The sequence below is a fragment of the Chloroflexus sp. genome, assembly GCF_034434295.1.
Classification (GTDB): Bacteria; Chloroflexota; Chloroflexia; order Chloroflexales; family Chloroflexaceae; genus Chloroflexus.
The window spans coordinates 57,672-115,342 of the sequence record NZ_DAOTZQ010000050.1; the positions used below are offsets into that span (position 1 = coordinate 57,672).

Genomic DNA, 57,671 nt, shown 5'->3' on the forward strand with positions numbered 1-57,671 from the left:
GTTTCTCCGCCGCGTAGTTGCGGAGTAAGAACGGTGACGGTCACGTCGTGTTCGATTAGAGCCGGCGCCAGGTCGGCAACGTGGCGGCCAAGACCGCCAACGATGTGCGGGGGATACTCCCACGAAATTTGGAGAACGTGCATGCGCAAAATTATAGCATACAACTTATTTCATACATCCACGACGGAATGCACTATCACGACCCGCACATCACTTGTGCGCATGGTCTGTTGGGTGCTGGCGCTGGTGGAGAGTCGTGCTGGTGCTTGATCCGCTGCAAATAATGGGAATGGCTGTACACGGTGGGGGTGTATGGTCGTGCGCACTTGCTGATACCTCCAGATACCTTGTGTCCACTTGCGTGTTTCTGTCCGACTCTTATGAAATATGAAAGTGGTGATGGTTGCCTCGCATACCCTTCGGTGCTACACCAGCGTTTGCACCCTGGCAATGATGTATTTCAGATAGCGTCCTTCAGGAAAACCGGCCGGTATCGGGTGATCCAATGGATGACCAGCTTCGTGAATGATCTGGAGGCGACGATGCGCCTGCGCCGCAGCTTCCCCAAGGAGCGAGCGGAACTGTTCTGGCCCGATTTGGGCCGTACAACTGGCACTGACCAGTAATCCCCCCGGCGTCACGCAACGCAATCCAAGTGTGTTGAGCCGCACATAGGCTCGCATTGCGGCATGCTGGCTGGTGTGGGTACGGGCAAAACTCGGTGGATCAAGAATGACGACATCAAAGAGTTGGTTCTCTCTGGCAAAGCGATCCAGCACGGCAAAGCAGTCTTCAGTTATGAAACGATGACGCTCGGTGGGTAATCCGTTCAGCGCTATGTTTGTGGCAGTCGCTTCGGCCAGCCCGCGACCGATGTCGCAGCTCACGACTTCGGCGGCATGACCACGGAGTGCGTAGAGCGAGAAGCCGCCAGTGTAGGCAAAACAGTTAAGAACTCTGGTGCCTGCGACCAGACCTTCTAACGTGCGCCGGTTATCACGCTGGTCGAGAAACAGGCCGGTCTTCTGGCCGTAGAGGATATCGACCTGGAAGAAGAGACCGTGCTCCTGTACAACCAGGTCGCGGGGTGGCCATTCGCCCCACAATAACACTGGTTTACCATCATCCTTATCCTTATCATCGGTCTGCCGTGGGCGCTGGATCACACCACGTAGGTCAGGGTCAATAGCACGCAGAGCGTAAGTAATGGCTGGTATCACCGTTTGCACACTGTCGGCGTAAGTCTGGATGACTGCATAATCGCCGTACCGATCAACCACCAGTCCGGGTAGATTATCCCCCTCGCCGTAGATCCAGCGATAGGCGGTTGTCTGTCCATCTGCCCGCAATGGGGCGCGCAACTCCCAGGCTTCCCAGACTCGTTCGCGAAACCAGGATTGGTCTGGCATACCATTCCGGCTATAGACTCGTAAACCGATAGGACTGTGCTCGTCGTATAAGCCGTAAACGGTCAAACCTCCGCAGCGGGCGCGTACCCATTGCCCGCTGCGCAACCGTTCACCACCGATCAGGTGATTGCGGTAGACCCACGGATGACCCTGCTGGAGACGTGAGCGTAGTGATGGTTCTATGGTCAGTTCGGTAATGGCTGACATGTTATTAACTCATTGCCGGTTTTTTGTTTAGATGGTAGCACCACTCGGCACCTGACCATCAGCCGGAAATGCAGCCGGCAGGGTGCGAGGTTTGATGGCAACATTGCGACCGATACGTACTCCTGCCGGGATCTGTGCTTTCAAGCCAACCAGAGTTAGCCCGGTATTCAGACGTTCTGGTGCTTCAGCGTTGGGCGTATTGTCATCACCGAACCCGACGTGTGCCCCTTCACCGATGCGTACCCCTTCATCTATGATACAGCGGTCAAGGACAGCACCTGCCTCAATCACCGCATCACCCAGTACTACTGAGTCGCGTACCACCGCGCCAGCGGCAACAACGACACCCGATGAGAGTACCGACCCGATAACTGTGCCGTACACGCGACAGCCGTCACTCAGCAGGCTGTTTTCGACCCGGGCCTGGACACCGATTTCGGCGCCCGGTCGGTCTGAGCTAACGGTGTGAATCACCCACTCTGGATCGTACAGATCGAGCGCTGGTGTCTCGGCCAGCAGTGCCAGATTTGCCTCGTAATACGCCTGTACGGTACCAACATCGGCCCAGTAGCCCTGGAAATTGTACGCGAAAGCGCGGGCACTACTCACGATCTGCGGGAGCAGATGGCGGCCAAAATCGATGGCATCAGTCGAACGCAGAAGATCGATCAGGAACTGTTTGCGAAAGACATAAATCCCCATCGAAGCCAGATTAGAGTCGGCGCGGCGCGGTTTTTCGACGAAGCGATCAACCCGGCCATCACTGCCAACCGACACAATCCCGTAGCGGTGGGCATCGTGCGGGCTAACGCTGCGGACTGCCATCGTCACATCTGCCTCTTGTTCGGCATGAAGTTTGAGAAGTGGGCCATAATCCATCTTGTAGATGTGGTCGCCGGCCAGTAACAGAACCGCATCTACCTGTTGATCCTCAACGAAATCAAGGTTGTAGCGCACTGCATCAGCAGTACCGCGCTGCCAGCCACCGCCATCGGGCGTGGGTGATGGATGGAGTAGACGCAAACCACCCTGCGCCCGGTCGAGATCCCACGGACGACCGACGCCGAGATGGGCATGTAGCGAACGGGGGCGATACTGGGTCAGGACGGCAACGTTGTATAAGCCCGAATTGACGCAATTCGAGAGGGCAAAATCGATAATTCGATACTTACCGCCGAAGGGCACTGCGGCCTCAGTCCGTTCAGCGGTAAGTACACTGAGTGCTGGCGAATCGCCACCGGCAAGAATCATCACGAGTGTGCGTATCATGTCGACTCCGTTGATAACTGCGCGTTTGACGGGTCTGGCATCTGCAATTGTCACAGCCCTGATGGCTGTGATCTGTTCTGCATGTCAGATCGTCTCGCCCGATGGAACATCACCTGCGGGAAAATCTTCGGCATCGCGGTCGGCGTTGATCACAACGTTACGGCCAATCGTGATGCCGGCTGGAATGTGAGCCGACTTACCGACAACGGTTACCCCGCTGTTGAGTTTATCGGGTTGTTTTCGATTGGGAACGGTTAGATCGTCGCCAAAACCGAGGCGAGCACCGGCCCCAACCACGACTTTCTTATCAACAATCACCCGGTCGAGCACTGCACCAGGGCCGATCCAGGTATCGTTCATGACGACGCTATCACGCACAATGGCACCCGGCGAAACGTACACTCCCGGCGACAAGACCGAATGGATAACCGTGCCACGGATCGTACAGCCATTGCAGATGATCGATTGGGTTACTTTGGCCTGCGGCCCGATCTTGGCTGGTGGTCGCTCCTCGCTGCGGGTGCGGATGAGCCAGTTGGGATCGAAGAGATCGAAATCGAGCGATGGATCGAGTAATTGCATACTCGTTTCCCAGTACGACTGGATTGTTCCGACATCAACCCAATACCCCTTGAAGCGATGAGCAAACACACGGTCTTCGGCGACCATAGCCGGAATCACATCTTTGCCGAAGTCGATCCGTGGTTTTTCCGGCCCACCCTCGGATAGTCGGCGGATCAGGATATCGGCGTTGAAGACATAAATGCCCATCGAGGCCAGATTTCCCTTATCCCGCGCCTTTGGTTTTTCCGTGAACTCGATAATACGGTCGTGTTCATCGGTGGTCATAATCCCGAAACGATCCGTCTCTTCGAGTGGCACCTCCATCACCGCCACGGTCAGGTCAGCTCGTTTTTGGAGGTGGGTTTTAATGATGTCGTTATAGTTCATTTTGTAGATATGGTCGCCAGAGAGGATCAACACCAGATCGGCGCGCCGTTCCTGGATGTAATTCAGGTTTTGATAAATGGCATCGGCTGTCCCCCGATACCACGACTCGTCACGGCGGCCCTGGTACGGTTGCAGCAGACGCACACCGCCACGGGCACGGTCGAGATCCCATGGCTTACCAATACCGATATGCTCGTTGAGTGAATGGGGCCGGTATTGCGTTAGAACGGCAACATCGAAGATGCCAGAGTTGACGCAATTCGAGAGGGTGAAGTCAATGATGCGAAACTTACCGGCGAAAGGCACTGAAGGTTTAGCGCGCTTTTCCGAGAGCACGCTGAGCCGAGTGCCTTCGCCGCCTGCCATGATCATCGCTACAATGCGCATATGCCTCCCGTCTGTTTACAAAACCCGGCTGCGCGTTCGATTGTAAACGCATGCGGGTAATCGTGCAACGTTGGTTTGTCACCGTGGGGCGGGCTACCAGCCCACACTCGTTAATCGCTTGCTCCACCGTCACGGCACCAACCGCCTACACTCAAGTGCAGGTCGCAGCGGTTTCTCCATAGGTCCAAATCTGGCTGTGTAGAAGTTATGACACACTAGCCAACGATAATCCCGACACTGCACGATACACCGCTAGACGACAGCACTGGTATGTAGGGACGACGCATGCGTCGCCCCTACTACTACGCAGGCATCGCCTCACGCTATATTCCATGCGTCCGTTTTGCCACCTGTTCGACACAATTTCGTCTACCACCATGATACTGCTTTTGATGAGTGATGGCGTGATTATGCAGGCGTAGAAGACACCATCAATTATCAACTCCTAACTTCCCATCACCAGAAGCAATCTGGACGAAACTGTTTTATTTGCTATCATATACGTAGTCAACTGCAACAGCATCAGGAGATGATCATGACCCTCTATCCTCCTCCAGCTCAGCCGCAATCAGGTGGAAGGCTGCGTTGGGTGTTGATCGGAATTGGTGCAGGATTGTCGTCGTTGGTGCTCTGCTGTGCACTGTTAGCGTTTGGTGGGTGGCAGTTGTTTAGTGGAGTCATAGATGAAACAACCGCTATTCAGCAGGTTGTACGCGATTTTATGGATGCAGGCCGACGACAGGATATTGCGGCAGCCGAGGCTCTCTTTGCTGATGCGGGCGGTGTGTCTGTTTCGCGCGACGATTTGGAGCGCCTCTTCAATAACCGCCAGCTCTTCCGTGAAGTTGAAGGCACGTCATTGCGCAGCTTCAATATCAGCTCCAACACCGAGGAAACGACGGCTGAAATAGCCGGTACTCTAAATTATACCGATGGCGGAACCCAACCCTTTTCAGCGCGATTGCTCAAAGAGGGTGATCAATGGCGGCTGGTGCGGATCGATTTTCGTTAGCTGATGAAAGAGAGTGCAATGGCACAGACCCAACAGCCTCTGGCTGAGGTGTTTGGTTATCAAGTCACCGATCAATCTGAGGCAGCGGTGCGCTGTCGCTCGGCGCGGTTGTGCCCGTTTCAAGGTCAGGATCGTAAGTGTACAAAGGATAAAGCTAACGATCCGCTAGGTGTTTGCGCTATTTATCATAATAATGAGCCGGTCATAACATGTCCAGTTCGTTTTCGCCAAAACTGGCTGATTGCTCACGACGCCGCTTCATTCTTTTTTAGAGAAGGAGTAATGTGGAGTATTTTGACTGAAATCCGCCTGCCCGATGCTTTCGGTAAATCCGCAGGCAATATTGATGTTGTACTGGTTTCTTATGACGATGAAGGAAAGATTACTGATTTTGGGGCTATTGAGATACAGGCAGTATACATTTCAGGTAACGTTCGCAGTTTTTTTGCGCATTATATGAGAGACCCTCAAGGTTATATTGTCGGAGATTGGATTGGAGAAACACCTGTACCGCGTCCTGATTATCTCTCATCTTCACGGAAACGGCTTGTACCACAACTTATGTATAAAGGTGCTATTCTTAGGGCATGGAACAAGAAAATGGCGGTTGCAGTGGACGAGCAGTTCTTTCAAACGTTACCACAACTGGCGTCAATACCGCCACAAGATGCAAACATGGCCTGGTTGATTTACCGTTTAGTACCTGATAGACAGGCTCATGAAGGAACAGAGCGATATTACCTGGAGAAGGTGTCGGAGGTATTTACTGATTTTGAGCAGGTTATACAAGCGATGACAACATCATCACCGGGTCGTTCGGAAGACTTTATCAAGTTTCTGCAAGCGAAACTTCATGAGCAACGGCAGACACGCCGTTCAAACCTCTGACTGAAAGGTTGTCTCTATCATGGCTGGCTTACGACAGGTGTCACTATTCCCTGAATTAGATAATCGTTCCAAATCACATGCTCCGGTAAATGTGGCGTCGGTGCCACAACGCAGTCCTTTTCGGTATCCGGGTGGTAAGACCTGGTTTGTGCCCACGTTTCGTCAATGGATGACCGGTATGTCGGTAAAACCGAATCTTCTGGTGGAGCCATTTGCTGGTGGCGGGATTATTAGTTTAACCGCATTATTTGAGCAGTTGGTAGAACGAGTCGTGATGGTAGAACTAGACGCTGATGTGGCAGCGGTCTGGGAAGTCATCGTTCAGGGTGATGTGGAATGGCTGGTCGAGCGTATTCTAAGTTTTACCGTGACACGGGAGACTGTGCTGGCGGAACTGGCAACGGTACCAACGACGAAACGGGAACGGGCGTTTCAGACAATTTTGCGCAATCGAACACTGCGGGGCGGGATTTTAGCTGATGGTGCCCGGTTTATGAAGGCCGGTGAAAATGGGAAGGGAATCGGCTCACGCTGGTATCCCCAGACGCTTGCTCGCCGGTTGCTTGATCTCCAACGTATTGTTGATCGAATCGATTTTCGTTGCGATGATGGATTGTGCGTTATGAACGAGTATGCCTCACGTGCCGATGCTGTGTATTTTATCGATCCACCGTATACCGCCGGTGGAAAGAAGGCGGGAAAACGATTGTACAACCATCATTCTATCAATCACGAGCATTTGTTTCAATTGTGTCAGTCACTTGCAGGGGATTTTTTAATGACATATGATGAATCTGAAGAAGTAAAACTCATGGCACAAAAATATGCATTCCAGACGAGATTAATACCAATGAAGAATACACACCATGCAACAATGAATGAGCTTGTTATTGGTAAAGATTTGTCCTGGCTTGATAACTGATTATGCGTTACGAGCGTACCTGTTAGCATATTGTTATCTGGTAGTTTGCGTCGAACTTGTTGCTGCGTCTGAGTAAAGACAATGCATAATGATCCTTATTTGATGTGCAATTGACAAGGAGGCGCGCCATGTTTCGTACCATTCTCGTTCCGCTCGATGGTTCAGTCGTTGGCGAGCAGGCGTTGGCTGCCGCAGCCCGGCTGGCGCGCGCATTCCAGGCTACTGTGCATCTGGTACATGTGCATTATCCCAATTCGTTGACCCCCATTGTGATTGAAACGCTACCGGTAATTGATGCCGAATTGCATTCTCTCGCTGCTGAACACGAGTACTTCTACCTTAAACAGGTTGCTGCTCAGCCGGTTTTCAATGGTGTGCAAACGGTTGTTACCCGTTTGGAAGGGGCTGTTGCCGAGACGCTGGCGGCGCATGCACAGGCGATCAATGCCGATCTGATCGTGATGACGACGCACGGCTGGAGTGGATTTGAGCATTTCTGGCTGGGAAGTGTGGCCGAGTCGTTGTTACGGCTGACCCACACCCCGCTCTGGCTGATGCGACCGGGTGAGTCGGCGTCGCGGGCTGCGCAACCGCTGCAACGCATGCTCGTTCCCCTCGATGGCTCGGCGCGTGCCGAGCAGGTTCTGGCACCGGTACAGAGTCTGGCAGCGCATGATGGCGCTCGTTTAACACTAGCCCGTGTCCTGGTGCGGCGCCGTAGTGTGGATCAGGCTGATATGACTGCGCAAAAACAGGAGATCGAAGCGTATTTGCAGGCACTGGCAACCAGGCTGGAAGCGCAGGGGGTGCCGGCAGATATAGCGGTAGGGACTGCTGATCAACCGGCACGGGCGCTGCTGACATTGTGTCGTGAGTTGCAGGTTGACGCGATTGCGCTAGCTACGTGCGGCCAGGGTGGCTGGCAGCGCATGGTGATGGGGAGTGTTGCCGATAAAATCATTCGTGCCAGCCCTGTGCCGGTACTGGTTGTGCGTCCGTAATGCCCTATGTAGCGGTTTTGATAAGTGTGACCGGGTCATTGACCCGTACTTCACCCTCGCTGATAACCCGGGCGTAGAGTCGGCTCCAGCCGGGATGGAGCCGCTGGCTAATGCGAGTGAACTGACCGCGCAGGAACGATCCGGCAATGGTGTTGCAGGGCGTGGTGTATTCAGTAATTTCTAACTCGACCCACGAACCGATCAGCAGGCGATCACCGATGGAAATCTGCGCCCAATCGAGACCGCTGATGGTGAGATTTTCGCCGGTTGTTCCTGGAGCAATTGGATGCCCTTCCACCTGTAAGGCTGCAATCCGTTCAGCTGAGTAGAGCGAGACGGCCCGGCGTGGCCCGCCGTGATGTTCGCGATCACGCTGGTAGTCGCCACGCACTCCATGGATTGTTATTTCGGCGGCGGGTACCGGGAATTTGGGTACACCGCCTTTGGGACTCACATTGATCTGCACAATTCTGCCCTGAATGAGGTTGCGATCCATTCCAGGTTTCCTCTTTTCAAAATAGCTATTTCTAGCTATGATACCAGATTATTAGTTCGCTCATAGCTGGATGTTGGAAATATATGAACCCTTCATCGCACGAAAAACCTGCCTCGCCCCTAAAGGCAACCCTGGTCGAGACGCCTGCTGCTGACACTACGTCAGAGGCGCTAATAACAGCATCCTCGACGACATTGCGCTGGCATTGGCGGGGAGTTTGTCAGCGTTGTGGATTTGCGATTATTGGTTTGATTACCTTTGTGCTGGCGTTAGAGTTGCTCAAGCGCGGTGCTGCCGGTTACGGACGAGTGCTGATAGGCTGGCTCGACATAAGTTCTGCGGCAAGTGCGCTCGGTTTTGGCTGGTTGCTGTCTTACATCTTTCTGAGTGGATCACCAGTAGCAGCCGTGGCTGTCTCTTTCTTCGCGTCGGGTGTGATTGATGGGTTACAGACTTTTACTATGATCACCGGCTCACGTCTAGGTGCTTCATTTATTATCCTGTTTGTTGGGTTTCTGTACTATCTGCGCGGACATCGGCGGGCGGCCAGTGTTGCGATTGGGGTGCTGTCACTGCTGACGACAGCGGCGATCTATCTGCCGGCATTGGGGCTGGGATACTGGCTTCTCAGTTCACAGTTGGTGGGAGTTATACCGGCCAGCGCCGATAGTCCGCTTAGTTCCGTGCTCGATCTGATTATCGATCCCGTTGTCGCCGTGATTGTTCGCTTGCTGCCAGAGTGGTCGTTGTTAGTGGTCGGAGCGTTGGTGCTGCTCGGGGCATTCAGTCTGCTTGATCGGGCCATACCTGAAGTTCCCGGTGGTCAGCAGGTGTTTGGGAAGGCCGGCCAACTCCTTTACCGACCGTGGGTGATGTTCCTGCTCGGCGCTGCGGTAACCTCATTTACGCTCTCGGTGTCGGTATCGCTGTCGATTCTGGTGCCGCTAACGGTGCGCGGTGTTATTCGACGCGAAAATGCGTTACCGTATATTATGGGCGCTAATATCACAACTTTCATTGATACGTTAGTTGCGGCGTTACTCGTCGGTGGTGCAGCCGCATTCACCATTGTGCTGGTTGAGATGGTCTGTGTTGCCTTTTTCTCACTGGTTGTGCTGTTTTTGTTCTACCGGTGGTTTGCCCGTGTTCTGCTCTGGTTGGAGGAGAGGATTGTGCGTTCTCTGCCGCGTTTAATCGCTTTTCTGGGGATCATGCTCGTTGTACCACTGTTGTTGTTGTTTGTGAGATGGTGAATACGTTATGCACATTGCCCTCTATGTTGGTCAGAATCCTCAGCGCACGGCACTACTCGCCTTTGCTACACCACTTGTTACGGCCTGTGCTCATCGGGTGACGCTCATCACAACAGTTTCCGGGCAAAACGATCTGGATGAGGTTGTCAATCAGTTGCAGTGCGACACTGCCATTCCAGTGCAGCATTATTGTCAGGAAACTACCTTTGCGGCTGCGATTCTGAGTGCTGTACAGACTGAACAACCGGATTTGCTCATCGTGCCGGTATTTCCCCCTCATTTTATTCGCGGGCGGCGGCTTGAATTCAATCTGCTCGCAGCGCTTCCGGTACCATTTCTGCGTGTGCAGGGACGTGTTTCCTCTTCGCCCATTCGGCAGATCGCTGTTGCCAGCGCCGGGGGGGAGCAGTCGTTGCGGTGTGTGCCGTTAGTGAGTCAGATTGCCCGTGCTTTTCAGGCCAGCGTGACCGTGCTGCACGTTTCTTCGCAAGAGGTTGTGTATTTCGATGGTTTTGTGGCCTCACCGTTAACAGAGGAAGTTGCCTTGCAACTTGACGAATTGACCGGCACAATGCTCCGACGACTGGTGAAAGAACTCAACGCACAGGGTGTTGGTTGCCATTTGCAGGTGCTTAACGGTCTGGTCGAAGAGACTCTCGTGAATGAAGCACAGCACTACGATCTTCTGGTGATCGGTAGCCATGAAGTCAGCGGTGTCGTGCCTGAGTCGGGTGGTCGCTGGCTGCGCATGCTCCAACGCATTTCACTCCAGGATGTCACGCACGATCTGTTAGAACGTAGCCCGATCCCGGTGCTGGTGATTCGCTAGGATGGCGCAGCGCGTGATAGGTTAGACCACGACAGTTGTTATCGTATCTATCGGTGCAAAGCGCTGCAAGACTAGAACGTATTCTGTGCTGTCGTGCTCCCAGACGGCTATACATATGAATGCTTGCCAATCGCTAACGATAGCATATCCTGTTCCCAGTCTGCCGGTATAGCAGCGAGAAGGGTTGACGACCATCTTCGGTGCCATCGTGCTGAATGGATTGCCTTGCCCGCTCGGCATGCGCGTGTCGTGGCATTTGGAGTGCAGCAGCCATGCTCACGATCCGGGGCATGGCACGCCATTGACCCTGCTGGTCATGGGGGTGCCGGGTGTGCTCGTCACGAGCATAGAGTCTGTCTGTAATAACATGTTTCTTGAAATAGGTTCTACGTAGAGCGCAAGGTGGAATGTATAGGTGGCCGATACGGAGACCGCGAGTGCGGAAGCTATGCTTTCCCCATGCCAGGTGTCGCGACTCTCATGGTCTGAATAGACAACCTGCACATCATGTGCAGGCTGCCGGGTTCATAACCAGCTCTCGGGCGTAGTCGGCCGTGCCCGTCTATCTCAAGGTTGTGCGTTCAATATCTCTTGAGCAGCCAGCAACTGCGGGTCTTGTTCAGGCGGGAAACGCCACCATTCGGCCTCGATCAGCACATCGGGGATGATACCGGTACCTTCGATGAGTGTTCCATCAGGTAACTGATACGCTACCTCGGCCAGCAATAAGCGTGAGCCGTCGCTAAAGTTGTAGCCGTAGAGGTTTTCGGTATTACCCGAAGAGGGTACACCGACGACGGTTGCCTGGCGGAGAATACGCATGCCGGCAGTAAACATCTCGGCAGCGCTAGCCGTCTCTTCGCTAATCAAGATCACGACCGGAATCCTGGTCAATTCGGGAATAGTGCGACCACGCGGAATCCGTTGTTCTTCACGCTCATTCCGTCCCACCGAAGCGCCAATACTGCCGCCATCGTGGAAGAGGGCAATAATGTTGCGCATAACGTGAATGTAGCCGCCACTATTGTCGCGAACATCAATGATCATCCCGCGCAACGGGCCGTTGGCCAGCAAGGTGGTCAGAGCATCACGCGTCTGGGCGTCGGCATTGTCAACGTAGAAGCTGGGAATGTATAACAGACCAATATCGTCGGTTAATCGTTCGGCAGTGACTTGATTAAAGATAGCGATGTCAATAATAGCGCGCGTTACTTCAACATCACGCGGTTCTTCGTCACCGCGCTTGATCGTCAGTCGCACACTGGTTCCCGGCAAGCCGCGAACTGCACCGATAGCCCCTTCCGGCCCGAAGGCTTCAGGATCGTTAAATGGAATGCCGTTGACCGCGACGATCAGATCGCGCGGTAGAATACCGGCCTGATCGGCGGGGCCGCCAGGTACCACTCTGGTAATCAGACCGCCTTCATCAACGGTGCGTACACTTACCCCAATCCCGCCATACTGCAACTGACCGCGTGCTTCAGCGATCTGGGCAGCTACCTCTTGCGGTGACTCGAAGCGCGAGTGGTCATCACCTAGCCGTGCGATCATCTCACGCATAATGGCGTAAAACTCTTCCGGAGTTGCGGCTGCTTCGACCTTCGGCTGCACCTCGGCCCGCACTGCCTGCCAGTCGAGACCGTTGAAATCTTCGTACAGGTAATTATCGCGCACCGTCTCCCAGACCTCTTGAAAGATGCTCAGACGTTCTTCACGACCAAGTGGTGCTAACGTAGGTGTCGGTGCAATCGTCGCAACAGGTGCCTGGGTTGGTGTCAATACCGGCATCGTTGCGGCACCGCCTGCCGGTGCAGGTGTCGCCGTTGATGCCGGCAGGCGCGTTGCTGGCGGCGCCGGTCGCTCCTGTGCGACCGGTCTGGTTAACAACTCGTCCCACGAGACGGTGCAACCGGTGATAAGTATTGTGGCTGCAATAAGCAGAATAATTCGTAAACGCTGCATAGTGTTCAGATGTATAAACAGTTTCCAGTCAATTGCTGCTCAACAATATGATACCATTAGCGCTACACTCGTACCGTGAGAGCTTGCTTAGGAAAAGGTGCTCTCCACATTGCAGCCGTCTCTGAGGGTAACGATCTATGCTGCCGGACATTCAATTTGTACAACGCCCAGGTGTCATCGAGTTTGGTTGGGGGCATCTGGCTGCTGAACTCTTGCCACGTACTGAGCTATTACGGGCTGTAACCTGGACGCTGACCAACGATGCACCGGCAGCGTTAACCTATGGTTTTGCGCAGGGGCCGGGGCGCCTGATCGCATTGTTAGCCGAGCGGATGGCAATTGCCGAACATGAATTAATGATTACCGGTGGTACCTCACAGGCGCTTGATATGCTCTGTAAGCAATTGAGTCAACCGGGGGATGTCGTGCTGGTTGAAGCGCCGACTTATCACTTGGCGCTACGCATTTTTCGCGATTACAAACTGCGCCCGGTAATGCTTCCTGGTGATCAACAAGGGATACACATCGCCGCAGTGGCAACCCTGGTCAGGTTGTTACGTCAGCGTGGTGAACGGATCGCCTTCCTCTATCTGGTGCCGAGTTTTCGCAATCCGAGTGGTGTGACGCTGAGTGCTGAACGACGGGCAGAGCTGGCTCGCCTGGCCACCGCACTCGAATTGACGGTTATTGAAGACGAGGCATATGCAGAATTGTGGTACGATTTACCGCCACCGCCACCAATCGCCAGTTTTGCCCCTGGGAGCATGCTGATACGATTAGGCAGTTTTGCCAAAGTATTGGCCCCTGGTCTACGGTTGGGTTGGATGCAGGCACCGTCGTCGTTGATCCAGCGCTGTATCTCCACGGGCATGCTCGATAGCGGAGGCGGGGTCAATCATTTCACCGCCTACGTTGTCCTCGCGTTACTCCGGGCCGGTGACTACGAACCGCACTTGCTACGGTTACGCAATGGACTGCGGGCGCGGCGTGATGCGCTGCTGGCAGCGCTGGCCCGTACCATGCCGACGGGTGTGACATGGCGGCCACCATTAGGCGGTTTTTTTGTCTGGTTGCGTACTCCACCGACGATTGATACCACGGCACTGCTGCCAATCGCAGAGGCGGCTGGTGTCTCGTATATTCCCGGCGAACGCTTTTACGCCGGTACCGGTGGGCGACACGAGCTTCGCCTGGCGTTTTCGCTCCTCTCCGAAGCCGATTTGATCGAAGGTGCTCGCCGCTTGGGTAAGGTGTTGCGAGAAGCGGGATGAAGGTCATTTCCTTCCTTGTAACCTCTGAAGATCACGGGCGTCCGCTAGGGGAGATTGCTGCTGAACGACTGGGTGAAGCCGGGCGGGTGGCGGCACAGCGGGGTGGCCTATGGCTGGGAAAACGTCGGGTAGCAGCATCCACGCTGGCAATTGCCGGCGAGACACTTTCGGTACGCTTTCCACCAACCCATGGCTACTGTGATGCGCCACTGACGCTCGATCACGTCATCTATGAAGACAATGATGTACTGGTGGTAAATAAACCGCCCGCCTGTTATGTTGGCGATACCCCCTGGGACACGCAGGGAAGTGTGCTTGCCGTGGTGCAGCGGTTATTGACGGTGCGTGATGGCGTACCACCGGCGTTGCACCTGGCCCACCAGCTCGATTTTGGTACCAGTGGGATTCTGGTGTTGAGCAAAACTCCGCGGGCAAATGCACCCTTGCAGGCTGCGTTTGCCCGTGGATTGGTGATGAAGCAATACCTGGCCGTCTGTAGCGGTTATCCGCCGGTGACTGCTGATCTTGTGACCGGGCATGGACGGGCGGCAGGTGGACGCTGGCGTCTCTACGATCAGGCTGACATCGGTCGTGTATTGCCGAACGGACAACGGATCAGACTGGCGCATACCAGGTTTACGCTCCGTCGGCAATTCGCACATGCGGCCCTGGTAGAAGCAACGCCACTGACCGGACGAACCCATCAGATTCGGTTACACCTGGCGGCGCTCGGTTGTCCGATCCTCGGTGATGAACGGTATGGTGGGGTAATGGATGTAGCTGATCTCCATTTGACCCATCCGTTGCTGCATGCTGCCGAACTCCATCTTCCGCACCCGATCCACGGGCGTCCGTTGCACCTCTTCTGTCCGCCACCATCTTTCATTCTGACGGTGATTGATCATCTGCGCCAATGACGATGGTTGCGTGATGCCGCGACCGTAGGGGTGGGTTCAAAACCCGCCCCTATGCAACCCGTCCATCCGTCTGGAAGAGAGCAATGGTCTGACTGTTCCCACCCGTGCCTGGGATCGAGCATAGTACGTGCGGAAGGATGGTGCCGGTACTGTGTGCAACGTTGCATACCGATTGTGGAAAGAGATTATCGAGCAGGGTGCCCTGTTCCTGGTTATCAAACTGGTTCTACTTAATCCTTACTGAGATACGCAAACGTCCGGCCAATGCGCCACCCAGTGCTCCACAGGCACAGCCAATAACCTGTCCCAACAACAACAATGGCGGTACTGCCACCCCCACATTGACCAATGCCGCCACCAGAATGCCAACCACGCCTACTAGAAAGCCATGTATGGCAAATGACTCACCTGCCAGCCAGGCGGCGACAAATCCTCCCACGCCGGTCAGGACGGCACCGATTAAAATAAGCACGATGTGGATCGGGTTTTGCAGTGACGGATCGGTAAAGACCGTGGTTTGCCCAATGAGAACAATGAACATTTGCAAGAGAATAGTGAGTGCGAAATCGGTCATGAAACCGGAAATAACTGCGGTCCAGCGAATATTCACAGGCATCTCCCTGCTACCGATACTAAACACCTATTCGACAGATGCCTACCTCTGGATGCTACCTGAGACGGTCAGTTCATCCTTCAGGGATCGGTCGCAAAGGCTCTCATCTGGTTGCATCATAGCACAGAAAAAGGTTTGATTTGGTGAGGTGTTTTGATAGGGTGATCCCAGCGATGTGTAAGCAATCTGAAAGGGTTGCAGGGGAAGCACTGCTTGAGTGATACCAAATCTTGCGCAACAATGGGCATCGTTCAGGTGTGATCCTCGTGCTGAAGCGTTACCAGGTGTACCACCAGCGCGTCGCTAATGGGTTATCGTCGGCGTCGTAGGGGCGACGCATGTGTCGCCCTCATACCAGATCCTCTGTGTCCTCTGTGTCTCTGTGGTAATAAAGGAGACATCTTGGATTATGATACGCAGTATGTATGCAGTATCACATCGCATGTGGAAGCCATGCTCTCGGTCACAGTGAGATTTGGCAACCAGCCGGTTATCTCACCACTGCCCCTCCATAAGCTACATTTTGGTGCAGCGATAAACTTTTAGCACGTCTGGGACATTCAATCTGTACAGTCCGGCTTTGCCGGCATCGAGGACGATACGCAAAAGCCAGTTAATTCGCCATATGCCAGACGAACAGAAACACCAGGAGTGAAATCTGGAGGGCATACGCAATATCATAGCGTGCCGGGTGCCAGAACTCTTCCCGGCCCAGCCACCACCAGATTCTGTTCAGTCCAGATCGCACCCGAATATTGCTGTCCCAACGTTGCAGATGAGAAACGCGGGCCAGGCGTACCAGTCGACGCAGGCTATTAACAAGCGCTAACGTCCAGACTCCCGCAACCAGTAGTTGCAGTAGCAGCTCCATGGAGGGCACTCCTTACAGATGGTGATACGTTTGGGAAATATCGCGCCGACATTGGCGCAACGTGATAGCCTGATCACTATTAAGTAGTATGCATCAAATTTGCCTAAAAGCGCAAGGGTATACCGAGAAAAAATTCCCTGGCTGGGGTGGAATACATCCTTCGAGCCGGACGGTATGTTGTCTGATGGCCGCAACTCGCCTCCATTCCTGAGTGAGCCTGACGCCTACGGTAATCGTATGGCATTTGCTGTAAGTTGGGTTGGCACGCCTGATGTATCAGGTGGCATTATCTCTCGTGCGCAGGGTTTGAACGCAATTGAGATGTCGCGCACGTTTAGCGGACGGTTCGACAACACTGACGTATATCGGTTGATGTATCTGACGCTATTTGGTCGGGGATTGCCATCATCCGGTGGTCAGATGGCTCCGTCACGCTAGACAATGGTAGTATTCTGAGTGTTATGTAGGGCGACAGAAGATAGACTGTCGCCCCAACATGTTATCGCAGCACGTAACCGTATCGCTAAAACTGCCAGACCGCGAACGCCAGCGCTCATATCACATCTGAAACATATAATCCCTGGCACGCGATCCAAGACGGATCCTTTCAGCCCCCTCGGTCGTCGTATGATTGGGTACATGCACCATCTGTAGGGGCGGGTTCTAAACCCGCCCCTACTTATCGGCATGCAATGCCCTGTGAGCGGTAGTACTCATCAACTGCGTCGGAGAACAAAACAGTTTCTGGATCAATATCGCTCTTCAGCACACCTAACGAACGAAGAAGCTGCGCCTCTTTCTGCCACGCTTCCCGATCACTGGCGCCAACACAGCGCTCGCCGATCCCGTAGCGAAGAAGCTTGATCGTTTCGGTGGCTTCAAACTCCAGATGACCTCGGTCGAAGTCCGGGTTGCGGGCCAGAATGATCTCGATTGCGGCTGCCGGATCATTCAGTGCCTCTTGCCAGCCGCGTAACGTAGCCTGTACAAACGCTCGTACTGTATTTGGGTTGTTACGGGCAAACCCGGCAGTGGTAAAGAGCACATCACCCATCAGCTCAACACCGTAATCACGGGCAAGGATCAGGTCAATATCGGCTCCGGCAGCACGTGCTGTGTATGGCTGATCGGTTGCATACACCGGCCAGACATCGGCACGCCGTTCGAGAAAGGGGGCCAGGCTATAATCACCCGGTATTTCATTCACACTTGCCGGATCGACGCCGGTAGCCGCCAGCAACGCCCGATATTCAGTCTCAACATTGTCGCCGTAGAACATACCAACCCGGCGCCCAACGAAGTCTTGCGGTGAGCGAATGCCGCTATCACGATGCACCATAAACGCTACCGGACTGGCCTGGAACCAGGTTGCCAGTGCAACCACCTCGATGCCCTGTTCGCGACTGATCAGAATCGTATCGGCACCGGTGCTACCGAAGGTGTCGGCACCTGTCGCAACTAGTGGTAGCGGTATGGCATCGGGTCCACCGGGCAAGATGGTCACGTCCAGACCAGCATCGCGGTAGTAGCCACGTGCTTCGGCAACCAGATAGCCGGCAAACTGAAACTGGGGTAGCCACTGTAATCGCATCGTGACCTTCGTCACTTCCGGCGACGTGCTGGTTGGGGCTGTGTTCGTGCAACCGGTAGCGACAAGCAAGACCACAAACAGGAGTAATAGTAGTAAGGTACGGTGTGACATATGGGTTCCTCTTCGTTCAACTGATCCACGCCGCACTTACCGTTCCCGTTCCCAGAACACAATGATCCGTTCAAGTAAGAGAAAAACACCGTGCAGTGCCAGGGCCAGGCTAGCAGCTGCCGCGACAGCGGCAAAGGCTCGATCGGTGGCTAACCGATAGGTAGAGGTCGTAATCAGGTAGCCCAAACCCCGTCCTGCGCCGGCCAGCTCACCAACCAGCGCCCCAATGACAGCCAGCGCCCCCGCGATGCGCAATCCACTGAAGATGAATGGAAGTGCTGCCGGCAAACGGAGCATCCGCAAGATTTGCCATTGTGAAGCGCCATAAGCCTGCATCATGGCTAGTTGTTCGGGTGCCGGACGCCGCAGACCGCTGATGGTGGCAATAAGCAACGGGAAGCTGGCAAAGAGTGCTGCCATCGCAGCCCGGGGGGCAATGCCGTCACCCAGCCAGATGGTGAGGAGTGGGGCTAGCGCAACTGAAGGTAGGCTTTGTCCGAGCAGAATCCACGGGTAGAGAGCATCTTCCAGCGGACGGACAAAGATAAAGGCGATGGCCAGGGTAAGTGCGATACAAATGCCGATTGCCAGGCCAAGGAGTGCGGCGCTGGCGGTAGCACCGGTATGGTATATCAGCCGCACTTCAGGCTGAAGTGCAGCAGTTATCACGCGCGATGGGGTTGGAAGCAGGTAAGCTGGAATACCGGCAGCAGGCAGTCCCCACTCCAGCCCGATCACGAGGGCAACACCGAGCAACAGTGCTGGTCCCAGGCGGCGAAACAGGTTGTGCGGTGTGGTCGTAACCATAGCACCATATCTTACCATACATTTGGTGATGCGATAGAAACTGCACCCTCATCGTGCCGTTCACCCTTCGTCTCGCATAATATCATTTTGACATAACGTCACAGCATGCCGGTTAGCTGGTAGTTGTCTGGTCGGCAGTACCGTATGTACAGGATTGCTACGTTTTTCGGCCATCTGTTGCCAGATTCATGCTTTTCAGCGATACTTGTGCTCTGGAAACTATTGCCCGACCGGGTAGTGTATTGGCGAGGTTCTGATATGCACGATTGGGAACGAATTCAACGGGAAGCGGCACGGTCATTGACCAGACTGTTACCGCGGGTTGCGCAGGCATTTGCTGAGGCCGGTGGCGCTGTGATGGCATGGAATGTATTTGAACAACGTCTGCGGCGAGAGTGGCCACGCCTCTTTGAATTGCTATTCGGTCTCTACGGCACGCAGTATGACTTCTTCTACCATCTTGAGCAATTGTTACTGTCAATGGCGCAGAGCTGGTTGGAACGACCGGATTGGCTCAAACAGCGTGATGCGTTGCGTGAAGCTGATACCGAGTGGTTTCAATCGGAACGTATGATGGGGGGTGTGCTCTACGTTGATCGTTTCTGTGGGACTCTTGCTCGTTTGCGCGAGTTTATTCCCTATTTTCGTGAGCTAGGATTAACCTACCTTCACCTCATGCCCCTGTTTGAAGCGCCGGAGGGGAATAACGATGGCGGCTATGCGGTGAGTAGTTACCGACGGGTTAATCCGCATATCGGGACAACTGCCGAACTGGCCGATCTGGCTCGTGAGCTTGATACTGCCGGGATCAGTCTTGTCCTCGATTTTGTGTTTAACCACACATCTGACGAGCATGAGTGGGCGCAACGTGCGCAGGCTGGTGACCTCGATTATCAAGAGTTTTACTTCCTCTTCCCGGATCGAACCATGCCCGATGCCTATGAGCGAACATTGCGCGAAATTTTTCCAACCGTGCGGCGCGGGAGCTTCACGTGGCGACCTGATATGCAGCGTTGGGTTTGGACAACCTTTAACAGTTTTCAGTGGGATCTCAATTACGCTAATCCGGCAGTGTTTCGGGCAATGGCCGCTGAGATGCTCTTCCTGGCCAATCTCGGTGTGGCTGTGTTGCGCCTCGATGCTGTTCCCTTCATCTGGAAGCGGATGGGGACGAATTGCGAGAATCAACCTGAAGCACATCAGATTATTCAAGCCTTCAACGCGATTGCACGCATCACAGCGCCAGCTCTGCTCTTCAAATCGGAGGCGATTGTCCATCCCGATGACGTGCTAAGTTATGTCAGCCCGCAGGAGTGCCAGCTCTCGTACAATCCCCTGTTGATGGCATTGCTCTGGGAGACGCTGGCGACGCGGGAAGTCAAGCTACTGGCACATTCCCTAAGCCATCGTTTCCGTCTACCGCCCGGATGTGCCTGGATCAATTACCTGCGCTCACACGATGATATTGGCTGGACATTCGACGATAACGATGCCCGTACGGTGGGTATTGATCCCTGGGGGCATCGTCAGTTTCTGAATGCCTTCTACACCGGGCGCTTTCCCGGTTCGTTTGCCCGTGGGTTGCCGTTTCAAGAAAATCCCGATACCGGTGATGCGCGCGTGTCTGGTACGCTGGCATCGCTGGCCGGTCTTGAACAGGCCCTGGCCGGCGGCGATCCCCAGGCTATTGACATGGCGATTCGCCGGATCATCCTGCTTCACAGTATCGTGCTGAGCATCGGTGGTATTCCGTTGATCTACCTCGGTGATGAGGTTGGTACGCTCAATGACTACGGGTACATAAGCGACCCGGCGAAGGCTGACGATAGTCGCTGGGTGCATCGTCCGTTGCGCAATCAGGTCGCGATGGATCAACGTCACGACCCGACAACGATACCCGGTCGGATCTTCAGCACGTTAACCCGACTGATCCATTTACGAACCACCCTACCGGCACTGCGTGACGGCATGATGGAGGTTGTACGCAGCGACAACCGCCACGTGCTGGCTTATGTTCGCCAGACCGGATCGCAGCGCGTACTGGTACTGGCCAATTTCTCGGAATATCCTCAGTCAATCGCCGGGAATCTGCTGCGTATGTACGGCCCTGGTCTTGAACTCTTGGATCTAATCCAGGAACAGCCGGTCTCAGCAACAACAGCTCTGACGTTACAGCCGTATCAGTTTGTCTGGCTAACGCCGTCGTGGCAGAGATAAGCAAAAAAACAGGTGCGATCCAGATGGTCGCACCTGCTACTACCCTTTAACAGACGTCCTTGAACAGTTCTATCAACTCGTTAATCGTCTCAGCTCGACAGTTTTCTGTGTCGTTTAGACAGTGTTGGGCATAACATTCCAGCACAACACTATTTGCACTGGCCAGGGCCTGCCGAATTGCTGCGATCTGGTGAACAATATCACGGCAATCACGACCTTCGGCAACCATTCGTTGGATGCCACGCACCTGGCCTTCGATTCGCCGTAAACGCCGTAACACTTCGTCGCGTCGTTCTGGCGCAAGCGGACGCACCCCTGTGCTCATTGCTGTTTTACCCGCAGATTCAGGTTCCGGCGATGGTGTATTCACGCCGTTGCCAGAACTTTATCAAAGATTTCGCGGTACATCGCTTCTGGTCGAGCGCCAACCAGGCGGCCTACCTCGCGGCCATCCTTGAAAATGACCAGCGTTGGGATACCCTGAATGCCGAGCTGCGAGGCATACTGGACGTTATCATCTGTATTAACCTTGGCAATCGTCAAGCGGCCTGCGTATTCGCCAGCCAGTTTATCGAGAATCGGTGCAATCACGCGACACGGCCCACACCACGGTGCCCAAAAGTCAACCACAACCGGCGTTTTCGACTTCAAAACTTTCTCGGCAAAATCCGAGTCGTGTACCTCAATCGGCTTAGCCATTGAATTATTCCTCCTCCACAGTGATTATACAGGTCGGTATCCGTATTAGATACCCCATGGGGGTATACTATAGCGCACAGAAGAGCATCTGTCAAGGGGGAAAAGTCGAAAGACATCTTCGTGCTCTATGTTATACTGAAAACGTCATCAGCACAACACTATTCGGTTTCCTATCAGACCATCTGGCCTGCGAAGCGATCATATTTTGTGAGGGAAGGAGGCAACCTTGGCAACGCTCGGACGCAATGTCACGATCACACTGATCGGTCATGGCACCTTCCATCTGACCACCCCGGAAGGTCGCAACATCTTGATTGATTCCTGGGTTGATGGAAACCCGGCATGTCCGGAGCCTTGGAAAGCGCGTGTGCGCGAGAATCTGGCTGCCATCTTCGTCACCCACGGCCATTTCGATCATATTGGCGATCTGGTTGATCTGGCTCGTGAAACCGGGGCAACGGTTGTGTGTCAGTACGATATGGTGTCGTACCTGGAAGGCGAAGGTATTCCGGCAGCGCAGTTAGTTGGCTTCAACAAAGGTGGTTCGGTTACTGTAGCCGATGTACGGGCGACGATGACGACCGCTCACCATTCGAGCACCATTTACGAAAACGGCCAGATCATCAATCTAGGGACTGCTGCCGGTTATGTGTTGCGCTTTAGCAACGGCTTTACGATTTACCACACCGGCGATACCTGTGTCACGATGGATATGCAGATCATCGGTGAGCTGTATCGCCCCGACCTGGTGATCCTGCCTATCGGTGACCACTTTACAATGGATCCCCGGCAGGCAGCGTATGCATTGAAGCTGATCGGAGCGAAATACGCGATTCCTGAGCATTACGGTACCTTCCCCATCCTGACCGGTACCCCGGAGGCGTTGATCGAGCATTGCCGTGAATTTGGGGTGACGACTGAGGTGATTGCGCTGAAGCCCGGCGAGTCGGTCAGTTAAGCAGTCAGTGATAGCGGTTTGGCCGGTGCACCTGACCTGCTTCTCAAGACGATGATGTTGAGGGCAGGATGGTGCACACTTTACTTGTGAACAGGTGTTGTAAGACAACTGAGGCTATAGACAACAGGGGAACGACTATGCTTGAACATCTTCGAGCAACTGATCCGATTATCGCCGATCTGATCGAGCGGGAAGCGCAACGCCAGCGCCAGGGTCTGGAGTTAATCGCCAGCGAGAACTATACCAGTCTGGCAGTGATGGAGGCGCAGGGATCGGTCTTGACCAATAAGTACGCTGAAGGTTTGCCCGGTCGTCGGTATTACGGTGGTTGTGAATTTGTTGACGCCATCGAGCAACTGGCTATTGAACGGGCCTGTCAGTTGTTCGGTACATCTCACGCCAATGTGCAACCGCACAGTGGAGCGCAGGCCAATATTGCCGTGTTTACGGCGCTGCTTCAGCCCGGTGATACCATTCTCGGTATGCGCCTGGATCACGGTGGGCATCTGACGCACGGTAGCCCGGTCAATTTCTCTGGTAAGTGGTACAACGTCCATTTCTATGGTGTAGATGCGCAAACCGGTCAGATCGACTATGACGATCTGGCAAGTAAAGCACGGGCAATCCGGCCCAAGCTCATCACGTCGGGAGCAAGTGCATACCCGCGCATCATCGATTTTGCCCGGATGCGTCAGATTGCTGATGAGGTTGGTGCCCTGTTGATGGCCGATATTGCCCATATCGCCGGTTTGGTGGCTGCTGGTGAGCATCCATCACCTGTCGGTCACGCTCATATTATCACTACGACCACACACAAGACGTTACGAGGGCCGCGGGGCGGTTTAATCTTGATGGGCGATGATTTTGCGAAACAGCTCAATTCAAGCGTCTTTCCTGGTACGCAGGGTGGGCCGTTGATGCACGTGATCGCCGGTAAGGCGGTTGCCTTCGGTGAGGCGTTGCGACCTGAATTCAGGCAGTATGCGGCGCAAATCCGCCGCAATGCCCGGGCGCTGGCTGATGGATTGATGGCGCAGGGGCTGAACCTGATCAGTGGTGGTACTGATAACCATCTGATGCTGGTCGATCTGCGTAGTACGGGTTTAACCGGCGCACAGGCACAGCGTGCACTTGATAAAGCGGCGATTACTGTCAACAAAAATGCCATCCCCGATGATCCACAACCGCCAATGAAGACGAGTGGGATTCGGATCGGGACACCTGCGGTAACGACCCGCGGTATGCGCGAACCAGAGATGGCTCAGATTGCGGCCTGGATCGGCGAAGTGTTGATGTATCCCGATGATGATGCCCGCCTGAGTCGGATCGCAGGCGAAGTTGCCGATTTATGCCGGCATTTCCCGGTACCTGCTGATATGGTGCAGGTACGGGGATAGTCCGGTCGCCGGGAGAGCAATGAGGGGTAGCAACATCTATTCCTGGCTCCCTGGGAGCACACGCTTCCACCGGGCAACAGATGAGTCTGGATGTGATCGATGCGTAGCTGGGCGGGTAGGGGCGGCGGAACCCGCCCCTACGCACGGTGCATATGCCTGTTCACGTCTCCATACACGAGATGTGATGAACGATTACGTCTTGGATTGTGTGCCAGGCATTGCATCTTTCAGATGTGATACTGCTGCCATTGCCGGTGCATACGCTGCATTCACAGGATCATCCCAACGTAGCGCAGGCTGATGCAGGTGCTACGTTTTGTGTCATAATGTAGATAGCGCAAAAGCGGAGATACGTTTGGGATACTCCGCATTGCGACTGGTCTGGTTGCCCATTACCACCTGATCTACCGTGCATCACCACGGTCGAGAAGGCGTCATAAGCTGGTGGCTGATCAACCGAATCGACAAAACAGCCGCGCCGAGGAAGAGCAAAGCCACAGCAATCGTGCGCTGCTGGGCAGCCAGGCTACGACGCAGGGCCAATGCGTTGTCACGACGCACTTCGTCACCGAGGGCGGCAAACTCGCGAGCCGCCGTTTCAGCACTGACACTGGCGCCGGCCAGATCAAACTGGCGTGCCTGTTCACTTGCCCGGCGTAACGTCTCACTTGCCTGTAGGCCACGTGCGACGCGGGCCCGGTATTCGGCAAGAATTGTCATCTGCCGCTGATCCCCGATCTCGCGGTAAGCCTGCTCTGCCTGCCCGATCAACCGCTCTGCCTGTTCGTATTCGCCTTGCAGCAATGCAGTGCGGGCTGCTACGGTGAGTTGATTGGCACGCAGGCCGGTTTGGGCCTGCGACTGTAACGCAGCGAGGGTCGGTTGTGTCTCCTCATCTGCAATCGTCCTGAGCCGCTCAGCCTCACGGAGTGCCGCTTCATAATCACCTGCCGCGATCAACTGTTGTACTGGCTCCAGATCAATGCTCACCGACTGAATTTGGTCGGCTTCGAGCTGGAGAAAACCGGGTAGCCAGGCACGCCATTCGGCTTCGAGAGTTGTGGTTGATACACCGTACACGTCAGTGATTGCCGACCGGTAGCCGCTGCTTTCAGCCAGAGTGGTGAGAAATTGTCGGAATCGGTCAAAACCATCACGCTCAATCAAAAACGTCACGATTGACCAGGTCTGTGGATAGCTCAGTTCGGGTTGACCATAGATCGCATTTCGATCATCGAGTACAGCCCACGGCCACAACTCATTCCGTTGCCAGAGGGCACGCAATATCACTAGCTTACCATCGCGATCCGGTCCCGGCAACTCCATATACTGTGCAATCCCTTCCTGCAAACCCACGTTCAGTTTGCCGTCGCTCAATTCCGCAGCAAAGATATGGGTCAACTCGTGGCGCAGATTGTTGAGCTGAGAGACGTCATCCTGTAATCGTGCCCGTTCGACAACCACCACAACTTCACGACGCCGAAAATCGGCATGGGCTATCACCCCTGGGACGTTACGGGCCGCCGGATTGGCAGCGAAGTACGCATTACTGGTAGGATACAGTCGTAAGGTGAGCGGTGTCACCGGACGGAAGTCAAAAATGGTGCTAAGCTCGTTATAGAGATCGTCAATAATAGGAGCATACCTGTCTGCAATCGTACCATCATCAGGAGTGTAAATAATCCGAAAGTGGGTTGTAGTCTGCTCAACCCACGTGGGTTGAGCAAGAGCTACACTCCCGCTTAAGAAGAAACAGAGAGCGCTAAGGGCAATCAGCCAGAGTCGTAATCTGATCATAATCGTTCTTGCTAAGCGATTCATGATAAGCTCAGTGTACCACGTTTGATCACAAGATGCCAGGAGAGAGACCATGACGATAGATTTTTTTGCCCGCCTTCCTACGATGAACAGATTCGGCGAGATTGCTGATCTGAATGCCTATCAGCCATTACCCAATGACTGGATAATCTTCATTTGTGATGTGCGGGGGTCAACACGGGCCGTTGCTGAAGGCCGGTATAAAGAGGTCAATATGATCGGTGCGGCAACGATCACAGCCGCACTGAATGTTGCCGGTGAGGTTGAAATTCCGTTCGTGTTTGGTGGTGACGGGGCTTCGATTGCCGTACCACCGACTCTGGTTGAAACGACGGCGCAGGCCCTGAGCGCGGTAAGTGCGCTCTCGCAGCAAGCGTTTAACCTGGAGCTACGGGTTGGGGCGGTGCCGGTGACCACAATCATGAATGCCGGCTATCAGGTGTTGGTCGGGCGACTGGCACTGACGCAGCATGTGGCGCAGGCGGTGTTTAGTGGCGGTGGGATCAGTTATGCCGAGCAATTGATCAAAGATGAGGCTTGTGCTGAAGAATGTTTAATCCAGCCTGGAGATGCGGATGCCGCCAATTTGAGCGGTCTTGAATGTCGATGGGATACCATTCCGCCGGCGCATGGAGCCGCATTGTGTCTGATCGTCCAGGCAAACCTTCGCTCAGACCCAACCAGTTCAATGACAGTGTACCGTTCGATCATTGAAGCGATTGAACAGCTTTATGGTGGCGATCAGGCGTATCATCCATTACATTACACGATGATGCAGGCAAGTGCCAGACCCGGTGCGCTCTGGCCTGAAGCCCGCTTACGCGGGGGCGATGGTCGCCTGGCACAGCTACGTTATTGGGCCCAAATCTACGGTCTCAACCTGGGTGTTCGTGGTTACCGCTGGTTGCAGCGCCTGCGCGGCGAAGATCCGTGGTGGGATCAGTATCGCCAACACGTCACGACTGCCGCTGACTACCGGAAATACGACGACGCCTTGCGCATGATCATCTCTGGCTCAGACGAACGCCACGAGCAGTTGCTGGAGTTATTACACTCCCGGTTCAGCACTGGAGATCTGGTATTCGGTGCACATCGCTCGCCAGAAGTAATGCTCACGTGTCTGGTGTTTGAGCGTATGGGGCGCCAAATCCATTTTGTTGACGGTGCCGATGGTGGTTTTACGCTAGCAGCACGCGATCTCAAGCAGCGCCTGAAACATGCTCGCCGATCAGCCGAACTTATTAACAACCAGGTATGATCCGTTTCGGGTCTTGACTATCGATTACCTCAGTGCCATCAGGCGTTATCCGAACATAACGACCGTCGGGTTGCAGCTCACGGGCACGCAGGTTGTCTGCAAGATAGGTGCTGAGCAGTGTCTCGGTGACGTACTGCATAGCTGCCGGATCAACCAGTGGAAATAGTTCTTCGACGCGCCGATCAAGGTTGCGCTCCATCAAATCGGCACTTCCGATATAGATCTTCGGTTTGCCGCCGTGGTGAAAATAGTAAATCCGACTATGTTCGAGATACCGGCCAACAATTGACCGCACGCGAATCGTTTCCGAAAGCCCTGGCACCTGTGGTCGCAACGAGCACATCCCGCGCACGATCAGATCGATCTGAACACCGGCCTGCGAGGCAGCATACAGCGCATCGATAATTTTGGGATCAACCAGCGCATTCATCTTGAAGATAAGTCGCCCATTCCCGTGCAAGTGGTGAAGGGCAATCTCCTCTTCGATCAATTCGGTGATGCGGCGACGTAAGTTCACCGGTGCCACTAACAGGGTGCGATACTCCTTCTGCCGGCTATAGGCGGTCAGGTAGTTGAAGAGATCAACCACATCTGCCGCAATTTCAGGCCGACAGGTGAGTAGCCCCAGGTCGGTGTAGACACGAGCTGTTGTCGCGTTGTAATTGCCGGTACCGAGATGAACATAACACCGAATGCCATCAGTTTCCTGCCGGACTACCATCGCCAGCTTGGCATGTACCTTCAGACCTACCAGACCATACACGACGTGGACGCCGGCACGTTCCATAGCCCGTGCCCAGATGATATTGTTCTCTTCATCGAAACGGGCTTTAAGTTCAACAACGACGGTTACCTGTTTACCCTGCTCACGAGCGTGCATTAATGCCTGAACAATGGGTGAATTGCGACCGACCCGATACAGGGTTTGCTTGATCGCCAGCACCTGCGGATCTTCGGCTGCCGCCTGAATAAAATCAATGATCGGGGTGAATGAGTGGTACGGATGGTGTAGCAGAATATCTTGCTTCTTAATCGCTTCAAAGAGATTTGGCGTATTTTTCAACACTGCCGGCAGGCGGGGAACATACGGTGGATCTTTCAGGTCTGGGCGGTCGATTTGGGTCAGTTGCATCAGATCGCTGAGGCCGAGTGGGCCACGCACGGTGTAGATGTCTTCGGCACTAACCTTGAGGTTGGCTGCCAGTAAGCGGCAGATGCGGTCGGGCATGGCATCGTCAACTGCCAGACGAACCACCTCGCCGAACCGACGCTGCCGTAACCCCTGCTCAATCGTAGCCAGCAGATCGTCGGCTTCGTCTTCCTCAATCTCAACATCAGCGTTGCGGGTGACTCGAAAGGGGTACACTTCCACCACATTCATCCCCGGAAACAGTTGCTCAATGTGTTCGGCGATTACCTGTTCGAGCCAGACAAAGCAATGGCAGCGGGTGGCGGGCAGATCGCCAACCGATGGGCATAGCTCATGGGGGAGTGGAATCAAGCGTGGTAAGACTTCAGGTACCTTAACGCGGGCAAAGAGTTCACCTTTTGCCTTATCACGAATCACCACCGCGAGATTGAGGCTCAGATTCGAGATAAACGGGAAAGGTCGGCTCGAGTCAAACGCGAGTGGAGTTAAGACGGGAAACACCTGCCGTCGAAAGTAATCGGCTACCCAGGCTCGTTGATCATCGTTGAGCGTTGCCGTATTGAGAATCGCAATCCCCTGTTCTTGCAGAGCGGGAAGTAAGTCGTAGAGCAAAAGCTTGCGTTCCTGTTCAAGGAGAGGGATCAAAATGCGGCGAATCGCACTGAGCTGCTCTGCTGGCGTTTGGCCATCGGGTGAACGTTTCTGAACACCGGCACGAATTTGTTGCTTGATCCCACTGACGCGAATCATGAAAAACTCATCAAGATTGGAGGCAAAAATTGCCAGAAATTTCACACGCTCAAGCAAAGGATTGCGTGCATCCATCGCCTCTTCAAGCACACGGCGATTGAACTCGATCAGACTCAATTCGCGATTGAAGTAACGTGCTTCAGCGAGGGATTGCGGGTCAGATATTGTTGATGGAACTGTCATAACAACAACCGTTAACATGGCACCTGCCGGGAAGAGACAGGCGCGAATGTGATACCGACAAACAAGAGCTATGGGATAACGCACAAACGCAAGCAACGACTTAGCAATAGTATAGTAGGGATCGATCATTTGCACAAACCGGCCAAATGTGCTATACTCTTCGCCAGAACGCGGGCGATTAGCTCAGTTGGTTAGAGCGCATCGTTCACACCGATGAGGTCACTGGTTCGAGTCCAGTATCGCCCACCATTCTTTGTGCGCGGCCAATTGGCCGCGCACTGATTTTCGCCCCGATGAGGGATCGCTCGCAATACTGCGGGCCGATCAAAGGCAGTTCACCATGCGACCACTCATTTCGCGCACCGAGCTGCGTGCACTCCTGCATCCGACCGATGTAACCGAGCGGAATGTGCGGAACGTTCTTATCGATGGGATTGGGGTAGGTATTGTTACGGGTGTAAGCGTTTTCCTGCCGGTGTTTCTGGCTCGGTTAGGGGCGTCAAGCTTGCTGGTCGGTTTAATTACCTCATTGCCGGCGTTGGCAGGTGCGTTGTTTGCCCTGCCAATCGGGCGTTTTCTCGAACGACAGCGCAACATCGTCGTCTGGTATTCGGGCATGCGGTTCTGGGTATTGGTCTCGTATGCGGTGTTTGGCTGTCTTCCATTCTTTTTACCGCTTGAGGCAGTGCCGTGGACGATTATTATCATCTGGGCGCTGGTGACCATCCCTTCGACCTTTGTCAATGTTGCTTTTACCATTGTGATGGGTGGTGTAGCCGGGCCACAGCGTCGCTATGCGTTGATGAGTATGCGCTGGTCGAGTCTCGGCCTTGCCACTGCTGTCACGGTTGCTATCATCGGTACAGTGCTTGAATTGTTTCCCTTTCCACTCAATTATCAGGTGGTCTTTATCGGATCGGTCGTTGGTGGCCTACTGAGCTTTTTCTTTTCGCGGGCAATCATGTTGCCTGAGCGGAAGCTGGCCCCTGATAGCGATAAGAAAGGTGCATTACTACTTGCTTTACGGCAGGCACCGCCAGCATTTGTTCGTTACGCTTTGAGCGCGTTTGTCTTCCGCAGTGGGATGGCAATGGCTATTCCGCTGATCCCACTTTACTATGTGCGTGAAGCCGGCTTGAACGATGCCTGGATCGGTTTGATTAGCACGATTGGGAATGGTGTGCTCTTGATCGCGTATGCGGTCTGGTCTGCCGGTGTGCCCCGGTTGGGGAACAGGGGCGTCTTGCTGGCCAGCAGCCTCGGCATGGCACTCTACCCCTTTGGACTGGCAATCACCGAAGCACCCTGGTTGCTGGCACTGCTGGCTGGGCTGGTCAGTTTTTGTGTGGCCGGAAATGACCTGGTGAACTTTGATCTGGTCTTGAGTACGATCCCTGCCGGGCAACAGGCTACCTACGTTGGCCTCTTCCAGACGTTGCAAAACCTGGCACTATTCATAATGCCCTTAATCGCCACCTTACTCGCCGACGCCATTGGTATTGTTACCGTGCTACTGATAGCCGGGATGATGCGTTTGGTGGGGGTGGCGCTCTTTGCATGGCTGCGGATTGGTTAGCGTTATTTTGTGTAGCAGCAAACTGCGGTATGATGGTGCACGTCGCTTTACCATTAACAGGGGTATGGACAGGGACATTGTGCTCAGGCGCTTTTGTGGGGCTGTCGGCGATTGGTGAAGACGATGCCGGATCACAAGTCAGGATAAAAAAAGTAGAATTTTTGTACATTACGCTCCGCAGCCTGGATGGACAGGTGCTGGTGAAGTGCTTTGGTAGAGAGATGAATGTAGCCTGGTGATAGTAAATATCAGGACCTTGGATTTGATGGGAAACATACGTTGGTTATGTCACAACCTTCACTTCGTACAATTCTGGTGATTCGTCGTGGATATGGACGACGCTATACCGATTTACCGGTTGATGAATTGACCGAGCAGCAGATAATTATTGATTTCACCGGTGGCTATTTGCGACCAGAGCATATCGATCTTCGCGTTGACGATCTGGTGTACTGGCGGTACCAGGAGCGTTACGTTGGGGCAAGGATTAGCCAGGTGCAGCGTGATGGGCAACGGCTGATAGCATTGCTTAGCGATACCAGATTAATGCCGGATGATTTCTTCCCGTACTGAATATTTGAGGACGAGGCTTGCTCTGCGCTGTGCGTTCGTGTACAATGCCTGCGATTTATGCGGTATACTTCGCAATGCACTGGAATCTATGTCAAATGCTGAGATTGTTGAACGGCGCTGGACTCCAACCGTAGAACAGCTTTGCTACGCGGTCATTGCCGTGCTGGCGATTGTGAGTCGGTTGTGGGCATTGGGTGATCGGGCGTTGCACCACGACGAGACGTTACACGCGGCATACTCGTGGTTTCTTTTCAGTGGGCGCGGCTATATGCACGATCCACTCTTGCACGGCCCACTGCTCTACTTTTTGGGGGCGCTGTTTTTTTTCCTGTTTGGCGATAATGATGCAACGGCCCGGCTGAGTGCAGCCCTGTTCAGTATCGCACTGACCTTGAGTCCGATATTGCTCCGCCCGGTGATTGGGCGGCGGGCAGCGTTGGTTGCCAGCATTTACCTGTTGATCTCGCCGGTAGCGCTCTACGTCGGGCGCTTTTTTCGCCACGACATCTACTCGGTTGTCTGTGAAATGCTGGTGTTTGTGGCGATTGTGCGCTACGCCGCCGATCCGCGTCCACGCTGGCTGTATCTGGGGATCACTGCCCTCGCTCTGATGCTGACCAATCAGGAGACCACGTATCTCTACATCTTGATCTTTGCTGTGCTGCTGGTGATGCTCTTCTGCTGGCAGGTGTATCGGCCCGGCATCGCCTTGCTTACCGGCCTGGGGGTGATGCTGGCTCTGCTGGTCTTTGTTCTTCCCGGTACAGCGGTGGTTGACGGTGCCCATCATGCGCGCCGTGATGCGAATGGGGCGATTGAGGTGGCTCAACCCGGCCCACTCTTTGGCTGGCCACCACTCGAAACCGAAGATAATGGTTACGCGCTGCTGGTGCGCAATCGGGCTGACAATGATGGTGGGCGGAGTGTCTGGGAGAATGGGTTGCGCTATCTGACCGATATTGGTCGCTTTGTGAACCATCCGGCGATTCTGAGTGGGCTGGTGTTGTCGCTCGCCATGCTGTCAGTGTTCGTCTGGTTCATCTGGTTCCGCCGTGATGCCACGGGTACGACGCCGTGGGAGCGAGCACTGATACGCGGTGAGCCGGCAGCTCTCCTCTGCCGCAGCCTGGTTGCTGATCGGCGCTGGCAGGTTGCCCTGATCATTTTTGCTGCCATTTATACACTGTTATTCACTGCTATGCTGACCAACCTGCTGGGGCTGATTTCGGGGGTGGCCGGTTCGCTCCTGTACTGGTTGGCCCAGCATAATGTGCAGCGCGGCAGTCAGCCGGCACATTACTATGCGGTTATTCTTGCGATCTACGAGCCGTTGCTGGTATTGGGAACGATGATCGGCTTGCCGCTTGCCGTCCAGGCGGTGCGGCAGCGTCGACCAGAGGCGTTCGCTGTCGGTTTGATTGCCTGGTGGTCAGTCGCTGCCTTCGCCATTTACACCTGGGCTGGCGAGAAGATGCCGTGGCTAACCATTCATATGACGCTTCCGCTCACCCTCTTGCTGGCCTGGGGATCGACCAGGGTTGTCGAACTGGCCCAGCAACAGGTGGCATACTGGCAGCAGATGTGGGATGAGCTGGCAACACCGGTCGAAGTCACCGCTGGACCGGATGTTGAGACCCGCACGTCAGGGGCGGGTGATCTGGCTCCGCTCTCCGCAGAGACCAGAAATTGGCTTAAGGACAATCGAGCGGGATGGTTGGGTCTTCCCAGGGGATCGTTGTTTAGCTTTGGTTTGTTGCTCGGTTTGATCATCTGCCTGGGTTTTCTGCTGCTCTCGATTACGGTCGCTGCCGGCCCAACATCACCCATTCAACCCTGGATGGTTTTGCTCTTCATTCTGGCGTTAGTCATTCTTCTCATCGTTGGGAGTGCGCTGCGTTGGGGATGGACTGTCGCTGCCGCACTGACGACCATTTGCCTGATGGTCGCGATTGGTCTGTATACCGTGCGTAGCAGCGTGCGACTGGCATATCAGACCGGAGATGTTGCGCGTGAGATGATGGTGTATACGCAAACCTCGCCCGATGTGATGCGGGTGGTGCGACGATTGGAAGAGGCAGCGCTGCGGCGGGCCGGAGGGACGCGCCTGCCGGTGATGTACGATAACGAGACGGTCTGGCTCTGGTATCTGCGAGACTGGCCGGGTGCGGTTTCGGTGCCGGGTGGCAGACTGAATGGCCCGCCACCGGCTGACATCCAGGCGGTACTGATCTTGCAAGAGAATCTGGATCGCTATCCGGAAAATCGAACCTATCTGCAAGGGTTTGTCTTGCAGCGCTACCCCTTGCGCTGGTGGTTCCCCGAAGATCAGACGTATCGTATCAATGGTACCGGTAGTTCGCTGCTCGAACGGCTATTGCGCAATCCACTCGACTATGAAACAGCAGTCCAGCTATGGAAATATCTGATGTTCCGGCAGCCACCAGTCGGGCTTGGCTCAACCGATTTTGTGGTTGCGGTACGGCCAGAACTGGCGCGCCAGATCGGGATCGGGCTTGGTGGATCACTGCGGATGGGAGAGTAGACAACCACTCATAGTACGGATCATTATGGCAACACAGACCTTCGTAACCGAAAGCCTGCTCAGCCGGCGCTTACGAGCCGGCTGGCTGAATTGGGAGACGGCAGCATATACATTGATTATCATCGCCAGCATTATTGCCCACCTGTGGGGACTGGATCGCATGGCGTTGCACCACGATGAGTCAATCCACGCCTGGTCGAGCTGGCGGCTGTATACTGGGGCTGGATCATTTTCGTGCTGGAATGGACTGGACGAAGATGGTAATGCCCGTGGTGGTTTGTACCACGAGACCTATTGCTACGATCCGGTTTACCATGGCCCATCACTCTACTTTCTGACCGCACTGGCCTACTTTTTGTTTGGCGACGGCGATGCGCAGGCTCGTTTGCCAATGGCGCTTGCCGGGATTGGTCTGGTAGCATCGGCCTGGTGGTTGCGTCCATATCTAGGGCGAGGAGGGGCGCTGATTGCCGCTCTTCTGCTTGGTTTTTCACCGTCACTTCTCTACTATACCCGGTTTGCCCGCCACGATGGGCTGATGGTGCTGTGGGAACTGTGGATGGTGATCGGCGCATTGCGCTGGATCGATACAGGTAGAGCGCAGTGGTTGTATCTGGTTGCAGTAGGATTAGCACTGGCAATTGCTACCCACGAACTCTACTACATTCTGCTGTTCATCTTCGGTGTTTTCGTCTTGATGCGACTGCTGGCTGAGAGCCGTTTTGCGCGCTATCTGAATATCGTGTTGCTGGTGGTCATCGGTTTGTGTGTAGCGCTGATGATCATCAATCCACCATTGCCCTTTGGTCGAGGCTTATACGTTGGCGAAAAGGCATTTCTGATTGCTTCAGCGCTGGTACTGGCATGGCTCTGTCAGCGTCTCTGGCCGCCAGAACCGGTATTAACATCGCGTCTGCGAGCGCTATGGCAAACCGAACGCAACACACTGTGGACAGCACTGGCGATTTTGGGCGGTATATACCTGGTGCTGTATACCAGTTTCTTTACCTATCTGCCGGGGGCAATTGACGGTATCACGGCCGGTCTTATCTACTGGCTGGGTAGTCAGCAAGAGTACGCCCGTGGTGACCAGCCCTGGTACTACTATCTGATGTTGTTACCGCTGTATGAACCACTGGCCGTCTTCAGTGGACTGGGGGTGGTTGGGGCGATGATCGTCGCCGTGATACGGCGCTGGCAGATTAAGCAGCAAGCGGTGTCATCTGCGCCCGATGCCGAGGTGAGTGATCTGGCCGATGTTGATGAGTCTGCACGCCTGAAAGCAATGGCACCATGGTCGCTCTACCCCCTTCTGGTTGTTTTCTGGTTTTTTACTGCCATAATCATCTTCTCATGGGCTGGCGAAAAGATGCCGTGGCTGGTTGTTCACATGTCCTTACCCGGTAATCTGCTCGCGGCGTGGGTTTGTGGACGTTTTATTGATGTTATCCGGCGAGAGCGGCCTGATAGACAGATATGGCTCGTACCGATAACGGTGGTTCTGCTCGGCGTAGCCATTGGTGTCGCCTTCTGGCGTTTGAGTACGGGCGGGCAAACTGCAATCTTACAGGCAATTGTCCCACTCCTGATTGTGTTTGGTCTGATCTATGCGTTGCTTTCGTTGATAGGCCGATTGGGGATACGTCCGGTTAGTGCAGCATTGGGGATCACGGTCTCGTTTCTGCTGGCGGCGTATATGATCCGGGCCACGTGGCTAGTGGTGTATGGTCATCCCGATGTCCCGGTTGAACCACTTATTTACACTCAGACAGCCCCTGATGTACCGCGTTATGCCGCCGATATTCGTGATCTGGCGATTAATCTGACCCGTGGTAACCGGGGCCCACAAGACCCCACCGGTGGCTTGACCATGCCACTCATTCTGGATGGTGGTGACAGGAGCGCAGAAGGTTCGCTGGCCTGGCCCTTGCAGTGGTATCTGCGCGACTTCAAGAATATATCCTGGGTGAATGGAAGTGAGCTGGGGCGAGTGCCGTCGGTAGATCAATTAACGGTGACAATGCCCGACGGTAATCGTGACCTGGCACCCATTGTGATACTGTACCGCCCCTTCGTCACGGATCGGTTGCGCGATATTCTGCGCGAGTCGTATGTGCAACCTTACGGGCAGGCAGGGGTCTTCAACTGGTGGTTTCCCGAAGGTAACAAGTGTTCCCCGCAGAGTCCAGGGTATAAGCGCTTCTACTACAGTACCTGGTCGGCAGCCGCTGCTCAGGCCGATTGTGGCCGCGATTTGAGTAGTGAATTACACGGTCCATTTGATGTGCTGCTCTGGCCGTTCCAACGCGAAAACTGGCCGACCCTGGGACGTTATCTGCTCTTCCGTCAGTTGCCGGAGCCGCTGATTCTCAGTGGCCGTGAGGTCGAGGTGTGGCTACGGCGCGATTTAGCAGGCGGGGCGGCTCCAACAACGACCGTTACCGCAGCGCCCGAACTGCGGTTGGCCGCTTTGAACGAGATCAGATTGTCGAGCGGTGGCAGTGGTGCGACAGGGATTGCCATTGACCAACAGGGGCAGATCTATGTGGCCGATACGTACAACCACCGTATCGAAGTCTTTGCTCCTGACGGTACACTGGTTCGTAATTTTGGTAGCCAGGGCAACGGCCTGGATCAGCTCTACGAACCGCGAGGACTGGCGTTCGATAGTCAGGGCAATCTCTACATCGCCGACACCTGGAATGCGCGGGTCGTCAAATACAGTGCCGATCTGCGCCCAATAGCGAGCTGGGGGAGCGGTGATATGGATCTCGGTGATGGCCGGCGGGCAACGATTACCGAGGGCGATCCGGCCCGTAATGCAGCAGCTCCACTCGGCTTCTTTGGACCACGTGGGATTGCGGTTGATGCGGCAGACAACGTCTATATTGCCGATACCGGCAATAAGCGGATTGTTGTTACCGACAGTAATGGACAGTTCCGCTACCAGTTCGGTGGTGCCGGGAGTGCACCAGGTCAATTCAACGAGCCGACCAGTCTGGCATTCGATGCAGCAGGTAATCTCTACGTTGCCGATACCTGGAACGGACGGGTGCAGGTGTTCGGTCGTGGTGCCGATGGTCGCATCGATCCGATCCCGCTTGCAACGTGGCCGGTACCGGGCTGGCAGGCCAATACCTATGACGATCCGATGCTGGCGGTTAGCGCGGAGGGGACCGTCTACGTTGCGGTGCCGGCCCGTCAGCACGTGCTAACGGCAAACGCCGCTGGTGAACCGTTGCTGCGGTGGACTGGGGTTGGAAGTGATAGTGTGCCAATCGCCAGTCCAAGTGGTATCGTCGTTGCGACTGATGGGAGTGTCTGGATTGTTGATCGCCTGAGTGGTCGAGCGGCACGCTTTAGTTTACCGGCGCTTGCGCCTTTGACACCATGATCGTCACCGATTTTCGTCATCTCAATCATACCGTCTCGCCAGCGGCAACTGAGCTTAGTGAAGCCTGGCAGCGTAGCCTGAGCAGGCTAGGAGATTATACGGCAATGGTGGTACGGGTGCTCAACCTGCGTCCCCAGGCCGCCACACTCTACCGGCAGACCGACCGCCATCTGTTGGTACAGCTGACCTTGCCGGGTGAGCACGTTATCTTACGGGTAGCACCTGAAGATGATTTATCAGCCCATGTCACCTTTTTACGCGGCCTGGCAGCAGGCGGGCTGCCAGGTGCACGCCTCATCCAACGCGATTTGAGCAAAGCCTTTGTGCCGTTTGCCTACACGTTAGAGAGTTTTGTGGCCGGTAAAACTGCCGCCGATCTTGATGATGCACATCTGTTGCATAGTATTGCCCGCCAGTCCGGACGCGCACTCCGTCGCTTGCACCGTCAACAAATGCCGGGTTTTGGTCGGCCAACCATCAGTGGTCGCTGGCCACGTCTAAGCTGGCGACACGTTTTGATCGCTATCGGGCAGCGTTTGGCCGGTTTACCAACACCACAGTTGATCTTTAGTTCGGAAGAGGTGCAGGCATTACAGGCAGTTCTGCACGATCCACGCCTTGATTGCCCTTCGCCAGTATTGATGCATGGGAGCTTTGGCCCGCACGCTGTGCGCTGTACCGTTGGTGGTCAGCACGTACATCTTGAGGCATTTGAGGAACCTGGTTGGTTCGTCAGTGGCGACGGCTTGTTCGATCTGGCATTCGGGTTGTGTGCTCATCTCCCGGCAGCCTGGCGTGAAGGCTTGTATGAGGGCTATTGCAGTGCTGGAGCGTTGAGTGAGGCGGAAAGCGAGCGCCTCCATCTACTGTGCCTGTTGAGTTGTGCGTGGAGCGCGTGTGATCGCTATGCGCGAGGATTGCCACACGAGACGGATGCTGAAGCGACCCGGCGTATGCTGGCTGCTGGTGTGGTAAGCTGATCATGAAAGCTAATCATGACCGTTTGGTATTCAATCGGCTATCGATGCGATGGTGTCCGTTTCGGGCTGAGAGCATACCTGGACTGCATCCATCCAGATCCAGATCGGAGCGCAGTGGAAACGCAGGGAACATCTGGTTTCTCATTGCTACGCTTTCAACATCTGTCGATAGCATACAATACCAGTTCAGGACACATCCATGAACGCACAGCGATCGATTCGGGTCTACGAGAACGCCGATGAGCTTTACCGGGTGGCAGCGACATTTGTGGCTGAGCAGATTCGATCCGCCATTGACAATCGTGGGCAGGCGTTGATTGCGCTTTCGGGAGGAAGTCTAACCTCACGTCTGTATCCATTGCTCGCCAATGCACCGTTGCGTGAACAGATCGCCTGGAGCAGAGTGAGTATCGTGTTTGCCGATGAACGGTACGTACCGTTCGACGACAGCGAGAACAATTATCGTGCGACGCGGCAGACGTTTCTCGATCACGTGCCGGTACAGGCCGATCAGGTTTTTCCGGTGCCGACCTACTACCGTGATCCGCAACAGGCAGCTACCATCTACCAGCAGCAGGTGGCAGCGTTGCTGACAGCGCACGGCGGCCAGCTTGATGTAGCATTGCTCGGCATGGGGCCGGACGGACACACCGCATCGCTGTTTCCCCGGCATCCAGTTTTGACCGCAATTCCTGCCGGGGCATTGACTGTGGTTGTATCCGATGCACCGAAACCACCTCCATTACGTCTGAGTTTAACGCCAGCCGCATTGAATACCGCACGCGCAGTGGTATTTGTGGTCAGTGGTGTCGACAAGGCAGCAGCCGTGGCAGCCGCGTTGGCCGATACCGGTGACGCAATGGCACAACCAACGCGCCTGATTAATCCGGCAGCGGGAAAGATCTATTGGATGCTGGATCGGGCAGCGGCAGAGGGAGTGATGCAGTAACCACGTGTGCCAACTATTCACGAAGCCCATGCTCCGGGCTTTGCAGTGGTGCGAACGCGGCAAAGTGATATGTCAGCAGCCACGCAGCGTATCTGTTCACGATGTTCTTTCCGCACATTGAGGCTTATTGCCCCCCAAGTTTTGTTGTATTTCAGTTAGTAGCCGGCACGAGCTGGTGACAGCCGCTCGTGCCGGGTGGCGAAGACTGAGATAGGGTTACGCGGTGTCACCACGTAATCGGCGTAGCTCAGCCTCAAGCTCACGCAGACGGGCCTCGACGGCGGCACGGGCTTCAGCTTCGCGCCGGGCCTGTTCTTCGGCAAACCGTGCCTGCGCCTCGGCCAGGGCACGGGCTTCAGCTTCGCGCCGGGCCTGTTCTTCGGCAAGCTGTGCCCGCGCCTCGGCCAAGGCACGGGCTTCAGCTTCGCGCCGGGCCTGTTCTTCAGCAGCGGCACGGGCTTCAGCCTCGCGCCGGGCCTGCTGGGCCATCATCGTATAATCGCCCACAATCTCTCCCCGTTCGTTGTAGCACACCACGTGGTCATCCACGATCCCTAGCCAGAGTCGGGCAACATCCAGGTATGTCCGCCCGTCCTCGTCCGGCTTGTGCAGCACATAGCGCCGCCCTGCCAGGCGATAGTTGAGTAATCGTAGCCGACGTGGCCCATGCCGGGATGTGTTGTCCACAATCACATATTGTGCCACCCTGGCGCGGGCATAATGTCTGACTTTGTCCTTTATATCGTTCTGACGGGTTTCGGGAGAGGTGATCTCGATGATTAATGCCGGTCGGTGACCCTCCTCCCGCACATCGAACGTACTCCAATCGCGCCGTTGAGCAATGCCGGGGATGACCATTACATCCGGGCCGTGCGGTCGCAGACCGGGCACGTCCCAGGCCACCCGCACATCGGTGAGCACGATGGCCTCACCCGCCGACTCAAGCCGCTCCCGCAACACGATGGTGAGATACATCCGGTCGGTTTCGTGGCGGTCGCTATGCACGATGAAGTCTCCCACCTCTGGATGGAGGACATCTTCGAGGGTGAGTGGCACCTGTTCGAGATGATCGGGGTCGTCGGGAGTAGGACGGGGTACGAAGCGCCAGCCGTAGCGAAACGGGTCGTCTGTAGCTGGAGACGATGGGGCTGATACCAGTGTTGTTTCGGAGCGAGATTGACTCATGGTGATACCTCTCTCCTGATGTGGGTATCGGTGTGAGTGCAGGATTAGAACTGTATTGTATCACACCGGCTGGGTTGCAAACTGATCGATGAGTGGTGGATACGTTCTGATGGGTGTCGTTCGGTAAACACGGACGGTAGCAGAGAGCAGGTGGGACAGATGACAGTGACATTGTGTGCTCCTGGCTCAAAAAGCATCCCTAATAAGTAAACCGTGTGATGGTCGCAAAAGTTACACGAGATTTGGAACACGGGTGAGCAGTTGACAGGGTTATGGAGAGGCACGGTACGAAGAGCAATGTGCTGGACGGTCTGGATCAGGTGGGCTAAGATTTTCACTGAGGGTGGGTAAACGCCGCAGCGGCTGCAAATAGTCTACTCACACTGCGGTGAGGACGAACAGACCATGCGAGCGATTAGGTGTGGATATGCGCTGAACACCATTATTTCAGGCTCCTCCCCTGCACAGCAGGCTATGCATTACCCACATGTCGCGCTGCGTTGGGCCGGGCTGCAAGTGCTCCCCGTGGCGCAGGCTTTCCGTGGCGCAGGCTTCCAGCCTGCGTGGAGGCATTCCTCGCCACCGCTGTCAGGTGCCGGCCGTAGCCGATGGTGTGCAGGCACGAACCTGCTACAACAATACCTCTACGCGCAGGGATCGCATGCATGCCTGACCGACTGATGATCGGCACGAACACATCCGGCATCCCCGTGACCAGGATGGGTAACGGTATGCCACGCGCCGGATCGTGTGTATGGCTGGCGCGACAGCATGGCTGCCGCACTCTACACCTCGCGCCACGAGCATGACGAGCAGATAAGGCAATTCATCAAGCACGTGTTGGCACGGCTGGAGCGGCGCCCTGCCACCGGGCCAGTCGCTTACAACAGCACCCATGGCGATCATCCTCGCTGATACGCACGTGGTTGACACCAGTTATAGGTAATGCATAGTGCAGCGGGGGCGGGGGGATTCTATCAAATCTGAACGACACCATGCATCATTCGGGTTGTAACCGCCGTGGTGAAGCACTGACAGAGGTGCTACTGGCGGGTCGTCGCAGGTGCATTGACTGGTTTAGGGTGTTGTCCAGCAGTATGCTATGGCTCTCCCCCACCCTAACCCGCCCCCGCTGGGGGCGGGGACTATGGGTGCAGGATAGTTTCCCTGTCGCAAGTTGGTTCAGTGGTGCGATACGCCGTCGGGTACAGACACGACAGGTTGGTGAGCGCACCAGAGGGGCGTGCTTACTGCCAGCTCGCAAGTGAGTGCGTGTTCGGCTTCCAGAGGGGTGCATCGGAGACGTGCGCTCCCAGCTTGCAGGCGAGCGCGTACCCGGTTTCCAGAGAGGTGCGCCGGAGGTGTGCGCTCCGGCACACAGACGAGCGCGTGTCCGGCTTCCAGGGGAGCGAGCGGAGGCTTGCGAACAATGGTGCAACGCTCGTATCAAATCCGGTTGCATTGCAGTTATGACCCCTGCTGACTAGAATCGTAGGGGGCACGGCATGCCGTGCCCCCTACGCCTGACGATCACACGCTTACGACTCGCCAGTGGTACACCTGAACGATGCACATTGCTGAAGCAAGATTTGCTGTCAGATACACCGTTAGGGTGAGGTTGGATGGCGTATGACCTCTACCATCCAGATAGGATATTACCCCTACCGTTGCAGGTGCCTACCGCCAGCCACCAATGGCCTCGAAAATGGCGCGGTCGTGGTATGGTTGAGGAACGGTTGCCTGCGGTTGCGCCAACAGATATTCGGCCATCTCCTCGAAGGGGCGAGTGCATTCCTCTTTCCCCGGCCCCTCCATCTCGAAGAGAGTCTTACCGGCGAGGCGCGAGCGGCGAATGAGGTCGTGATAGGGAACGCGCCCAATGACTTTGGTGCCGACCTTTTCGGCAAACTGATCGAGCAGGCTGGTACCGCCACCGTATTCGTAGTCTACGCGATTGGCAATGATACCGGCCAGTTTCACCTTGTGACGCTGTGATTTCTGCGAGATTGCCAGGCAGAGCCGGTTAGCGGCGAAGATGCTGTCGAAGTCGTTGCAGGCAATGATCAGGCCGTAGTCAGCGTAGTTGAGCGGTGCGGAAAAGCCGCCACAGACCACGTCGCCGAGCACGTCGAAGACAATGACGTCGTACTTGTCATAGAGACCAAATTCTTTCAGCAGTTTGACTGTCTCACCCACGACATAGCCGCCACATCCGCTACCAGCCGGCGGACCACCGGACTCAAGTGTGTCAACGCCGGCAAAACCGGTGCGAATCACATCTTCCTTACTCACGTCTTCGAGATGGAAGTTCACGCTGTCCAGCACGTCGATCACGGTCGGTTGGAGATGGCCGGTTAACGGAAAGGTGCTGTCGTGCTTCGGATCACAGCCGATCTGGAGCACTTTGGCGCCTTTGAGCGCCATTGCCGCCGAGAGGTTGGCCGAGGTGGTCGACTTGCCGATCCCACCCTTGCCATAGATTGCGAGGATGAGGGACATGGACAACTCCTTCTTTTGGGCCGGCGATGCCGGCTGCGAATGACCTGTACGTATACGTTACGAGGCGGATGGTTCGAGATCGCGATTGAATTCGCGTCGGTAGACATCGGCATAGCGGGCAAGTGCACGGTAGACGTAACCGGGTACGATGCGTCGTTCCAGCCGGCCATGCCGTTCACGGACGAATTGCAGGTTGCGTAGGAGTTTCATCTCGATGACCGAACGAGCGAATTCGAGACCTTTTGGCCCGCTACGGCGCTGGATGAAGGCGACGAGCTGGCGGATCGGCCAGGGCGGTCGTTTGCGCGGCTGGCGCAGCATCTGAATGTAGGCTGGCATACCCCGCGTGCGGTCACCGCCGCTGATCGGTGCCCGTTCCTCGACGTGGGGACGCAGCAGATCGTAGAGTTCAGCCCCCCGTTCGGTACGGATGAGGGTCCACTGCCAGCGCTCGTCGGGTGGTAGTGGCGCACCCATGTAGCCGATAGTTAAATCCGATAACCCATTCTGGTAATCGAAGCAGCTTAGACAGGCCGGTGGGAAGACCCCTAGCTGGCCGCCAAGACGGTCAACATCGAGATCGACGAAGTTGACTTTTTCGACCGAACCGTCTTCGTGTTTGAGCCAGATACGAAAGTCTTGCATAAACTCGTGGTGAATGACCGTCTCCGGCGAGCGCGAGACCACCTGTAAGAAGCTTTGCAGATCAGGATAGGTTGTGTTGTCGGTACAGGGAATCCCAATGACGTAGAGGCGTTCCAGGCTGAGCTGATCTTCAATTGCCCGCAGGGCATGGACCTGACAACCGGTGCCAATGTAAGCAATCCGGCGCAGTCCACTCTGGCGGACCTGGGTCAGGATATCGAGCGTTGGCGCAAGGCAGGGTTTGTTGCCGCGGGTCGCACGCACTTCGTCTGGGGTACGGGCCAGAATGGGGAGAGGTGCATACCGGGTACCGGGCACTGCACCGGTTGTGATCACCCCTTCGACCAGTCCGTGTTCGAGGAGCAGGGCGCCGAGGCTGGTGACGGCGCCACTCCATTGGGCACCGGGCACCGGTGGCCGCATGCGGAAGATGCGCAGATCGCGATAGATGCCAAAGAGGAGTTCATCGCCGTCACGACGGTTGCGTCCGTGCAAGCGACGCTCGATCTCTTCAGCACGGTTGTTGACGAAGACGCAGCTCTGCGCCATGAAGGGCCGTAATTCGCCGGTGCAGATTCCGCAGTCGCTACACAGTTTTGGTCGTCCGGCCAGACGCTCTTCGCGAGAAAGCAGCGCAATCTCGGCCAGTTGACGCGAAGGTCGTGGTCGGCGAGGCACGTTGGGGGAAAGGGCTGTGCTCATGCGCCAAGCTCCTCCTTCGCGGCCAGCAGCACCTCTGCCGTAATGACCGCGTGACCACGCTGACGGGCATATTTCTCGACATTCCCTCGCACCCGGCCACGCACAAAGAACGGCACTTTCTTGAGCATAGCTTCCGCATCGGCAGCCCATACTGGATCAACGACTACAGCAGGTGTGGGTGTCGCGGGTGCGCTGGTGGGAGATGGAGCAGATGCCACGGCGATAACCGGTTCGGGCTGCGGGTGTGGACTCGCGACTGTTGACGCTACCGGAGCCGGTTCAGCGACAGGGGTGTGCCCGGTTTTCTCAGGCAGATCAAGGCCGGCATCACCGAACAGATCGATCAAATGCTTCTCCATACCGAGGGTACAGGTCGTGTAGACCTCATCGGCGATGACATCGGCGCCGTCGAAACCCAGGAAGGGGCGATAGGCGAGGAGATGGTTCTCGATATGGGTTGGCGGCGAGATGACCATGCAGTTGAGATCGTACCGTCGTGAGGTGTGGCGTTCCATCTGAGTGCCGCAAACCAATTCGGGTCGTAGGGCGGCGATGCGTTCTGCCACCACCTGAAACTCATCGGTTACCAGCACCTCATCGACATAGCCGGTCAACTGCTCGCGCACCCAATCGGCCTGATGTTTGACATAGGTACCGGCACCGGCAATCGGCATGCCCAATTCATCGCGCAAAAAGCGCGTGACCCCAACCACGTGCGTGGCATCGCCGAAAACAAAGGCCGGCTTGCCGGAGAAGCTATCCATATCGGCGGTACGGGCGAACCAGGGCACAGCAGACGGTGCCGACATCCCATCGAGTGAAAAGGCTGTCAGCGGTGGCATTGGTACATCGGCCCCGGCTTGAGCCAGTAGCTCACGGAGACGCTCGATCCAGCGTAGCGTGGGTTGGACACCAATCGGCGCATCGAGGAGGGCCGGCACCCCAAACTGCTCTTCGAGATAGATGGCAGCACGCAGACCAAGCTCGCGGTAGGGGGCGATAGTAAGCCATGCTGCCGGTAAACGGCGCAGATCGGCGATACTCGCGCCCCAGGGTGCAACCACGTTCACCTCAAGCCCTAACGTCTTCAGCATACGTCGGAGACTGATCAGGTCGTGGCGGGCGTGAAAACCGAGTGACGCTGGGCCGAGGATATTCACCGTCGGACGTTCGGTGCGGGGCTGTGGTTTAGCAAAGCGCTTCACCAGATCGGTAAACAGACTCTCGGCGGCAACAATCTCTTGCATACGGTAGGGATTGGCATCGTACACCATCACCTCACACTGCAAGCCGGCATGCTGAGCCGCGATTTCAAGATTCTCTTGCAGCAAAATGGTGGAACACGAGGCAACCACGACAATGAGATCGGGGTGGACCCGTTCTTCCACCTGCCGCAGCGTATCGGGCAGCCGGATCGTACCGCACGCAAGGTCGGTACCGCTGACCACGCTGGTCGTCATGGCCGGAAAATTGGGCGTGCGGTCGAGCATGGCAAAGATAGCATTGACATAATCATCACCCTGGGGAGCGTGGAAAACGGCGTGCACATTCCGCATACTGTTGGCGATCCGGCCCACACCGTGGTGAGCAGTACCTTCATACATCCAGTAAGCCAGCCGCATGAATCGTCTCCTCTAGGATTGCAAAGAGATAACACCGCCGGACGAACCGGGCATTATACCGGTCAGCCAGATCGGATCGGAGCCGAGTGGATCGAGACGGGCATGGCGTTGCAGAGCGCGGGTAAAGGATGTCACCAGATTATTGACGCCGGCCCAGCCGTGAATGGGGAGAAAGCAATATTCAGTACCCCACTTGGCAACCGTTCCCTGACCGACCAGCGGATTGGTGGTAATAATGTTGGAAATAATCAGATCGGGCTTTGTCTCGGTAATCGTGCGCAACTGGCGATGGAAATTGGCCTGTTCGACCAGACGGACGCCATCGAGTGCCGCCAGTTCAGCAGCGTGGAAGCGGCGATTGATGTAGGGGGTAGAGCACTCAACAACTTCGGCCCCACACGCCTTGAGAAAACGGGCCAGCGGCAATTCCATCAGCGTATCACTGGCAAAGAAAATCTTCTTACCACGTAGCAGATCGGTATGGTGTTTAATCCGCTCCCAGGCTGCTGCCTCGCGCTCACTCAGATCCACCTGCATCCCAAACTGAGCTGCCAAATCTTCTCAGAAGCGACGGGTTCCATCAGGACCGAAGGGGAATAACGAAGAGAGCACCGTACAGCCACGTTCATTACGCAATTGGGTCGCGGTCTTGTGCAGATAGGGTTGAAGCGGGGCAATGACAGTTCCGGGGCCAATTGGTGGCAACTCGGTGAAATGACTGGCGGGCAAGAAACCGGCGACCGGGATACCCAGGCGTGCCGCTTCGAGCGAAAAGTCATCGGCAATCGCATCATTCACTGAGCCAAGGAAGACCACCCGCTTATCGTCCGGTGGTGCCGGTGGGCAGAAGGGGATCAGCGCCTGCAACACCGAATCCTCGCTCTGCGAAAACGTATAATCGAGGCCAGAGGCCGGCACAAACAGCACCGGCACTTCCGGTGTGCTGACCGAAGCTGCCAGTCCTTCAAACTCAACCTTCATCACTTCAGGCGTACACGACGAGAGCAGAAAGATTACGGATGGATGGTGCTCGCGCTTGATCTCCTCGATCTGGGCCGAGATGTCGGGTTGTGATGAACTCAGGTCGGACTCTTCGAGCAGTGAGACCGCAAAACGTGGCCGGGCGAAGATCATCACGCCGAGCGTATTTTGCAGCAGATGGGCGCAGGTGTGGGTGCCAAGGATGAGGAAGAAGCTGTCTTTGATCTTCTGATAAAGCCAGCCGACACTGACCAGACCGCAGAACGAGTGGTAAATACCATCCTCACGGATGGGAGTCGCTTTTGACTGCATAGCGCCTCCTCGCAGATTGTAGTACCCATTTGGAACTACCGGATTTAGAAAAATTTTAGCATAAAAAGCAAGAAGGTGAAGTATAAACAAATTTGGTGCAAAAGCCGTGCAAGGGAGGGGAAGATGCGGTGATAGAGTACAGAGGTGAATGCTTTGTCCCATCTTCAGCCAGACTCACGTCGGATTGGGGTGCAGGGATGTATAGTAGAACTTATTTCATACAAACTGTGCGGTCGTGCATCCAGACGGTCGCACAGGTGTATGAACGCTTGCCAATCACCAACGACAGTATCTCCTGTGCCCACTCTGCCTGTATGGAAGCGAGCAGTGCGGACAACCATCCCCCGCGCCATCATGTGTTGGATTGGTTGCCTTGCCCGCTCGTCATGCGCGTGTCGCGATGCGTGGCGTGCGGCAACCATGCTGCCGCAGCAGTCGTGCTCACGATCCAGTGCGCGTCACGCCGTTGATCCGGCTGATCCAATCATGGAGTCTGTCAGGAATGAACGAGATAATTTCTGGTAGCTGTTTTTTAACAGGTTCTACATACGAGCGTGTATGGGATATGTGGTTTGAGTATATGTTGAACGCCCTCACCTTCGGGATCGGGCAGCATGCGAGTGTATGCAGGAGATAAGGCTTGGGTGCGATCAGGAATGTCCAAACCTGCACTGCGGGAGCAGGCAACCAGCAGGACGCGCCAGGTCGTCGTGATGCAATAAAAGTTGCGTTAGCTCGTATTTTCTTGCCACCCCTGAGCTGCTGAAGGTAGGTAGTACTTGTGTATCAAGTAGAGCATCATTCCGCTAACTGTATTAGCATCAGCGGGAATGCGTGAATGTCTAAGCACTACCTGTACCACAGGATTGGTGCTATGGATAGGTGGTGACAGCACGGATCAGGTTGAGAGCGGCAGGCAGTACAGGTGACATGAGACTGATGTTCTGTTTACTTGCAAAACTCTTTGCACTTTTTTTGTCCATGCTTGCTATCCATGGCGTATGAGTGCGCTATTTGATCAAAAATGTGTTGACCATTGCCGGTATCCATGCTAGAATAGGCGCGACTACCACAGAATCCTGATCACTGCCTTGGGGCGGAAGTAGAAGGAAGGACAGATCATGGCGGATCCCGACAGCATCTTGCAACTTGGTATTGAGGCGGCGCGGAAAGGGGAGAAAGACGAAGCGCGTAGGCTCTTCCGCTTGTTGACCCGTGAACACCCGGAGAATATTCAAGGATGGCTCTGGCTCGCCGGTGTGGCAGCGGATCGTGAAGAGCGGCAAGCTGCACTCGAACAGGTGTTACGCCTCGATCCGCAAAATGAGATGGCTCAAAAGGGATTGCAGGCGCTGGGTGTGACACCAAAAGCAGCTCCACCGCCGGCACCGCCATCCCCGCCACCATCCCCCGCACCAGCTCCTGTATCAACGATGCCTGATATTGATGAAGACGATCCGTTTGCCCAGCTTGATGCGCTGTCTGAAGTAATGGCAACCGATGCCGGGCCGGTGCGAAGCGATCCGGCTACACCACGACCGGAGACAATAAGTGAGAGTGAGTCGCCTGCACCAACCTCAGCCCCCCCGTCCCGTCCGTCGCGTGCTGCCGAACCACCACGAACGAGCCGTCCCAGCACCAGTTGGGCACGGGGCAGTAGCAGTAAGCTGGCGAAACCAGCCCGCAGCGGAGGCTTATTTGGTGGCCTTTTCCGTCGCTCAGGGCCACCACCGCAGAGAGGAGATGATATGGATGAAGAGACGGTGCCGGCAAAGCGTGGCCTGACACCATTGACGTTGGTGCTCCTGGGATTGTTGCTGATCAGTTGTATCGGTCTTGGCTTCATCTTTCTGTCGCAGCGCAATCAGGTGGCGACACCTTCTCCAGCTCAGGCTACATCGCAGGCGGCGACCAGCATTGCAGCCACAACCGAGGCATCGCTGGCACCGACAACACCGCCCGAACCTCAGCCTGAACCAACTACGGCACCGGTTGAAGAGCCGACGTCGGAGCCGACGTCGGAACCAACGCCGGAGCAAACCCCAGAGCCGACCCCAGAGCCGACCCCAGAGCCGATCCCGCCCACGACCGATCCGGCACTGGCGAATCCGACACTGGTGAGTCCTGGGACGGAGCTGACCAGTAATGGATGGGCTTACGATTTCAATCAGCCAACGTATGCGGCACCGATTATCGGCCCACTCAATGGGATTACTCCTAACAACGGTCGCTTTGTAGTTGTGCTGGTGTTTGTCCGTAACACGACTGGCCAGGATCAGCCGGTACCGCTGGACTTCTTCGTCCTGAAGGATGCCCAGGGTCGGGTATGGATACCACGCCTCGATGCGTCTGATGCGTACCTTATCCGGGGGATTAATGCCGACTTGAGTCATAGTGAGCCGGTGCCTGCTGATGGCTTTGTGCGTAGTGTGGCCATTCTGTTTGATGTCGCCCCCGACGCAACCGATCTGGTCTTCTTCGCTCGAAGCAATCCCGATCAGGGCTGGCTGGTGCTACCCCGCGTGTAGTTGTGTCGTATTCGGGGAGGATGGGTGGGGGATTTGACTCCTGACGATCTTGAGCAATGGCTGACCCGCGGTGCGTTAGCAGCGCGCCGCGGTGATTTTGTGATGGCCCGGCGTATTTTTCGGGCTTTGAGTCGCCGGGCGCCTGCTGAGCGGCGGGTATGGATTGGGCTGGCACGGGTGGCCGAGAGTGCTACCGAGCGGGAAGAAGCCTTGCGTCGTGCCGGAGTTACTCATGCTGTGCACCAATCCCTGCCACCCGACCTGCACCATCGTGCTGGTATTACGTCATTTTTCGCTCAACAATCGTTTGCCGTAGCGTCGCCTCAAGATACTGACGCAATTCCTCCCTCTCTTGTGGTGTCGGATACTGCTGTGGTGCAACCGCAGCAAGTTGTCTCGCCGCAGGCTCTTCCTCAACCACAAGCTGTCACGCCAATTACAGACCAGCAAGCCCGTTGGCGCGGCTGGTGGTTGCTGGTAGTCCTGCTGGCGTTAGGGGGATGGTTGATAGTCGTACTTGTCGGGCAATTGTTTGAGGCAGCGCCATCGGTTGTTACGCCGCCGACACAGTCGGCCATTGGCCCCCTACCTTCACCGTTGTTGGCGCAGACAGCAGCAGTTACGGCACTGGTGCCGACACCATCACCTCCACCGCCAACACCACTGCCGCTACCTTCCCCTTCGCCCTTGTCGGACACCAATCCCTTCGGTCGGTTTGTTTCCTACGATGGCTGGCAGATCGGCCTGTTGCGACCGGATGATGTAGTGGTAGTCGATGATGCGTTGGGGTTGCTTCAATCTGATGGTCGGCTGTTAATTGCCTTGATCGCAGTGAGTAATGAAGCGTCGCGTGAACGCACGCTGCCAGCCGGCCTGTTTACCATCGAAGATGAGACAGGTCAACGGTATTATCCTCTGCCAGGTACTTCGCTGCGCTATCTTGATCAGTTTGGCCGCGGTCTGTACGGTGACCTGGCTCTGGAAGACCAGTTCACAGCGCAAAGTGGCTTGCGGAGCGTACCGCTCCTGTTTGAATTGCCGCGCCAGCGGACACCGGTGCGGTTGTGGGTGGGAGACAAGAGCTGGGAGTTGCGGTGAATCCACTATTGGTGCGCTCTCCGGGATGATTACTTTACGGCGATGTCGTGTAGTGTGGCGTGGCGTCGAGGTGATGGTGGGGATAGCGTGAGCGGCTTGCGTTGTTGTCAGGTTTTATCCAACGTTCACCACTTGACCCGTCGCTGTTCAGCAGCCTGATGATGGTGCTTGCCACTCTATGAGCGGGCGACTTCCCACCCGCGCTCTTCTATCACTGGTGCCACTGTCACGTGGCGGGAGCGAAAGGAAGGCTGGATGTTTGCTCCACAACTCGCACTACCGCCCACACACAGTCTGTTCATCACGGATGGTCAATCCTGACGGACATACTCTGTACGTATGTTGTCCCCGTGACTTGCAAGGAAATCGCTACGCCTCGTACCGGATCGTAAGCACGGCTGCGGCGGCAGCGTGGCTGGCGACACCACACCACGTGCCACGGGTAATCCAGTTTGGAATCAGTATCAACTCCGCCGTGTGGAATAGGTACGCTAGTGCTGTATGTGCGTGGGGAACGAGCTTCCAGTCCATGCTCATGCCTCCCCTTCATCGGGGTCACGTACCGGCAAGGGAAACCGCTACGCCTCGCACCGGATCGTAAGCACGACTGGCACGTCAGCGTGGCTGCCGCACTCCAAACGGTGCGACACGTGGCTGCCAGGGGGTAAGGCAACCCATCAAGCGCGTGATGACACAACCGGAGCTGCGCTCTGCCAACGGGTCAGGAGACGGGTAGGTTGTCGGTGGTGATTGGCAGGTGTGCATACGCCTGTGCGACAGGCGGGGAGTACGGTAGCACAGCTTGTATGAAACAAGTTCTAATCATCATCCCCCTTCCCACCCATTTCCTCTCTTCTATTTTCTATCTTCTAATCATTAGCCCCCTCTTCCCAACCTGTTTTCTATCTCCTATCTTCTACAATCATCCCCTCTTCCCAACCTATTTTCTGTCTCCTATCTTCTCATCAAACGGTCGAGTACTTCCGGCCCCAACGCAGCGGCGACGTGATCGGCTAACCGGTCAAAGGGATCGGCTCTTGTGACGGGTGCGGCGGGCGGTTGCCAGCCTAACCGACGTAGCCAGCCCCGCCGAAAGGTGTCGTTGGCGAAGATGCCGTGCAGGTAACATCCCCAAACCCGGCCATCAGGGCTGATACAACCATCGTCGGCGCTCGTGGGAGTGTTGCCGCGCTGGATGATGCGCAGGAATGCCGGCGCTTCGCCGCGTCGGTAACTTTGCCCCATATGAATTTCGTACCCTTGCAGTGGCTCATTGCCGGCCCAGGGAACCTGGACGTAGGCAATGGTCTGGGTTGTTTGTTTAGCAGTGGTGAAGATGGTTTCGATGGGCAGTAAGCCCAGTCCGGCGGCTTCACCGCCACTCCCTTCAACCGCCAGTGGATCGCTGATTCGTTCACCCAACAGTTGATAGCCGCCACAAATACCGACAATGGCGCCGGTGAATTGGCGGAGTGCGCTGTCAAATCCGCGTTCGTGGAGCCAGTGCCGGGCGGCGAGGGTGTGTTTGACGCCGGGCAGGATAACGGCATCGGCACCGGTAAGTTCAGATGGATGATCAATGTAGCGCACGACAACACCCGGCTCACGGGCCAGCGGATCGAAGTCGTCGAAGTTGGCGATGGTAGGTAGACGAATCACGGCGATGACCAGGCCGTGGGCGGACGCGACCGGCGGTTGCTCCAGGGCAACCGCATCCTCTTCGGGTAGCCCCAGGTCGTCCAGCCACGGTATTACTCCCAGCACCGGTAATCCGCTGCGCTCTTCCAGGATGGTTATGCCGTCGGCGAAGAGAGTGGGATCGCCGCGAAACCGATTCACGATACAACCGGTGATGAGCTGCCGTTCTTCGGGTTCGAGCAGCATGAGCGTGCCCAGTAATTGGGCAAAGATACCGCCGCGATCAATGTCACCGACCAGGATGGTTTGCGCCTGCGCATAGCACGCGACGCGCATGTTGACAATGTCTCCCGCTTTCAGGTTGAGTTCAACCGGACTACCGGCACCCTCGGCGATGACCAGATCATACGTTGCCCGCAGATGGTCAAGGTTGCGGATCACGACCGACCAGAGCTGGGCTTTGCGTTGCCAGAAATCAGTTGCTGTCAGGCTCTGCCAGGGCTGGCCTTCGACGATGATCTGGCTGCGCCGCTGACCTTCGGGCTTGATAAGAATGGGATTCATCGCCACTGTCGGTGCAATGCCGGCGGCAGCGGCCTGGACAGCAGTGCTGCGGGCGATCTCTTTGCCGTCGGCGGTGACGGCAGCGTTGTTGCTCATGTTTTGGGCTTTGAACGGTGCTACCCGTAGTCCGCGCCGATAGGCCAGCCGACAGAGTGCGGTGACCAGGGTGCTTTTGCCAACTGAGGACGCAGTTCCAACGATCATGAGTACAGGCGCTTGCATTGTCAATCCTCTCGTTTATGACAGCGCGGGCTTACCCCTGAGTTCTGGTGTGCACATCACGCCACGCTGCCAGTAACCGGGCATTCTCGGCTGGGCGTCGGGGCGCAACCCGCACCCATTCCGGTAACCCGAACGATGTACAGTCACGCACAGCACACCCGCGTACCAGCAGTTGCTGGCGGGTCAGTGCAGCATCGTCACAATGGACAAGCATAAATGGCAGATGGGCACGCCAGACGGTCAGACCGAGTCGGCGCAGGTTCTGGGCCAGTTCGGTACTGGCATCCCATAGCGCCGGGAGCGTGGTGGCGAGAAAGCCGGTATCGTGCAGCATTGCTGTGGCGGCTGCCTGCGCTGCGCTGCTCACGCTCCACGCCGGTTGAAAGCGAGCAGTTGCGGCGACCACGTCGGGATCGGCAATCATGTAGCCAATGCGGAGACCGGCAACCGCATAGCTTTTGGTGAGTGAGTAGATGCGGATCAGGTGCGACGGGCTGTTATGATCGAGTGGATCGTGACCGGTTTCGTCACGGCCCAACGCCAGATAGGCTCGGTCGAGGATGAGCCAGCCTTGATGCAGTGCGCAGGTATGCGCCAGTTCTGTGATCGTTGTGTTCGATAGATTGACCCCGGTGGGATTGTTGGGGGAGCACAGCCAGATGAGCCGTGGACGCAGTCGTTCGATGGCGAGCAAGAGTTCGGCGAGATCGGGTTGGAAGCCGCTGCCAACGTTGCTCCGTATCTCGATTACCCGCATGCCGGTCAGGTATGAGGCGTAGGCGTATTCGCCGTAGGTTGGGGTTATGACCAGAGCTGTCGCACCGGCTTCACCGAGGGCACGGGCTACCAGGTGAATCAGTTCATTTGCTCCGTTTCCCACCAGGACGGCTTCTGGCTGGCAGTGATGGATGGTTGCCAAATGTTGGCGCAGGTGCAGACAACTGCGATCAGGGTAGGGGGCCGGATTGAGGGTACGTAGCGCCTGAAGAACCGATTCAGGTGGTCCGAAGGGGTTGATGTTGCTGCTAAAGTCGATCAGATGGTTGGCGTGCAGACCAAGCCGGGCCAGTTCAGTCTCGTCGAGCGCACCGTGCACTACCGGTTTGTACGCATCCATGCTGCCTCCAGAGAGCGTAATTCGACTGGTATACCGCATACCACCAGATAGACTTCGGTGGCTGCTGCGGCGATCCGTTGATTAACCCAACCCAGGAGATCGCGATACTGCCGGCCAAGCGGATACGCAGGCACGATCCCCATACCGACCTCGTTCGTGACCGCAATAAAGGTGAGGTTGCGGCTGGCAATGGCAGCCAGCATCGTGGTGATTTCGTCATCAATTGCCGGTTCCGGTGTCGCTTCGTGGGCTAGCAAGAGGTTACTCACCAGCAGCGCCAGGCAGTCGAGTAAGACGACCGTGCCGCTGGGGAGATCGGCGAGCACGCCGGCCACGCCGGTCGGGGCTTCGATGGTTTGCCAGGTAGCCGGGCGACGGGCACGGTGGTGGGCAATGCGTTCACGCATTTCATCGTCGCCAGCAGTGGCAGTGGCGATGTAGACGATCTGTTCGCTCAGCCGGGCCGCGTAGTGTTCGGCACAGCGACTCTTGCCACTGCGGGCACCGCCGGTGAAAAGAACGATCTTGCTCATACAGTGTCTCCCCGGTTGGTATATTGCTCTTCCTCCTGGACGGTCTGATACCGGCGTGCCGCCGTCACGAATCGTTCCGCGGCCTGTGGACAGCTCAGAAAGTGCAGATGAATGTACGACGCCAGGGTTTGACCATCGACGATACCTTCCGTTGCGGATTGTGGTCGCAAAGCGTCGGGCAGGCAGGTGTAGAGAGGGGTGACGGTGGGCGGACACTCTTCCCACACCGAGTAGTGAAACTCATGGCCGCGGAGGGTCTCGCCGGCGTGCCAGAGCCAGGTATCGGTTTGGGCGATAACCGTGCGGTAGCCGAGAGTCAGACGGCGAGTCATTCGTGAGCGACCGGGCAAAATGCCGACCATCGGAAAGGTCTGGCCGTGCTGATCGATCAGGGTTTCGGTCAGGTACATCAGTCCGCCGCACTCGGCGTATACCGGCATACCGGCTGCGGCTGCGGTACGTATCGCGTCACGCAGAGATTGGTTCGCACTCAGTTGTGCAGCGTAGAGTTCGGGAAATCCACCACACAGGTAGAGAGCAGCAGTCGCTGGTGGCAGTGCCCTGTCGTGCAAAGGGCTGAAGAAGGACAGACGGGCGCCAGCAGCTTCCAGCAGATCGAGGTTGTCGGGATAGATAAAATTGAAGGCTTCGTCGCGAGCCACTGCGATAACCGGCCTGTTGCTCTGAGCGGTTGCGGTGACGGGCGGGAGTGGTGGGATGGTAAGGGGCGGGGCACTACGGGCAATCGCGAGCAAACGATCAAGATCAACGGTATCTGCAATACGGCTGGTGAGCGCAGTTAGCCACTCTTGCCAGTGCCCAGGCTCGGCCACCGGCACCAGCCCCAGATGGCGTTCGGGTAGTGTCAACCCTTCAGCCCGTGCAAGATACCCCAACACCGGCACCCCAATCGTCTGTTCAATGGCCGTCTGAATGATGGTAGCGTGGCGTGGGCTACCGACTCGATTCAAAATGACCCCGCCGATATGCAGCTGGCGGTCGAAGTCGCGCAGACCGGCAATTAGTGCGGCAGCCGTGCGCGCCATCGCTCTGGCATCGAGCACGATGATCACCGGGGTTGCCGTCAGGCGGGCAATGTGCGCACTACTGCCGGTGTCATCATCGGCACCGTAACCGTCGAAGAGACCCATCACACCTTCAATGAGTGCCAGATCGGCATCGCCACTCCGGCGGGCCAGAATGCCCGCAATCTGATTGGCTGGCATCAGCCAGGAGTCAAGATTATGGCATGGTCGTTCGGCAGCCAGCGCATGGTAACCGGGGTCGATATAGTCTGGGCCGCACTTGAAGGGTGCAATCCGTAAGCCGCGTTGCCGGAGGGCACCAATCAAACCGGCAGTCAACGTTGTTTTGCCGCTCCCGCTCATTGGTGCGGCGAGTAGCACTCGGGGAAGCTGCATAGAATGTACTCCGTCTATTCCGCTCGTTACCCTATGGCTAACGGGAGCGGCATCGCTACTCTTCCCACAGCATGGCGTCGGCAGGGTATTGGGCAGGGTTATACCAGGCCAACCGATCCGCCAGCGCCGCAACCTCTCCCACCACCAGCACCGCAGGCGGTGGCAGCTGAATCAGTCGTTGCTGGTCGCAAAGAGTTGCCAGCGTTGCCCGCAGGGTTGCCTGTTGGAATGTGGCCCCCCGGCTGATCAGCGCCGCCGGAGTGTCGGGATTGCGTCCGGCAGCCATCAGGGCCGAGCAGACCTGTTCGAGCCGACCGAGGGCCATCAGCACGACCACGGTTGGCGAGGCGGCCAGGAGTGTCCAACTAATGCCACTGCAACCGTGCGGGGTGGTTTCATGGCCGGAGACAACGGTGAAGGCAGTCGCTACGCCGCGCCACGTCAGCGGAATGCCGGCGTACAGGGGAACGGCCAGGGCCGATGACACGCCGGGAACGATCTCGAAGGGTAGACCAGCGGCGGCCAGGGCAGCCGCTTCTTCGGCGACGTGGGCGAAGACACCGGGATCGCCACCCTTCAAGCGCACCACCTGAAAGCCTTCGCGCACCAGGCGCACCAGCGTCTCGTTGATCCCATCCTGGCGAAAGGCGTGGTGGCCTGGCCTTTTCCCGACAAAGATACGTTCGGCGTGGGCTGGCGCCTCGTCGAGCAGGGCAGCGGCGATCAGCCGGTCGTAGAGCACGACATCAGCCTGGCGTAACACCGTCAACCCACGCACTGTGATCAGATCGGCGCGACCGGGGCCGGCGCCGACAAGGTATGCTTTACCGCTCATGGTTGTGAACTCCAATGCTGTCTAGCCAATTGGCAATGGCATCGCGCAAGGCAACAGCTCGCCCTGGGGCTGTGCCGGCGCTGCTCACCGTGATCGTGATGCCGCCACTGCGATAAATTGCCGGAACGTGAAAATCGCCTTCGTCTGGTGCATCGGCGACATTGCAGAGTGCGCCGGCGGCAATGGCCGCCGCAGCGATGCGGGCATTGACTGCACGATCATTGGTGGCGGCGAAGACCAACCGGGCACCGGTGAGATCGCCGGCCTGGTACGTGCGTCGTTCCCAGATCAGGCGCCCTTCCTGCACCCAGGCTGTCAGTTGGTCGGTTGCGGTTGGGCTGATGAGCCGTACCGGTATGCCGGCGGCCAGCAGGCCACGAACTTTGCGTTCGCCAACCGCCCCACCACCGATCACCACCGCCGGCATGTGGGCCGGTTTGGTGATCACAATCGGGTAATCGGTTGCTTTGCTTGACATAAGAAAATCTAACGGTTGGGCTGATTGGGTCGTGTAGCCACGAGGAGTGACGACATGGCCGGCCAGATGAAAGCTCTGAC

General features: G+C 56.1%; 45 protein-coding genes, 1 tRNA gene and 1 pseudogene (2 of these 47 cut by a window edge). 22 read left to right on the forward strand and 25 right to left on the reverse strand.

The window, feature by feature from the left end; all coding sequences use genetic code 11:
- The 4 genes from VAE57_RS07565 to VAE57_RS07580 form a co-directional block, all read right to left on the reverse strand.
- Positions 1 to 143 carry the 5' end (the start) of a glycosyltransferase family 4 protein gene (locus VAE57_RS07565; protein WP_322821273.1) on the reverse strand. Its footprint begins 1,066 nt before the window's first position, so 143 of the gene's 1,209 nt are visible here — the first part of the coding sequence; it begins with the start codon at positions 141 to 143; its stop codon lies off the left edge, out of view.
- Positions 144 to 425: 282 nt separating this feature from the next.
- Positions 426 to 1,616: a class I SAM-dependent rRNA methyltransferase gene (locus tag VAE57_RS07570; protein WP_322821274.1), complete on the reverse strand. Its 1,191-nt coding sequence runs from the start codon at positions 1,614 to 1,616 to the stop codon at positions 426 to 428.
- Positions 1,617 to 1,643: 27 nt separating this feature from the next.
- Positions 1,644 to 2,885 carry a glucose-1-phosphate adenylyltransferase family protein gene (locus tag VAE57_RS07575; protein WP_322821275.1) on the reverse strand — a complete coding sequence of 414 codons (1,242 nt, stop codon included), beginning with the start codon at positions 2,883 to 2,885 and terminating at the stop codon, positions 1,644 to 1,646.
- 84 nt (positions 2,886 to 2,969) lie between these two features.
- Positions 2,970 to 4,223, reverse strand: a complete 1,254-nt coding sequence (locus VAE57_RS07580) for a glucose-1-phosphate adenylyltransferase (protein ID WP_322821276.1) — start codon at positions 4,221 to 4,223, stop codon at positions 2,970 to 2,972.
- Between the two features lie 535 nt (positions 4,224 to 4,758).
- On the opposite strand from VAE57_RS07580, the gene VAE57_RS07585 reads away from it, so the two are divergent.
- The 4 genes from VAE57_RS07585 (at position 4,759) to VAE57_RS07600 (ending at position 8,046) form a co-directional block, all read left to right on the forward strand.
- On the forward strand, positions 4,759 to 5,235 hold the full coding sequence (locus VAE57_RS07585; RefSeq protein ID WP_322821277.1) for a hypothetical protein: 477 nt from the start codon (positions 4,759 to 4,761) through the stop codon (positions 5,233 to 5,235).
- An 18-nt stretch (positions 5,236 to 5,253) separates the two neighbouring features.
- On the forward strand, positions 5,254 to 6,123 hold the full coding sequence (locus VAE57_RS07590) for a NotI family restriction endonuclease (protein WP_322821278.1): 870 nt from the start codon (positions 5,254 to 5,256) through the stop codon (positions 6,121 to 6,123).
- 19 nt (positions 6,124 to 6,142) lie between these two features.
- Positions 6,143 to 7,045 carry a DNA adenine methylase gene (locus tag VAE57_RS07595; RefSeq protein WP_322821279.1) on the forward strand — a complete coding sequence of 301 codons (903 nt, stop codon included), beginning with the start codon at positions 6,143 to 6,145 and terminating at the stop codon, positions 7,043 to 7,045.
- A gap of 128 nt (positions 7,046 to 7,173) precedes the next feature.
- Positions 7,174 to 8,046, forward strand: a complete 873-nt coding sequence (locus tag VAE57_RS07600; RefSeq protein ID WP_322821280.1) for a universal stress protein — start codon at positions 7,174 to 7,176, stop codon at positions 8,044 to 8,046.
- A 4-nt stretch (positions 8,047 to 8,050) separates the two neighbouring features.
- Here the strand turns inward: VAE57_RS07600 and VAE57_RS07605 are convergent, their stop codons facing one another.
- Positions 8,051 to 8,542: an MOSC domain-containing protein gene (locus VAE57_RS07605; RefSeq protein ID WP_322821281.1), complete on the reverse strand. Its 492-nt coding sequence runs from the start codon at positions 8,540 to 8,542 to the stop codon at positions 8,051 to 8,053.
- 83 nt (positions 8,543 to 8,625) lie between these two features.
- Here VAE57_RS07605 and VAE57_RS07610 point away from each other — a divergent pair, with 83 nt between their 5' ends.
- Both VAE57_RS07610 and VAE57_RS07615 read left to right on the forward strand, forming a co-directional pair.
- Positions 8,626 to 9,795 (forward strand): hypothetical protein, encoded by a 1,170-nt coding sequence (locus tag VAE57_RS07610; RefSeq protein ID WP_322821282.1) that lies wholly within the window; start codon positions 8,626 to 8,628, stop codon positions 9,793 to 9,795.
- 7 nt (positions 9,796 to 9,802) lie between these two features.
- Positions 9,803 to 10,624: a universal stress protein gene (locus VAE57_RS07615; protein WP_322821283.1), complete on the forward strand. Its 822-nt coding sequence runs from the start codon at positions 9,803 to 9,805 to the stop codon at positions 10,622 to 10,624.
- Positions 10,625 to 11,191: 567 nt separating this feature from the next.
- Here VAE57_RS07615 and VAE57_RS07620 read toward each other — a convergent pair.
- On the reverse strand, positions 11,192 to 12,586 hold the full coding sequence (locus tag VAE57_RS07620) for a S41 family peptidase (RefSeq protein WP_322821284.1): 1,395 nt from the start codon (positions 12,584 to 12,586) through the stop codon (positions 11,192 to 11,194).
- Positions 12,587 to 12,723: 137 nt separating this feature from the next.
- Between VAE57_RS07620 and VAE57_RS07625 the strand changes: the two genes are divergently transcribed.
- Both VAE57_RS07625 and VAE57_RS07630 read left to right on the forward strand, forming a co-directional pair.
- Entirely contained in the window at positions 12,724 to 13,857 is a 1,134-nt protein-coding gene (locus VAE57_RS07625) for a PLP-dependent aminotransferase family protein (protein ID WP_322821285.1), read from the forward strand.
- Entirely contained in the window at positions 13,854 to 14,774 is a 921-nt protein-coding gene (locus tag VAE57_RS07630; RefSeq protein ID WP_322821286.1) for an RluA family pseudouridine synthase, read from the forward strand. Before VAE57_RS07625 ends, VAE57_RS07630 begins: the two co-directional genes overlap by 4 nt.
- Before the next feature lie 226 nt (positions 14,775 to 15,000).
- Here VAE57_RS07630 and VAE57_RS07635 read toward each other — a convergent pair whose 3' ends face one another.
- Positions 15,001 to 15,384, reverse strand: a complete 384-nt coding sequence (locus tag VAE57_RS07635; RefSeq protein WP_322821287.1) for a TIGR04086 family membrane protein — start codon at positions 15,382 to 15,384, stop codon at positions 15,001 to 15,003.
- Between the two features lie 616 nt (positions 15,385 to 16,000).
- Positions 16,001 to 16,258, reverse strand: a complete 258-nt coding sequence (locus tag VAE57_RS07640; protein ID WP_322821288.1) for a hypothetical protein — start codon at positions 16,256 to 16,258, stop codon at positions 16,001 to 16,003.
- Between the two features lie 174 nt (positions 16,259 to 16,432).
- On the opposite strand from VAE57_RS07640, the gene VAE57_RS07645 reads away from it, so the two are divergent.
- Positions 16,433 to 16,696 (forward strand): hypothetical protein, encoded by a 264-nt coding sequence (locus tag VAE57_RS07645; RefSeq protein WP_322821289.1) that lies wholly within the window; start codon positions 16,433 to 16,435, stop codon positions 16,694 to 16,696.
- A 241-nt stretch (positions 16,697 to 16,937) separates the two neighbouring features.
- Here VAE57_RS07645 and VAE57_RS07650 read toward each other — a convergent pair whose 3' ends face one another.
- Together VAE57_RS07650 and VAE57_RS07655 are read right to left on the reverse strand one after the other, a co-directional pair.
- Entirely contained in the window at positions 16,938 to 17,960 is a 1,023-nt protein-coding gene (locus VAE57_RS07650) for an ABC transporter substrate-binding protein (RefSeq protein WP_322821290.1), read from the reverse strand.
- A 36-nt stretch (positions 17,961 to 17,996) separates the two neighbouring features.
- Positions 17,997 to 18,767: an ABC transporter permease gene (locus tag VAE57_RS07655; RefSeq protein WP_322821291.1), complete on the reverse strand. Its 771-nt coding sequence runs from the start codon at positions 18,765 to 18,767 to the stop codon at positions 17,997 to 17,999.
- A gap of 258 nt (positions 18,768 to 19,025) precedes the next feature.
- Between VAE57_RS07655 and VAE57_RS07660 the strand changes: the two genes are divergently transcribed.
- Positions 19,026 to 20,984, forward strand: coding sequence for an alpha-amylase family glycosyl hydrolase (locus VAE57_RS07660; protein WP_322821292.1), 1,959 nt, complete (start codon positions 19,026 to 19,028; stop codon positions 20,982 to 20,984).
- A 46-nt stretch (positions 20,985 to 21,030) separates the two neighbouring features.
- Here VAE57_RS07660 and VAE57_RS07665 read toward each other — a convergent pair whose 3' ends face one another.
- Both VAE57_RS07665 and trxA read right to left on the reverse strand, forming a co-directional pair.
- Positions 21,031 to 21,309, reverse strand: coding sequence for a metal-sensitive transcriptional regulator (locus VAE57_RS07665; RefSeq protein WP_322821293.1), 279 nt, complete (start codon positions 21,307 to 21,309; stop codon positions 21,031 to 21,033).
- Positions 21,310 to 21,350: 41 nt separating this feature from the next.
- Positions 21,351 to 21,704, reverse strand: a complete 354-nt coding sequence (trxA, locus tag VAE57_RS07670) for a thioredoxin (RefSeq protein WP_322821333.1) — start codon at positions 21,702 to 21,704, stop codon at positions 21,351 to 21,353.
- A 205-nt stretch (positions 21,705 to 21,909) separates the two neighbouring features.
- Here trxA and VAE57_RS07675 point away from each other — a divergent pair, with 205 nt between their 5' ends.
- Entirely contained in the window at positions 21,910 to 22,641 is a 732-nt protein-coding gene (locus VAE57_RS07675) for a metal-dependent hydrolase (RefSeq protein WP_322821294.1), read from the forward strand.
- 137 nt (positions 22,642 to 22,778) lie between these two features.
- Complete coding sequence (glyA, locus tag VAE57_RS07680; protein ID WP_322821295.1) at positions 22,779 to 24,038, forward strand: serine hydroxymethyltransferase; 1,260 nt, start codon at positions 22,779 to 22,781, stop codon at positions 24,036 to 24,038.
- Between the two features lie 414 nt (positions 24,039 to 24,452).
- Here glyA and VAE57_RS07685 read toward each other — a convergent pair whose 3' ends face one another.
- Positions 24,453 to 25,859: a peptidase MA family metallohydrolase gene (locus VAE57_RS07685; RefSeq protein ID WP_322821296.1), complete on the reverse strand. Its 1,407-nt coding sequence runs from the start codon at positions 25,857 to 25,859 to the stop codon at positions 24,453 to 24,455.
- A gap of 49 nt (positions 25,860 to 25,908) precedes the next feature.
- On the opposite strand from VAE57_RS07685, the gene VAE57_RS07690 reads away from it, so the two are divergent.
- Entirely contained in the window at positions 25,909 to 27,114 is a 1,206-nt protein-coding gene (locus tag VAE57_RS07690) for a DUF3095 domain-containing protein (protein WP_322821297.1), read from the forward strand.
- Here VAE57_RS07690 and ppk1 read toward each other — a convergent pair.
- Entirely contained in the window at positions 27,098 to 29,197 is a 2,100-nt protein-coding gene (gene ppk1 / locus VAE57_RS07695) for a polyphosphate kinase 1 (RefSeq protein WP_322821298.1), read from the reverse strand. The genes VAE57_RS07690 and ppk1 overlap by 17 nt on opposite strands.
- Positions 29,198 to 29,369: 172 nt before the next feature.
- Between ppk1 and VAE57_RS07700 the strand changes: the two genes are divergently transcribed.
- From VAE57_RS07700 to pgl, 7 genes are all read left to right on the forward strand, one after another.
- Positions 29,370 to 29,446 (forward strand) — tRNA-Val (locus VAE57_RS07700).
- A gap of 91 nt (positions 29,447 to 29,537) precedes the next feature.
- Complete coding sequence (locus tag VAE57_RS07705; protein ID WP_322821299.1) at positions 29,538 to 30,773, forward strand: MFS transporter; 1,236 nt, start codon at positions 29,538 to 29,540, stop codon at positions 30,771 to 30,773.
- Between the two features lie 285 nt (positions 30,774 to 31,058).
- Positions 31,059 to 31,346, forward strand: coding sequence for a hypothetical protein (locus VAE57_RS07710; RefSeq protein WP_322821300.1), 288 nt, complete (start codon positions 31,059 to 31,061; stop codon positions 31,344 to 31,346).
- An 88-nt stretch (positions 31,347 to 31,434) separates the two neighbouring features.
- Complete coding sequence (locus VAE57_RS07715; RefSeq protein ID WP_322821301.1) at positions 31,435 to 33,888, forward strand: flippase activity-associated protein Agl23; 2,454 nt, start codon at positions 31,435 to 31,437, stop codon at positions 33,886 to 33,888.
- 25 nt (positions 33,889 to 33,913) lie between these two features.
- Entirely contained in the window at positions 33,914 to 37,282 is a 3,369-nt protein-coding gene (locus VAE57_RS07720) for a flippase activity-associated protein Agl23 (RefSeq protein ID WP_322821302.1), read from the forward strand.
- Positions 37,279 to 38,262 (forward strand): aminoglycoside phosphotransferase family protein, encoded by a 984-nt coding sequence (locus VAE57_RS07725; protein WP_322821303.1) that lies wholly within the window; start codon positions 37,279 to 37,281, stop codon positions 38,260 to 38,262. Before VAE57_RS07720 ends, VAE57_RS07725 begins: the two co-directional genes overlap by 4 nt.
- Positions 38,263 to 38,461: 199 nt before the next feature.
- A complete protein-coding gene (gene pgl, locus VAE57_RS07730; RefSeq protein WP_322821304.1) occupies positions 38,462 to 39,211 on the forward strand; it encodes a 6-phosphogluconolactonase in 750 nt (249 codons plus the stop codon).
- Positions 39,212 to 39,427: 216 nt separating this feature from the next.
- Here the strand turns inward: pgl and VAE57_RS07735 are convergent, their stop codons facing one another.
- The 5 genes and pseudogenes from VAE57_RS07735 to bchN all read right to left on the reverse strand — a co-directional run bounded on the left by VAE57_RS07735 (position 39,428) and on the right by bchN (position 47,157).
- A complete protein-coding gene (locus VAE57_RS07735) occupies positions 39,428 to 40,396 on the reverse strand; it encodes a Uma2 family endonuclease (protein WP_322821305.1) in 969 nt (322 codons plus the stop codon).
- Between the two features lie 1,677 nt (positions 40,397 to 42,073).
- Entirely contained in the window at positions 42,074 to 42,895 is an 822-nt protein-coding gene (gene bchL, locus VAE57_RS07740) for a ferredoxin:protochlorophyllide reductase (ATP-dependent) iron-sulfur ATP-binding protein (RefSeq protein ID WP_322821306.1), read from the reverse strand.
- A 57-nt stretch (positions 42,896 to 42,952) separates the two neighbouring features.
- Complete coding sequence (locus tag VAE57_RS07745) at positions 42,953 to 44,242, reverse strand: Coenzyme F420 hydrogenase/dehydrogenase, beta subunit C-terminal domain (protein ID WP_322821307.1); 1,290 nt, start codon at positions 44,240 to 44,242, stop codon at positions 42,953 to 42,955.
- Entirely contained in the window at positions 44,239 to 45,864 is a 1,626-nt protein-coding gene (locus VAE57_RS07750) for a ferredoxin:protochlorophyllide reductase (ATP-dependent) subunit B (RefSeq protein ID WP_322821308.1), read from the reverse strand. Before VAE57_RS07750 ends, VAE57_RS07745 begins: the two co-directional genes overlap by 4 nt.
- 12 nt (positions 45,865 to 45,876) lie before the next feature.
- A pseudogene (gene bchN / locus VAE57_RS07755) lies at positions 45,877 to 47,157 on the reverse strand (ferredoxin:protochlorophyllide reductase (ATP-dependent) subunit N).
- A 1,121-nt stretch (positions 47,158 to 48,278) separates the two neighbouring features.
- Between bchN and VAE57_RS07760 the strand changes: the two are divergent.
- Together VAE57_RS07760 and VAE57_RS07765 are read left to right on the forward strand one after the other, a co-directional pair.
- Positions 48,279 to 49,685, forward strand: a complete 1,407-nt coding sequence (locus VAE57_RS07760; RefSeq protein ID WP_322821309.1) for a hypothetical protein — start codon at positions 48,279 to 48,281, stop codon at positions 49,683 to 49,685.
- Between the two features lie 24 nt (positions 49,686 to 49,709).
- Entirely contained in the window at positions 49,710 to 50,783 is a 1,074-nt protein-coding gene (locus tag VAE57_RS07765; RefSeq protein ID WP_322821310.1) for a tetratricopeptide repeat-containing protein, read from the forward strand.
- A gap of 954 nt (positions 50,784 to 51,737) precedes the next feature.
- On the opposite strand, the gene VAE57_RS07770 is transcribed toward VAE57_RS07765, so the two are convergent.
- The 6 genes in view from VAE57_RS07770 to cobJ are tightly spaced (at most 55 nt apart) and all read right to left on the reverse strand, a layout consistent with a single transcriptional unit that may run on beyond the window.
- On the reverse strand, positions 51,738 to 53,207 hold the full coding sequence (locus tag VAE57_RS07770) for a cobyric acid synthase (protein WP_322821311.1): 1,470 nt from the start codon (positions 53,205 to 53,207) through the stop codon (positions 51,738 to 51,740).
- Between the two features lie 31 nt (positions 53,208 to 53,238).
- The gene (locus tag VAE57_RS07775) at positions 53,239 to 54,324 is read right to left on the reverse strand and encodes a histidinol-phosphate transaminase (RefSeq protein ID WP_322821312.1); all 1,086 of its coding nucleotides are present in this window, start codon (positions 54,322 to 54,324) and stop codon (positions 53,239 to 53,241) included.
- A complete protein-coding gene (gene cobU / locus VAE57_RS07780) occupies positions 54,303 to 54,857 on the reverse strand; it encodes a bifunctional adenosylcobinamide kinase/adenosylcobinamide-phosphate guanylyltransferase (protein ID WP_322821313.1) in 555 nt (184 codons plus the stop codon). Before cobU ends, VAE57_RS07775 begins: the two co-directional genes overlap by 22 nt.
- Positions 54,854 to 56,278: a cobyrinate a,c-diamide synthase gene (locus tag VAE57_RS07785; RefSeq protein WP_322821314.1), complete on the reverse strand. Its 1,425-nt coding sequence runs from the start codon at positions 56,276 to 56,278 to the stop codon at positions 54,854 to 54,856. The genes cobU and VAE57_RS07785 overlap by 4 nt, the downstream gene beginning before the upstream one ends.
- A gap of 55 nt (positions 56,279 to 56,333) precedes the next feature.
- Positions 56,334 to 57,113: a uroporphyrinogen-III C-methyltransferase gene (gene cobA, locus VAE57_RS07790; protein ID WP_322821315.1), complete on the reverse strand. Its 780-nt coding sequence runs from the start codon at positions 57,111 to 57,113 to the stop codon at positions 56,334 to 56,336.
- Positions 57,103 to 57,671, reverse strand: the final stretch of a protein-coding gene (gene cobJ / locus VAE57_RS07795) for a precorrin-3B C(17)-methyltransferase (RefSeq protein ID WP_322821316.1). The gene runs 1,783 nt beyond the window's last position; 569 of the gene's 2,352 nt are visible here — the last part of the coding sequence; its start codon lies off the right edge, out of view; its stop codon occupies positions 57,103 to 57,105. Before cobJ ends, cobA begins: the two co-directional genes overlap by 11 nt.

Coding starts and splice junctions, on each gene's coding strand:
- VAE57_RS07585 (WP_322821277.1), top strand. CDS start 4,759: ATGACCCTCTATCCTCCTCCAGCTCAGCCGCAATCAGGTGGAAGGCTG.
- glyA (WP_322821295.1), top strand. CDS start 22,779: ATGCTTGAACATCTTCGAGCAACTGATCCGATTATCGCCGATCTGATC.
- VAE57_RS07620 (WP_322821284.1), bottom strand. CDS start 12,586: ATGCAGCGTTTACGAATTATTCTGCTTATTGCAGCCACAATACTTATC.
- VAE57_RS07655 (WP_322821291.1), bottom strand. CDS start 18,767: ATGGTTACGACCACACCGCACAACCTGTTTCGCCGCCTGGGACCAGCA.
- VAE57_RS07770 (WP_322821311.1), bottom strand. CDS start 53,207: ATGCAAGCGCCTGTACTCATGATCGTTGGAACTGCGTCCTCAGTTGGC.
- VAE57_RS07645 (WP_322821289.1), top strand. CDS start 16,433: ATGTTGTCTGATGGCCGCAACTCGCCTCCATTCCTGAGTGAGCCTGAC.
- VAE57_RS07590 (WP_322821278.1), top strand. CDS start 5,254: ATGGCACAGACCCAACAGCCTCTGGCTGAGGTGTTTGGTTATCAAGTC.
- VAE57_RS07570 (WP_322821274.1), bottom strand. CDS start 1,616: ATGTCAGCCATTACCGAACTGACCATAGAACCATCACTACGCTCACGT.
- VAE57_RS07630 (WP_322821286.1), top strand. CDS start 13,854: ATGAAGGTCATTTCCTTCCTTGTAACCTCTGAAGATCACGGGCGTCCG.
- VAE57_RS07720 (WP_322821302.1), top strand. CDS start 33,914: ATGGCAACACAGACCTTCGTAACCGAAAGCCTGCTCAGCCGGCGCTTA.
- VAE57_RS07785 (WP_322821314.1), bottom strand. CDS start 56,278: ATGCAGCTTCCCCGAGTGCTACTCGCCGCACCAATGAGCGGGAGCGGC.
- VAE57_RS07710 (WP_322821300.1), top strand. CDS start 31,059: ATGTCACAACCTTCACTTCGTACAATTCTGGTGATTCGTCGTGGATAT.
- VAE57_RS07640 (WP_322821288.1), bottom strand. CDS start 16,258: ATGGAGCTGCTACTGCAACTACTGGTTGCGGGAGTCTGGACGTTAGCG.
- VAE57_RS07705 (WP_322821299.1), top strand. CDS start 29,538: ATGCGACCACTCATTTCGCGCACCGAGCTGCGTGCACTCCTGCATCCG.
- VAE57_RS07685 (WP_322821296.1), bottom strand. CDS start 25,859: ATGAATCGCTTAGCAAGAACGATTATGATCAGATTACGACTCTGGCTG.
- cobA (WP_322821315.1), bottom strand. CDS start 57,113: ATGAGCGGTAAAGCATACCTTGTCGGCGCCGGCCCCGGTCGCGCCGAT.
- VAE57_RS07580 (WP_322821276.1), bottom strand. CDS start 4,223: ATGCGCATTGTAGCGATGATCATGGCAGGCGGCGAAGGCACTCGGCTC.
- bchL (WP_322821306.1), bottom strand. CDS start 42,895: ATGTCCCTCATCCTCGCAATCTATGGCAAGGGTGGGATCGGCAAGTCG.
- VAE57_RS07605 (WP_322821281.1), bottom strand. CDS start 8,542: ATGGATCGCAACCTCATTCAGGGCAGAATTGTGCAGATCAATGTGAGT.
- VAE57_RS07750 (WP_322821308.1), bottom strand. CDS start 45,864: ATGCGGCTGGCTTACTGGATGTATGAAGGTACTGCTCACCACGGTGTG.
- VAE57_RS07665 (WP_322821293.1), bottom strand. CDS start 21,309: ATGAGCACAGGGGTGCGTCCGCTTGCGCCAGAACGACGCGACGAAGTG.
- VAE57_RS07575 (WP_322821275.1), bottom strand. CDS start 2,885: ATGATACGCACACTCGTGATGATTCTTGCCGGTGGCGATTCGCCAGCA.
- VAE57_RS07650 (WP_322821290.1), bottom strand. CDS start 17,960: ATGTCACACCGTACCTTACTACTATTACTCCTGTTTGTGGTCTTGCTT.
- VAE57_RS07595 (WP_322821279.1), top strand. CDS start 6,143: ATGGCTGGCTTACGACAGGTGTCACTATTCCCTGAATTAGATAATCGT.
- VAE57_RS07610 (WP_322821282.1), top strand. CDS start 8,626: ATGAACCCTTCATCGCACGAAAAACCTGCCTCGCCCCTAAAGGCAACC.
- VAE57_RS07625 (WP_322821285.1), top strand. CDS start 12,724: ATGCTGCCGGACATTCAATTTGTACAACGCCCAGGTGTCATCGAGTTT.
- VAE57_RS07615 (WP_322821283.1), top strand. CDS start 9,803: ATGCACATTGCCCTCTATGTTGGTCAGAATCCTCAGCGCACGGCACTA.
- VAE57_RS07660 (WP_322821292.1), top strand. CDS start 19,026: ATGCACGATTGGGAACGAATTCAACGGGAAGCGGCACGGTCATTGACC.
- pgl (WP_322821304.1), top strand. CDS start 38,462: ATGAACGCACAGCGATCGATTCGGGTCTACGAGAACGCCGATGAGCTT.
- VAE57_RS07745 (WP_322821307.1), bottom strand. CDS start 44,242: ATGAGCACAGCCCTTTCCCCCAACGTGCCTCGCCGACCACGACCTTCG.
- VAE57_RS07775 (WP_322821312.1), bottom strand. CDS start 54,324: ATGGATGCGTACAAACCGGTAGTGCACGGTGCGCTCGACGAGACTGAA.
- VAE57_RS07760 (WP_322821309.1), top strand. CDS start 48,279: ATGGCGGATCCCGACAGCATCTTGCAACTTGGTATTGAGGCGGCGCGG.
- VAE57_RS07690 (WP_322821297.1), top strand. CDS start 25,909: ATGACGATAGATTTTTTTGCCCGCCTTCCTACGATGAACAGATTCGGC.
- VAE57_RS07725 (WP_322821303.1), top strand. CDS start 37,279: ATGATCGTCACCGATTTTCGTCATCTCAATCATACCGTCTCGCCAGCG.
- VAE57_RS07600 (WP_322821280.1), top strand. CDS start 7,174: ATGTTTCGTACCATTCTCGTTCCGCTCGATGGTTCAGTCGTTGGCGAG.
- VAE57_RS07715 (WP_322821301.1), top strand. CDS start 31,435: ATGTCAAATGCTGAGATTGTTGAACGGCGCTGGACTCCAACCGTAGAA.
- ppk1 (WP_322821298.1), bottom strand. CDS start 29,197: ATGACAGTTCCATCAACAATATCTGACCCGCAATCCCTCGCTGAAGCA.
- cobU (WP_322821313.1), bottom strand. CDS start 54,857: ATGAGCAAGATCGTTCTTTTCACCGGCGGTGCCCGCAGTGGCAAGAGT.
- VAE57_RS07735 (WP_322821305.1), bottom strand. CDS start 40,396: ATGAGTCAATCTCGCTCCGAAACAACACTGGTATCAGCCCCATCGTCT.